Genomic DNA, 57671 nt, shown 5'->3' with positions numbered 1-57671 from the left:
CGGCGCCGGGATCAGCACCTCATCGCCCTCGTCGAGCAGTGCCTGCATCGTCATCGTGATGAGCTCGGACACGCCGTTGCCGAGGTACACGTCGTCGGGGTCGAACTGCGGGAAGCCCGGCACCTGCTCGTAGCGTGAGACGACCGCACGGCGGGCCGACATGATGCCCTTGCTGTCGCTGTAGCCGTGGGCGTGAGGGACCGCCTCGATCATGTCGCGCACGATCTGGAACGGCGCCTCGAATCCGAACACCGCCGGGTTGCCGGTGTTGAGCTTGAGGATGGTGTGACCCTCGTCCTGCAGCCGGTCCGCCTCGGCCAGTGCCGCCCCGCGGATCTCGTAGAGAACGTTCTGGAGCTTGCTCGACTGATCGAGGGGACGGAGGCGACTCATCGCTTCAGGATATCCGCGGCCGGCCGGGGCCAATCGACGCGCCGTGGCCCGGCCTCCCCGCTCTCCGCCGATCGCTCACCGGTGAGACGACAGTACGCGGACGAAACCCTGGGGTTCCCCCCTTGGTCTCGTCCGCGCACTGGGGTCTCACGGTCTGTGGGAGAGGTGACGACGGATGCCGCGACCTCGGCCCGCGGGCCGCCTACTTCTTGCGCTGCTCGGCGGCGCGCCGCTGGGCGCGGTTCATCGGCGCCTGCGCCGCGGGCGGGGCGTCGGCATCCGTCCGCTGGCCGAAGGCTCCGCGCTGCGGCTCGGCGGCAGGCGCCTGCTGGGCGGGAGCAGCGGCAGCCGCGGCGGCCGCCTGGCGCAGGCGCGAGGTCGCGGCCTGCTGCACCTGACCGCGGTCGTTGCGCACCTCGACCTCGCCGGCGTCGTTGGACGCCGAGTACTGCAGACGCTGGTTGTCGACGGGCTGCGCCCCCAGGCCCTTCGCCTCGACCTGGGTGACCTGCTCGGCACCCGCTTCGCCCTGGCGACGGACCTCGACCTCGAGGTTGTAGAGGTAGCCGACCGACTCCTCCTTGATCTGTCCCATCATCGCCTGGAACATCTGGTAGCCCTCGCGCTGGTACTCGATGAGCGGGTCGCGCTGGGCCATGGCACGCAGGCCGATGCCGTCCTTGAGGTAGTCCATCTCGTAGAGGTGGTCGCGCCAGCGGCGGTCGAGCACCTGCAGCACCACGCGGCGCTCGAGCTCGCGGGTCGCCGCCTCACCGAGGGTGTTCTGGCGGTTCTCGTAGGCGATGTTCGCGTCAGAGAGGATCTCGCGCTTGAGGCCCTCGGCGGTGATGCCGCCCTTGCGGCCGGCGGCCTCCGCCACGACCTCGTCGATCGTGACGCTCACGGGGTACAGCGTCTTGAGCTCGGTCCAGAGGGCGTCGAAGTCCCAGTTCTCGCTGTGGCCCGAGCCGGTGTGATCGTCGATGACGGCGTTGATCGCGTCCTCGATGAAGTGCTGCACGCGGTCGGCGATGTCGTCGCCCTGCAGGATGTGGCGGCGGTCGGAGTAGATCGCCTCGCGCTGGCGGTTCAGGACGTCGTCGTACTTGAGGACGTTCTTGCGGATCTCGGCGTTGCGGGCCTCGACCTGGCTCTGGGCCGACTTGATCGCGCGCGTGACCATGCCGGACTCGATCGCGACGTCGTCGGGGAAGTTGGTGCGGGCGATGATCGCCTCGGCGGCGCCCGACTGGAACAGGCGCATGAGGTCGTCGGTGAGTGACAGGTAGAAGCGGCTCTCGCCGGGGTCTCCCTGACGGCCGGAGCGACCGCGCAGCTGGTTGTCGATGCGGCGGGACTCGTGGCGCTCGGTGCCGAGCACGTAGAGGCCGCCGGCCTCGACGACCTTGGTGCCCTCGGACGCGACGCGGTCGCGCATCGCCTCGTACACGGCGTCCCACTCGGCCTCGTACTCGTCGGGAGTCTCGACCGGGTCGAGGCCCTTGGTCTTCATCTCCTGCACGGCGAGGAACTCGGCGTTGCCGCCGAGCATGATGTCGGTACCGCGGCCGGCCATGTTCGTGGCGACCGTCACGGCGCCCAGCCGCCCGGCGCGCGCGACGATCTCGGCCTCGCGGGCGTGGTTCTTCGCGTTGAGGACCTCGTGCTTGATGCCCTTCTTGGCCAGCAGGCGCGACAGGTACTCGCTCTTCTCGACGCTCACCGTGCCCACGAGGACCGGCTGCCCGTTCTCGTGGCGCTGCGCGATGTCTTCGACGACCTGGGCGAACTTGGCCGTCTCGTTCTTGTAGACCAGGTCGGCCTGGTCCTTGCGGATCATCGGCTTGTTCGTCGGGATGGGCACGACGCCGAGCTGGTAGGTCGACATGAACTCGGCCGCCTCGGTCTCGGCAGTACCGGTCATGCCGGCGAGCTTGTCGTACAGGCGGAAGTAGTTCTGCAGCGTGACGGTGGCGAGCGTCTGGTTCTCGGCCTTGACCGGAACGGCCTCTTTGGCCTCGATGGCCTGGTGGATGCCCTCGTTGTAGCGCCGGCCGACCAGGATGCGCCCGGTGTGCTCGTCGACGATCATGACCTCGTCGTTCATCACGACGTAGTCGGTGTCGCGCTTGAAGAGCGCCAGCGCCTTGATGGAGTTGTTGAGGAACGAGATCAGCGGTGTGTTGGCCGACTCGTACAGGTTGTCGATGCCGAGGTAGTCCTCGACCTTCTCGATGCCGGGCTCGAGCACGCCGATGGTGCGCTTCTTCTCGTCGACCTCGTAGTCCACGCCAGCCTCGAGCGTCTTGGCGATCTTCGCGAACTCGACGAACCAGCGGTTCGCCTCGCCCGACGACGGGCCGGAGATGATGAGCGGCGTGCGGGCCTCGTCGATGAGGATCGAGTCGACCTCGTCCACGATCGCGTAGAAGTGACCGCGCTGCACGAGGTCCTCCTTGCGCCACGCCATGTTGTCGCGGAGGTAGTCGAAGCCGAACTCGTTGTTCGTGCCGTAGGTGATGTCGCAGTTGTACTGCTCGCGACGTACCTCGGGGGTCTGACCGGCCACGATGGTGCCGGTCGTCATGCCCAGCGCGCGATAGATGCGGCCCATGAGCTCGGACTGGTACGACGCGAGGAAGTCGTTGACGGTGACGACGTGGACGCCCTCGCCTGCGATGGCGTTGAGGTAGACCGGGAAGGCGCCGGTGAGCGTCTTGCCCTCACCGGTCTTCATCTCGGCGATGTTGCCGAGGTGCAGGGCGGCACCGCCCATGATCTGCACGTCGTAGGCGCGCTGGCCGAGGGTGCGCTTCGCCGCCTCGCGCACGGCGGCGAAGGCCTCGGGCATGAGCTGGTCGAGCGTCTCGCCGGCCTGGTACCGGGCGCGCAGCTCCGCGGTCTCGCCCCGGAGCTCTTCGTCGGTGAGGTGCTCGTAGTCCTCTTCGAGGGCGCCGACGGCCTTCACGACCTGCTGGAGCCGCCGGAGGATGCGGCCCTCACCGGCGCGAAGCAGTTTCTCGAGGGGGTTGGCCACGGAGTGTCTCCATCTTCAGGCTTCGGGGTGCGGCGCAACGGCGCCGATGCCGCCCGGGGTGCATGACCCCAGGCATACCTGCCTATGTTATCCACCCGTGACCTTGGTGTGCGCTGGGTGTGAACGGCGGCGCGGCTCGCCGGCGTCGGGTGCGGCATCCGTTGCATGCATTCCGGGTATCTATATACTCGGTGACTACATACTCGGTATGCCCCGACGGAGAGGTGCGACATGGTTGTCTGGCGTCGATGGATCTTCCCGATCCTGCTGGTGCTCGTGCTGGCGGCGGCAGCAGCCGCCCTGGTGAAGATCGCGTTCTTCCCCGACACCGCACCGGCCGCCGCCGTGCAGCCGTCCGCGCAGATCGCCGACCCGGTCGTGGTCGTGGAGCGTGGCGAGGTCGCCAACGCGCTCAGCCTTCCGGGCACGATCGCCCGTGACACGCCTTTCCCGGTCCGCTCCGAGATCGACGGCACCGTGACCGCCGTGCACGTCGGCGAAGGGCAGTCGGTCGCCGCCGGGCAGAAGCTCTTCACGATCAAGCAGACCGACCCCGTCAAGAACATCGACGTGGTGGCCCCGGAGGCCGGCGACGTGACCGAGCTCGCGGTCGTCAAGGGCCAGCCGGCGTCCATCGGCGTCGAGCTCGTGAAGCTCACTCCCGCGCGCTACCACGTGCAGGCCACGGTCGACCCGGTCCAGCTGTACCGGCTGCAGGGCGCGCCGAGCGAGGGATCGGTGACGATCCAGGGCGGCCCCGCGCCGTTCACCTGCACCGGCCTCGAGGTCGACGTCGCCGAAGACGGCACCACCACCGTCACGTGCGCGGTGCCCGGTGACCAGGTCGTCTTCGCCGGGCTGCAGGCGGAGCTCGCCGTCGACCTCGGGACTGTGTCGGACGTCCTGGTCGTCCCCACCACGGCGGTCAAGGGCGGTGCCGGGTCGGGCGTCGTGTGGGTCGACGCCGGGACGGGCGAACTCGAGGAGCGGGATGTCGCCCTCGGCGTCAGCGACGGGACGATCGTCGAGGTGACGACGGGCCTGGACGAGGGCGAGCAGGTGCGCCAGTTCGTGCCCGGGCTCGCCGCCGGCGACGAACCGGTCTGCTACGACGACGGCATGGGCGGCGAGTACTGCGAGCCGGCGGGGTGGAGCTGGTGAGCCTCGTCCGGCTCGAAGGCGTCTCGAAGCACGTGCTGCTTCCCGACGACACCCGGCTCGACATCCTTCGCGGCATCGACTTCGCCGTCGCCGCGGGCGACCACGTCGCGATCGTCGGCCGCAGCGGATCGGGCAAATCGACGCTGCTGAACCTGCTCGGCATGCTCGATACCCCGTCGGACGGCGCGGTGTGGTTCCGCGGTGAGCCGGTGCGCCGCATGCGGCGCGGGCGGCTCGACCGGCTGCGGGGCCGCAACGTCGGCTTCGTCTTCCAGCAGTTCAACCTGCTCGCCGGTCGCACGGCGCTCGAGAACGTCGAGATGCCGCTCGGATATGCATCCGGGCGCGAGTTCTGGCGCCGGCGGCGGACGGCGACGGAGATGCTCGAGCGCGTCGGCCTGGGCCACCGCATCGAGTCGACCCCCGAGCAGATGTCGGGCGGCGAGCAGCAGCGCGTGGCCATCGCGCGGGCGCTGGTGCGTCGCCCCGCGCTGATCCTCGCCGACGAGCCCACGGGCGCCCTCGACGTCGAGACCGGCGCGACGGTCATGGAGCTGCTCGACGAGATCGCGTCGGAGGCCGACGCGGCCCTCGTGACCATCACCCACGACCTGCACGTCGCGGCCCGCGCACGACGCCACTACCGGCTCGACGCCGGGGTGCTGACATCCTTCGACCTCGGCGCCTCGGAGCAGGCGGGCGCTGCCGACCCGACGGCGCCCGAGCTCGCGGCGAGGGTCGCGGAGGGCGGCGACGCGGTGCCGGAGGGCGACGGCGCCTTGGCGGACGACGCCGAACGCGCGGCGGTGGCCTCGTGACCGGGCTCGTGGGCGCGCTCGGCGAAGCCTGGTCGGAGCTGCGGCACCACAAGCTGCGAGTGCTGCTGAGCCTCATCGGCATCGCGGTCTCGGTGGGCGCGCTGACGGCCGTGGTGGCGCTCAGCGAGTATCAGCGGCAGCAGATGACGGAGCAGTCCGACCAGAGCGGCGGCCGCCCGGCGACGGTGTCGATCACGGCCAACCGCACGGACGGCGCCCCCATGGACTGGGAGGCCTTCGACGCGCACGTCGACCGTGTCGCCGAGCGGTACTCGTTCTCCCACCTCACCCGGATCGTCGATCCGGTGCAGCTGCAGGTGCAGACGCCGGAGCAGGTGCGGCCGGTGATGGCGCGCCTGGTCGATCCGGCGTACGCGGTGATCCACCGCTCTCCCCTCCTGGAGGGACGCTGGTTCGATGAGTCCGACGCCGAGCTGCTCGCCCCGCCGGTCGTCATCTCCGAAGCACTGTGGGACGTCTATGGGCGTCCCGCTCTCGGGGCCGGCTTCACGCTGAGCCTGCAGGGCGACGTCGCGGGCTCGTACCCCGTCGTCGGCGTGACGCCGCGCCAGTACCTGGGTGACGAGGAGAAGCGACTCACTCTCATGTACGACTCGTACGCTGCCCGTCGGGATGCGCTGCCGTCGGACGCGATGGTCGCGTGGGAGGTCTGGGCGCCCGAAGACGGCGTCGCCGAGGTGGGCCCCGCCCTCGCGGCCGACCTTCGCGCGGGACAGGACGAGGCCGTTCAGATCACCGTGACGCGCACCGACTGGGCGTCGCGGCCGGACGCGCAGACGTCGATGGCGGCGTTCGAGCTGGTGACCGGAGGGATCGCCGGGCTCGTCCTGCTGCTGGGCGGCCTCGGCCTCGTCAACATCCAGCTGGTCGCCATGCGCCAGCGCATCCGCGAGATCGGGGTGCGTCGCAGCTTCGGCGCGACGCAGGGGCGCATCTTCACGTCGGTGCTGCTCGAGAGCGTCGTGGCCACGGCGGTGGCCGGAGTGATCGGCATCGCGATCGCCGTCGCGGTCCTGCGGGCGCCGTTCGTCATGGAGATGTTCTCGGGGCTCCAGGACATCCCGCCGTTCCCCGTCCGCGCCGCCGTCACCGGGCTCGTCGCCGCCGTGGCCATCGGCGCGCTCGCAGGCTTCATCCCGGCCCTCATGGCCGTCCGCTCCAACGTCATCGACGCGCTGCGGTTCTGACACCGAAGGAGTACCCCATGTCCGTCCGACAGAGCCTGCTGGCGATTCTCGATCAAGGGCCGTGCTACGGCTATCAGCTGCGCGCCGAGTTCGACCGGCGCACCGGTTCGACCTGGCCGCTGAACGTCGGGCAGATCTACAACACCCTTGATCGGCTCGAGCGCGACGGCCTGGTGGAGAAGGGCGACGTCGACGAGCAGGGCCACGTCTACTGGCAGATCACGGATGCCGGAACCGCCGAGGCGCGCGACTGGCTCGCCTCCCCCGTCCAGCGCGGGCAGGGCACGCGCGACGAGCTGGCCATCAAGCTGGCCGTGGCGGCGACTCTCCCCGGCGTCGACGTCGCCGACATCATCCAGACGCAGCGGCGGGCATCGCTCGCCCAGCTGCAGGAGCTGAATCGGGCGAAGTACGCGGGTGCCAACCCGGACGGGCCCGAGGAGCTCGCCTGGTCGCTCGTCGTCGACTCGATGATCTTCGCGGCCGAGGCGGAGGTGCGCTGGCTCGATCACTCCGAGCAGCGTCTGGCGCTCCACCCCGATCACGCGATGGCGCTGGAGCTGTCGACCGAGAAGCCCAAGCGCGGCCGGCCCGCGAAGGCCGAGTCATCCGCCTCCGCGGAGTCTCCGCGATGACCGACACCGTGCTGCGTCTGATCGGCGTGACGCAGCAGTACGGCACCGGTGCGACCGCGGTCTCGGCGCTGTCGGGGGTCGACCTCGAGGTGTGCCGCGGCGAGCTGGTGGCGGTGATGGGCCCGTCGGGCTCCGGCAAATCGACCCTGCTGTCGATCGCCGGGGGCCTGGCGATCCCGACGACGGGCGAGGTCGTCGTGGAGGGGGCGTACCTCAGCGAGCAGTCGCCGAAGCAGCTCGCGCAGCTGCGCCGCCGCTCGCTGGGCTTCGTGTTCCAGGACTTCAACCTCATCCCGACCCTCACCGCTCTCGAGAACGTCACGCTGCCGCTCGAGCTGGACGGACTCCGCGCGCGGACCGTCCGCCGGGCCGGGCGGGACGCGCTCGCGTCGGTCGGCCTGGAGGGCAAGGCGGACTCGTATCCCGACGACCTCTCCGGCGGACAGCAGCAGCGCGTCGCGATCGCCCGCGCCGTCGTCGGGGGGCGCCGCCTGATCCTGGCCGACGAGCCCACCGGCGCTCTGGACTCCGTCACGGGCGAGCTCGTCCTGAAGATGCTGCGGGCGCGGGTGGATGCCGGAGCCGCCGGCATCCTCGTCACCCACGAGGCGCGCCACGCCGCCTTCGCCGACCGCATCGTCTTCCTTCGCGACGGCCGCATCGTCGACGAGTCGCGCCGCCAGAGCGCGGACTCGCTGCTGGCAGCGCGATGACGGGCACCCTCGAGCGCGCCGTCGACACGGCCGCTCCCCCGGTGTCGACCCGTCGTCGTCCGGCGGGCACGGCCCGCTGGCGCATCGCCTTGCGGCTGGCGCGTCGGCAGTTGCAACGCGCCTGGGTGTCGAGCCTGCTCGTGACGACGCTGGTCGCCCTCCCGATCGCGGGGATGACCGGCTTCCTGGTCTACTCGGCGAGCGCCATCGCCACCCCGCAGGAGCGCACGGCGGCCGAGCTCGGCGGCATGGCGGCGTGGATCGCGCCCACGGGCGTGCCGGGGGAAGGATTCTGGCAGGTTCCGGGTGAGCCGGAATGGACCGGGTACCCGATCGACGACGACGGCGTCATGACGATGCCGCACGGCGAACCGCTCGACGACCCGACCGGGCTCCTGCCCGCCGGCACCGAGATCCTGGAGATCTCGCGGGGTTTGGTCTCGGTCGCCACGGACGATGGGTCCGCCGTGGTGCCCGCCTGGGCGGGCACGACGTGGGATCCGCGCTTCGCCGGCGCGTTCGACCTCGTCGCGGGCGATCGTCCGGGCACGACCGGCGGCGCGATGATCACCCCCGCAGCCCGCGAGCGTCTCGGGCTCGAGATCGGTGACACGCTCCGGCTGACGGACGGGGGCGCCCACACGGTGACGGGCACCCTCGCGGCGGCGACGCTCGCCGACGACGACGCCGCGGTGTTCCTTCCGGAGGGCGAGCGGGAGACGGTGCGGGGCACCGAACGGTGGTACCTCCCCGAGTACGAGCTGTCGTGGGCGGATGTGCAGCGCCTGAACGACGAGGGCGGCGTGGTCGCGTACTCGCGGGTCGTGGCACTGGATCCGCCCGCGTTCTCGAACCGCATCTACCCGTCGGCATCCACCGAGCGGTGGGCGAAGCTGTGGCCGCTCGTGCTCACGCTCTCCGCGGCGGGTCTGTTCGCCGGGTACGTCGTGGTGATGCTCGCGGGAGCCGCTTTCGCCGTTGCGGCGCGCCGCCAGCAGCGCGCACTCGCCATCGCCGCGAGTGTGGGCGCGAACCGTCGAGACCTGTCCCGGATCATGCTCCTGCAGGGGGCCGCTCTCGGTCTGGTCGGCGGCGTCGTCGGCGCCGCCTGCGGGATCGGGCTCGCCGCGCTGGTCATAGCGGTGACCTCGGACGGCAGCGCGACCCAGTACTGGGGGTTCCATGTGCCCGGCGATCTCGTCGCCGCAGTGCTCGTCTTCGCCGTGATCGTCGGCACCCTGTCGGCGTGGATGCCCGCCCGCACAGTGGGCCGCACGGATGCGCTCCAGGCGCTTCGCGGCGCGCGGCGCCCGCAGAAGCCGGTGGTCGCGCGCCCGATCTGGGGATCGACGCTCATCGCCCTCGGTGTGGCGATGACGCTGCTGTGCGCATTCGCGGTCGCCGCCATCAACGCCACCGACTTCCTCGGCTACGACTCGCCGCTGCGCTATCTGCCCGCGTACGGGATCGTCGTCGGACCGATCGTGGCTCAGTTCGGCATTCTGCTCTCCGGCCGCTGGCTGCTGTGGACCGCGTCGCGCGGCCTCGCGCACACCGGTGTCGCCGCCAAGCTCGCCTCCAGAGATGCCGCCGCCAACGCCTCGCGGACCGTCCCGGCGTTCGCCGCCATCGCCGCCACGGTGTTCATCGGCATCTTCGCGCTTGCCCAGTCGTCGATGCTGACGGCCCAGACAGCACGTCAGTGGTACTACGACGCGCCGCCCGGCAGCATCGCCATCCCGATCTGGCCCGGCACGTCATCCACGACCGGCGTGCTCGACCCCGCGGACGCCGACGCCGGCGCGACCGCCGCTGTGCAGATCGCCCGTGACGCCGGCGCCGACCGCGCCGCCGTCGTCTCACGCCAGGCGAACGACGTCTGGGCGTACTCGTCCGCCGCCGACGTGCCGGACGAGGTGACCTTCACGATCGCCGTCCTCCCCGAAGAGCACCTGCTCGACCCCGAGGTGGACGACTCCTACACCTCCTTCGGTCAGGATCCGAGCAACCCGATCTCCGTCGTGGACGCCGACGACATCGAAGCGGTGATGGGGGTGACGCTGTCGACCTCCGCCCTCGCCGCCTACCGCGACGGCTCCGCCTTGGTCGCCGACGACCGTTTCGTCCAGCGCGGCGCGATCGAGGTGCAGACGTTCGCCGGCGCCGACGTCTTCGAGGGACGGTTGCCCGACAACGTCTGGCAGCGCTGGCCGGACGCTCCGCCGGTCGCGGACCCGCTGCGTGCCGAGCGACTGGATGCCGTCATCGTCGATGCGCCGCTGCAGCCGGTGGCGATCGCGGTCGCGCCGCGCACCGCCGAGCGCCTGGGTATGGAGCTTGTTGCGGAGCGTGTCGTCGCCCCGATGCCGGAGCCGCCGACGTGGGCCGCGCGCGACCGGATGCAGGCCCAGGCCGAGCTCCTGAGCGGCGCCTCCTTCACGCTCGCTCCGAGTCTCGAGGAGGGACCGCCGAGCGATGCGGCATGGATGACGCCTCTCCTGGCCGCGGTGGCCGTCCTCGTGCTCGGCGCGAGCGCGGTCGCGCTGGGGCTCGCACGATTCGAGCGCCGCCCCGACGACGCGACGCTCGCGGCCGTCGGCGGCACGCGAGGGCTGCGACGGGGCATCGGGTTCTGGCAGGGGCTGCTCATCGCGGGGTTCGGCACGCTGGCGGGCGCCCTCGCCGGCATCCTCCCTCCGATCGGCTTCGCGATCCAGTCCGGCGGCACCCAGCAGCTGGGCGACGTGCCGTGGTGGCTCATCGGCGCTGTGGTCGTGGGGCTCCCGCTCGCGATCGCGGCGGCGAACTGGCTGATCCCGCCCCGTCGTCCCGACCTCACCCGCCGCACCGCCATCACCTGACCGATCCGGCCGCGGTGCGGCATCCTGTCGCCTCCCAGGCGGACCCCGCTACGGTTAACTGTGCACACGAACGCCGATCAGATCGAAGCCGAGGCTCAGACCGAGCCCGCAGCGATGACCTTCTCCGACCTCGGGCTGAGCCAGCCCGTCCTCAAGGCCCTCAAGGACATCGGCTACGAGACCCCTTCGGCGATCCAGGCGGCGACCATTCCGACGCTGCTCGGCGGCCGCGATGTCGTGGGCATGGCGCAGACCGGCACCGGCAAGACGGCCGCGTTCGCGCTGCCGATCATCGACCGCCTCGACCTCGGCCAGAAGACCCCGCAGGCCCTCGTGCTCGCCCCTACGCGCGAGCTCGCGCTGCAGGTCTGCGAGGCGTTCGAGAAGTACGCTGCCCACCTGAAGGACGTGCACATCCTTCCCGTCTACGGCGGACAGGGCTACGGCGTGCAGCTCTCGGCCCTCCGACGCGGCGTGCACATCGTCGTCGGCACCCCCGGTCGCATCATCGACCACCTCGAGAAGGGCACCCTCGACCTCTCGGAGCTGCAGTACCTCGTGCTCGACGAGGCCGACGAGATGCTGAAGATGGGTTTCGCTGAGGACGTCGAGACGATCCTCGCCGAGACCCCCGAGACCAAGCAGGTCGCCCTCTTCTCCGCGACCATGCCTGCGACGATCCGCCGCATGTCGAAGCAGTACCTGCACGACCCCGAAGAGATCACCGTCAAGGCGAAGACGCAGACCTCCGCCAACATCTCGCAGCGCTATCTCGTGACCGCGTGGCAGCAGAAGATGGACGCGCTCACCCGCATCCTCGAGGTCGAGAACTTCGACGGCATGATCGTGTTCGGCCGCACCCGCTCGATCACCGAGGAGATCGCCGAGAAGCTTCGCGCCCGCGGCTACTCCGCCGCCGCGATCAACGGTGACATCGCCCAGCCGCAGCGTGAGAAGACGGTCAACCAGCTCAAGTCGGGCAAGCTCGACATCCTCGTGGCGACCGACGTCGCCGCGCGCGGCCTTGACGTCGAGCGCGTCTCGCACGTCGTGAACTACGACATCCCGACGGATGCCGAGTCCTACGTCCACCGCATCGGCCGCACCGGTCGCGCCGGGCGCTCGGGCGACGCGATCAGCTTCGTCACGCCGCGCGAGCGCGGGCTGGTCAAGATGATCGAGCGCGCCACCCGTCAGGAGCTCACCGAGATCCCCCTGCCGAGCGTCGACGAGGTCAACGTGACCCGGCTGTCGCGCTTCGACGACCGCATCACCGCGGCTCTCGGTGAGGCGGAGCGCATCGAGGCCTTCCGCGACATCGTGGCCCACTACGTGCGCAACCACGACGTGCCCGAGGTCGACGTGGCCGCCGCCCTCGCTGTCGTCGCGCAGGGCGAGACGCCCCTCCTGCTCGAGCCCGACCCCGAGCCGGCCCCGCGACGCGAGCGCACCGAGCGCACCGACCGCGGCGACCGCCCTGCGTTCGGCGACCGCGGCGAGCGCGGTGACCGCCCCGAGCGCCGGACGCCTCGCGAAGGCTTCGCGACGTACCGCATCGCGGTCGGCAAGCGCCAGCGCGTCGAGCCGCGCCAGATCGTCGGCGCGCTTGCGAACGAGGGCGGGCTGCGCCGCGACGACTTCGGCGCGATCAAGATCATGCCCGACTTCTCGCTCGTCGAGCTGCCGGCGAACCTGCCGGCGGGAGCGCTCGACCGCCTCGCCGACACGCGCATCTCGGGGCAGCTCATCGAGCTGCGCCCCGACACCGGGCGTCCGCAGCGGCGCAAGGACGCCACCTCCCGCGGGCACCGCGACGACCGGGGCTCCGGCGACCGCGGGTATGGGGACCGGCCGCGGCGCGAGGGCGGCGAGCGCGGCTCGTACCGGGACTCGGGCTCACGCGACTCGGGTTCGCGCGGTTCGTACGGCGATGACCGGCCGGCGCGCAAGCCCCGCCACAAGCGCAGCGACGGCTGACCGGGGCGGCGGCAGCGGGACGCGGCATCCGTCACCCGTCTTCCCCCGACATGACCTGCGGGTTTCGCCGGCGCGATCCCTCGTGCTGCGCCTGCGCGCAAGCGCAATGAGGCGGGCGGGGCGATGAGCGCCCCGCCCGCTTCATGCGTGAAGTCAGGCGCCGCCCTGCACCGCGAAGAAGATGCCGATCAGCTGCTCCTCGTAGGCGTGGAAGTAGTGGTCGATGCCCTTCCCGTCGGTGGAGTGCGACTCCGGCGCCTTCCCCTTGGGCAGCGTGTCACGCGCGAAGGTGGTGAGCGTCCTCGGAATCCCCGCCTCGGCGGCCATCGCAAGCGCCTCCTGCACCTGCTCCTCGGTGAGCGCCGGGCCTCCGAGGAACTCGTGCCCGGTCTGGAAGAGCTCGATGATGTCGAGCGTCACCCAGTTCTTCGAGTGCGACGCCCCCGCGTTGCCCTGGTCTGACCGGTTCGGAATGTAGCACTCGTGCGCGGACGCGACGCCCGTGCCGGCCAGGACGAGGGCCGTGCTCAGGGCTGCGACCCCGACGATCTTTCTGATCATGGTGTTTCCGTTTCTTCCCCGGGGCGCACGGACGCGCCCCACCCGAGTGCGAGAGTAGGGATCCGGCGGAACTGATACAAGGGATCGGGACGGATGCCGCAGCCCTGGTCCACCGCGCGCATCGCCACGCTCTGCGCGAACAATCCATACGGGCGGGCGCTCGCTTCAGCCTGCTCCCAGCGGCGCCCGTAGGATCGATCCATGGCCGGATTCTGGGGCAGACGCAAGCGCGAGCAGGAAGAGCTGAACACGCAGGACGCCGACCTGGCGCGGCGAGCGCAGCAGGCGCTGGTGGCCGCCGACGAGCGCATCCGCCTCACCACGGACGAGCTCGCGTTCGCCGACGCCGAGCTGGGACCCGGTCCCACCTCCGAGCTCCGCGAGGCTCTGGCGTCGGTCCGCACTCACCTGCAGGAGGCGTTCCACCTCCACCAGCTGAACCACGACGAGATCCCCGACACTCCCGAAGAGCTGCGCACGCGTAACGCGCGCATCGTGCAGCTGTGCGAGTGGGCGGAGGAGCTGCTGGACGACCGCACCGAGGCGCTCGCGGGGCCGATCGAGCGGGCGCGCCGCGCTCCCGAGATCATCGCGAAGGTACGCGCGGATGCCGCACGCCTGCGCCTTCGTGTTCCCGACGCCCGCGCGACGGTCGACCGGCTCGCCGTGCGCTACTCCGGGCACGCGCTGGCGCAGATCGACGCGAACCCGGCCGAGGCCGAGCAGCTGCTCGGCTTCGCCGAGCACAGCGCGGGCGTGGCCGAGCGCCGTCGGGAGGCCGGCCAGCGCGAGCAGGCGAACATGGCGCTGGAGGCGTCGACCGAGTCGGTCCGCCGCGCCGAGACGCTGCTCGACGCGGTCGAGACCTTCGAGGTCGAGGCGCTGCGCGCCGAGTCGACCCTCGCGGCGATCGTCGAGGACTCCCGCGGCGACCTCGTCGTCGCGCTGAAGGAGCCGCACTCCCCCGCCGTGCAGGCGGCCATCGAAGAGCTGCAGGCGGCGCTTGCGGCGCTCCCCGCCGCCGGCGTCAACACCGACCCGTTCGAGCAGCTGACGCGTCTGCGCGAGGCGAACGCGGGGCTGGACGCGGCGATCGCGGCGGCGCGGGAGCGCGCCGCGCGACCGATCCCCCCACTCGAGCACGTGCGTCACGCCATCGACGACGCCGACCGTCAGCTCGCCGTCTCGCGCGATGTCATCGCGGGCCACCGCGGCTGGATCGGCGCCGACGCCCGCACCCGGTTCGCCGAAGCCGAGCGCGTGCGGCTGGATCTGGACCGCTATCTCGGCTCCTCCGCCGCAGCGGTCACCGCGATCGACGAGGACCACCGCGAGCAGGCGTTCGCCATGGCGCGCCGGGCTGCCTTCCTGGCCAGCGAGGCGCTGCAGCTCGCCCAGCGCGACATCGACGCCGCCCGGCCGCAGCCCGAGCAGTGGGGCGCGCCGGGCTACGGTCAGCAGGGCTACGGCCAGGGTTGGGGCGGCGGCCGTCGCAGCGGCGGCGGCGACCTCATGGGCGGCATCCTCGGCGGGCTCGTGATCGGCAGCATCCTCGACGGCTTCATCGACTAGGTCCCCGGCCCGGCCTGGCCAGCCCGTCCTTCCCGTCCCTCGAGCCCCTGCCCCTCGCTCGCGGGAGCGGAAAACCTGGCCGGTGACCGCGACACGCCGCGTCGCGGCATCCACCCCCGGCGTGTCGCCTGACCGACCCGGCTTTCGGCACCGACGGCACGGGTGGGAACCACTCCCTGGCACGGGTCAGAGTGGGACGACCCGCAGTCCGTCGGCGACCACGCGACCGTCGTGGATGACGGTGCGGTCGCTGCCCCGGTCCATCACGGCGCTCGTGGGGGTCTCGCCGTCGACGAGCACGAGGTCGGCGCGATCCCCGACGCCCACGCCCGGCCGGTCCCCCACGCCCGTGACGCGTGGCGACGAGTGGCTCATGATCGACGCCCCGCCCACCGTGGCGACAGCGAGCGCCAGCTCCACGTGGTCGTCGCGGCGGAAGCCGTTGACGAAGGCGAGCTGCCACGTTCGGTCGAGCATGTCGCAGTTGCCGTAGGGACTCCAGTAGTCCCGCTGGCCGTCTTCGCCGAGTCCCACCCTCACCCCGGCCTCGACGAGGTCGACCAGCCGCAGCTGACCGGTCGTCGAGGGGGCGACGGTCGCCATCGCGACATCCAGCTCGGCGAACTCGTCGATGAGGCGGCGGCTCACCGCCTCCGACACGGAGCCGAGGTCGTACGCGTGCGAGATCGTCACCTTGCCCTGCATGCCGAGGGCACGCGTGCGCTCGAGCACGAGCTCAGTGCTGAAGACGCCCAGGGCGCCAGGCTCATGGAGGTGGATGTCGACCTCGACCTGGTACTTCTCGGCGAGCCCGAACACGATGTCGAGGTGCCTGGCAGGGTCGCGGTCGAGCTGGCAAGGATCGATCCCGCCCATCACGTCGGCGCCCTGCTTGAGCGATTCCTCGAGGTATTCGACCGTGCCCGCCTCGCGGAGGATGCCCGCCTGCGGGAACGTCATCACCTGGACGTCGGCGTGGTCGCGGTACTTCTCCTTCGCGGCCATCACCGAGTCGAACTTCTCGAGCTTGCAATCGACGTCGACCTGCGCGTACGTGCGCACCCGCGTCGTGCCCTTCGCGATCATCTGCTCGAGCGTGCCGGCGACGATCTCGGCGTGCGGCACATCGGTGTTCCGCCAGTTCCGGCGATCGTTCAGCATCATGCCCCACACGCCCGGCGCGCCGGTATGCGGCCGGAAGGGCAACCCGATGCGCGACGAGTCGAGGTGCACGTGGACGTCGCTGAAGGACGGGAACAGAAGGCGGCCTCGCCCGTCGACGTCACCTTGATCGGGTGCGGCGTTCTCGTCATGCGGATGCACGCCGGCGATGCGGCCTTCTTCGAGGGCGATGTCAGCGGCGGCGGCGCCCCACGGGCGGACGTTGCGGAGGATCACTGCGGTGCCTTTCGGGGGACGGGCGGATGCCGCGTGGCCGGCGACCCGTCGATGCTACCCACCTCGCCGACCGCGGTCGGCACCGCATGCGCGAGGGGTGCGGCCGATCCGGCCGCACCCCTCGTCAAGAATCCGTCAGGACGCCAGCTCCTCCGGCTGCGCCTGCGTGGTCAGCGAGATCACGCCGTAGTCCCAGCCCTTGCGGCGGTAGACCACGCTCGGGTGATCTGTGCGGGCGTCGATGAAGAGGAAGAAGTCGTGGCCGACCAGCTCCATGCGGTCGACGGCCTCCTCCACCGACATCCACTCGGGGTGGAACTCCTTCGTCCGGATCACGACGGGCGTGTAGCCCTCTTCCTCCTCGTTCCCCGTGACGATCGGGATCTCGCCGGTCGCGACGGCGCGGAGCACGTCGACGGATGCCGGCTGCACGTCAATCCCCTGGATCGCACCGCTGCCCTTCTCGAACTTGGCACCGCGCGGGTGATTGCGCGCGTCGACGCGCTTGTCCTTCGCGCGACGCAGCTGTTCGCACAGCTTGTCGACCGCGAGGTCGAGGGCGGTGAACTTGTCGCCGTCGGTGGCCTCGGCCCGCATCACGGGCCCCTTCCCGTTCACGGTGAGCTCGACGGTCTCATCCTCGACGCGACCGTTGTGGTACGCGCGGTGGGTGACCTTGACATCCACGCGTTGAGCGCGCGGCGCGAGGTTCTCGATGCGGGTGGCTTTCTCCTCGACGACACTACGGAAGCGATCCGTGATCCCGACTCCCACGCCGACGATGCTGGTTTCCATCCCTGACCTCCTTGTTCCGGTCCACCCGGCCAAGGGCGGACCATCAGTCGCCTTGTCCCACCCACGCTAGCCCGGGCTTCGGACTCTGTCACCTGTGAGTTTCGAATGCGACGGATGCCGTTCACCCGGGTATGCTCCGGCGTCTGGGCGTGGCCGCGACGGTGACCGCGGCGACCACCTCCAGGCCCGCCGCGCGCAGCGCGCGCACCGCCTCGGCGAGGCTCGCGCCGGTCGTCACGACGTCGTCCACCACCACCACGCGCAGCGCCGAGGCCGGGCTCCGGCCCCCTCCGAGCCGCGCGTCGGGCACCTGTGCCCGGTCGATGGGAATCCTCACCGTAAGGCTTCCGGCGACATTGCGGCGCCTGCCGGCACGGTCGAGACCGCGCTGGTCGGCCGTCCGTCGGGCGTGCCGCAGCAGCCGGCCCGGGCGGTGCCCCGCGCGGCGGATCAGCAGGTCGGGAACGCGGAACCCGCGACGCCGGTACGCCTCGCGCGAGGTGGGCATGGGCACCAGGACGGCATCCGCCGCCCCCGCCCGCCCGAGCGCAGCCGTCAGCGCCGGCGCCAGAGCTACGGCCAGACCGGTGCGGCCGTCCTCCTTGATCGCCCGCAGCACGCGGGCGGCGACGCCGTCGAAGGCGAGGCCGCTCCATACGACGACCTGTCCCGCCGAGGTCTCGACGACCTGCCGCCGCGGATCCGGCGACAGTGCCAGCGCACATCGCTCGCACAGGCTGACGTCGGGCTCGTCGCATCCGGCGCAGGAGACCGGCAGCAGCAGCGCCAGGGCATCGGCGCACGCCTCCCGCACGCCCAGAGCCCACTCTCGCATCACCCGGCCAGCCTGGCCGGGTGGCGGCATCCGTCCGCGTCCCGCAGCGCGACCCGTGGAGAATCGCCGCGGCGATCGTCGTGGGGAGGAAGGGCTACTGCGGGGCGCCCTGCTGGGTCGCGAGCACCAGCACGCCGGTGGCGGTCGGCTGCCACGCGGTGCCGCGCTTGACGTAGAGCGTGCCGTCGTCGGCCCGTAGGCGCAGGCTCGAGACCCCCGTGCCGCCGGCGATCGAAGCCATGTCGGCGGCAGCGCTGGACGTCGACGTGGGAGCGCCGATGACCTGCTCGATGACGGTGGTGTCGCCGTCGCCGCTGGAGAGCACGGCGATGCTGGCGTCGTCGATCCAGGTGACGCCGAGGTCGGTCACTCCGACGACGGCTCCCCCGACCGGCGCCAGTTGCAGCGGTTGCGCCAGCCGCTCGGGCACGCCGTCGGCGTCGCGGACGACGCCGGCCACCCACAGCATGGTGCGCCCGCCCGCCGCGACGACGGCCGCGATGCGGGTGCCGTCCCTCGAGAGCGCCATCGCTCCGATCGCGGTCGCCCCGCTCCACGCATCGGCCACCACGAACACGTCGCCCGAGGGCAGGTAGATCTGGAGGGCGGACGGGTCGTCGCGGGGCACGCTCCACACCACGCCGTCCTCGTCGATGGTGGGATCGATCAGCCCGCCTCGCGTATCGATCGGCTCGCCGTCGCCGGTGGCGGCGCTCAGTCGCGCGACCACGCCCGACTGGAGTCTCGCGGCGGCGAAGTCGCGTTGGGGACCGACCTGCACGCTCGTCGGCGACGTCGCCTCGACGGCGGCCGAGAGTCCGGGGATCTTGTCGAGCTCGTCGCCGGTGAGGAAGCCGAAGCCCTCCTCGGTCAGCACGAGGGGCGCCGCGGGAACGCGCGTCGAACGCACCGCCACAGTCTCCGCGTCGATCGGCGTCGAGTCGACAGTCATCACGACCTCGGAGACCCCGGCGGCTCGAAGGCTCTCCTCCAGCTGCGTGAGCATGCGGTCGACGGCCTCGCGATTGGCTCCGAGCATCCCCTCCGACAGCGCCACCTCGGCGACACCGTCGTCGTCGACGGGAACCGTCGCCGCGGCGGTCACCCCGTCGGGGAACGCGGTCGCGACCGACTCTGCGAGCCATTCGCTGCGCGGCTCGTTGACGAGCGCGGTGGTGATGCTCACAGCGCTCTTGGCCGCCGGGAACCATCGCACGTCGGGCACGAGATACTGCCACGACGGGTCGAAGTACATGAGCGGGTAACGCTGGAAGACGGTCGGGAACTGCTCCTCGTCCAGCCAGATGCCGTCGGGGGCGTTGGTGATGCGCCACTCCCCGTCGGTCTGCTGCGCGAGCTGGAACACCTGGCTGCCGGGGGCGAGCTCCGCGCGCTCGTAGGCGCCGCGGTCGTCGACGGTCGCAACGACGTCGAAGGCGAAGTCCACGATCCCCTCGCCGCTCTCGACGTAGTCGCGCTCCCCGCGCTCGTCGACCACCACACCGGCCTCGGGCTTCCACTGGTCGCGCACCGACGGGGCCAGGAACTCGCGAGCGACCGCCCAGTCGCCCGCGACGCCGGGTCCCGAGCCGGCGTCGATGAACCCCTCCACGATCTGCTGCGGCGTCGCTCCCGGCTGGGGCCGGTTGGGGATGAAGACGACGTTCGACGATCCGTTGCCGGTGTTCCCGTTCTCGAGGCCGTACTCGGGGGGCCCGCTCGTCGGGAAGCCCGCACAGCCGGTCACCACGACCGCGCAGAGGGCCAGGATGAGCGCCAGGATGCCGCGTACCCGGGTCATGCGGAGCCTCCTCGGGCGGCGGCATCCGTTCCGGCGCCTGCCTCCGGCCGGCCCTCGTCGCCGGGAAGATCGATGGGGGCGGTGAGCCCGAGGTCGTCCAACGCCGCGTCGTCGCCGGGATCCACCGGGATCGGCCAGGCGCCGCCCAGCGGAGCGGCCTGCCGCGGGAGGGTGAGCACGAAGTTGGTGCCACGGCCGAGCCCCGACCAGACGGCCAGCTCACCGCCGTGGAGCTTCGCGTCGCCCATCGCGATCGACAGTCCCAGTCCCGTGCCGCCGATCGTGCGCTTGCGGGAGGGATCGGCACGCCAGAAGCGGTCGAAGACGTGCTCGACATCCTCCGGGTTCATGCCCATGCCGTAGTCCCGGACGCCGATCGCGACCGCCTGCTGGTTGCTGTCGACGGTGACGACGATGGGGCGGCCCTCGCCGTGCTCGATCGCGTTGCCCAGCAGGTTGCGCACGATCCGGCGGACGCGGCGCGGGTCCATGTCGACGGGCGAGTATCCACCCGGTGCGACGAGCCGGACGTCGGTGCCGTGCTGCTCCGCCAGCTGATGCATCGAGCCGATCACGTCCTCGGCGAGGTGGGCGAGGCTGGTCGGCTCGAGCTCGAGCTGCACCGATCCGGCGTCGTAGCGGCTGATCTCGAGCAGGTCGGTGAGGAGCGTCTCGAAGCGCTGCACCTGGGCGTTCAGGAGCTCCGCGGCCCGAGCGGTGGCGGGGTCGAACTCGTCGCGCTGGTCGTTGATCATGTCGGCCGCGAGGCGGATCGTCGTCATCGGCGTGCGCAGCTCGTGCGAGACGTCCGACACGAACCGCTGCTGGACCAGCGAGAGGTCGGCGAGCTCCTTGATCTGCGACTCGATGCTGTCGGCCATGGCGTTGAACGAGCGGCCCAGGGTCGCCAGCTCGTCCTCACCGCGCACTTCGAGCCTGACGTCCAGGCGTCCGGCCGCGAGCTTCGCGCTCGTCTCGGCCGCCTCGCTGATGGGGGTGGTCACCGAGCGCAGCACGAACCACGCGATGCCGCTGATCAGCAGCACGAGACCGATGCCCACGACCCACAGCGTGCGCTGCACGAAGGTGAGCGTCTCGGGCGCGTTCGCGAGGTCGTAGGCGAGATAGAGCTCGTAGGAGGCGACGCCCGGGATGCTGAGCTGCTGCCCGACCATGATCCCGGGTGCGCCCGCGGCGCCGCCGGCGGGGAGCTCGACGGGCTGCCAGATCTGCTGATCGGGATTGGCTCGCACCAGGGCGCGCATCGAGGTGGTGAGCAGGTCGGGCATGACCTCTTCGGCCGTGCTGCGGTCCTGCGGCGCGTTCGGCACGGGCGGCCCGATCCGGTACGCCGACATGATGCGGGCCGACGACTGGTCGCGCAGCGCCGTGAACGCGAGCGTCATCACGTTCTCCATGCGCACCGCCTCGCTCTGGACCGCGGCGTCGAGGGTGCGCTGCGCGGCGGCGCGCGCCTGCTCGGCGTCCAGCAGCACCTGGTCCTTGCGCGAGGCGAACAGGTCGTTCTGGATCGCGAGGGCCATCCACACGCACGCCACGATGACCGCGAGCGCCGTGAGCCCGATCGTGACGAGGATCGTCCGGAAGCGGAGAGAACTGCGCCACAGCGCCGCGATGCTGCGCGGCCACGCACGCCAGAGGCTCCAGCGGGCCGGTGGCGCGGTCGTCACCGTTCCCGTGACGCCCGTGGTCGGCGCGGTCACGGCGACCTCAGACGACGGCGCCGGCGCGGTATCCGACGCCGCGCACCGTCGTGACGATCTTCGGGTTGTCAGGGTCCTTCTCGACCTTGGCCCGGAGCCGCTGGACGTGCACGTTCACCAGTCGCGTGTCGGCCTTGTAGTGATAGCCCCACACCTGCTCGAGCAGCATCTCGCGCGAGAACACCTGCTGCGGCTTGGACGCGAGCGCCACGAGCAGCTCGAACTCCAGCGGCGTGAGCGCGATCGGGCCGTCCCCGCGGCGCACCTCGTGGGCGGCCACGTCGACGGTCAGGTCGCCGATGCGCAGCGATTCGTTCGCCGGCTGGCTCGCGGGGCGCAGCCGCGTGCGGATGCGCGCGACGAGCTCCTTGGGGTTGAACGGCTTGACGATGTAGTCGTCGGCGCCCGACTCGAGGCCCTTGACGACATCGGACGTGTCGGTGCGCGCGGTGAGCATGATGATCGGGATGCCGGACTCCGCGCGGATGCGCGTGCAGATCTCGATGCCGTCCATACCGGGAAGCATGAGGTCGAGCAGGATGAGGTCGGGGCGCTCGGTGCGCCACGCGTCGACGGCTTGGGCCCCGTCGGCGCAGAAGACGGTCTCGAATCCTTCCGTGCGCAGCACGATGCCGATCATCTCTGCGAGGGCGGTGTCGTCGTCGACCACCAGGATGCGTGAAGTCATCGCGCGCGTTCGTTCCTTCTCTCCAGGCACAGACGGCACGCGCCGTCCCCATGCGCTTCCCACAGAGTAGTCGACACCGGCTGTGCTCCGGCCGAGCCTCGCCCGAACGGGCGCCGAGAGTGTGGAGAGGGCGGATGCGGCATCCGTCCGATGTGGAACGATAGGGACACGCCGACGAAGGACCGTGCCGCGCCGCTCGCCCACGGCGCGCGGCCGACGGAAGGGGGATACCGTGACCGCGTACCCGGCCTGGACGCCGGCGTCCCGCCCCGGCATCATCCCGTTGCACCCGCTGTCGTTCGGCACGATCCTGGGCCGCTCGTTCGCGGCGCTGCGCCAGAATCCCCGCGTGCTCCTCGGCTTCGCGCTCGTCGTGCAGACCCTCGCCTACGTCGTCGTGCTCGCCGGCGTGCTCGGGGTGATGTGGGCGAGCTTCTCGCGACTGGACACACTGCAGCCGGGAACCGAGGAGTACGACACGGTCATGGCCGGCTCGATCGGCCTCACGGCGGTGGCCGGCATCGTGCTGGGTCTGGCTGCGGGAGCGCTCAGCGTGATCGTCCAGGGCATCGTGGTGGTCGAGGTCACCCATGCCGCGGTCGCCGAGAAGCTCACCATCGGCGCGCTGTGGCGTCAGGTGAAGCCGATCGCCTGGCGGCTGATCGGATACTCGCTGCTGCTGATCCTGGCCATCGTCGCTCTCATCGCGATCGTCGTGTTCGCGATCATCGGCATCGCCATGGCCGCACCGGCGGCGGCGATCGGCCTGACGATCGCCGTGATCGTCGCGGCCATCCCGCTGACGTGGTGGCTCATGATCAAGCTGCTGCTCGTGCCGGCGGCGATCATCGTCGAGCACGCGACGATCCTGCAGGCCCTCTCGCGCTCCTGGTCCCTCACGCGCGGACGCTTCTGGCCGGCGCTGGGCATCATCCTCGTCATCAGCGTCATCTTCGCGACCGTCGCGCAGGTGGTGAGCCTGCCCATGAGCTTCCTGTCGATGGGCCTCACGACGATCATCGCGCCGACCGGCGCGGCCGAGCCCTCGGCCTTCATCGGCTTCATCGCGGCGGCGCTGCTCACCCAGGTGCTGACGCTGCTGCTGCAGTCGGTGGCGGTCGTCGTGCAGTCCACCGCGACCGCGCTCATCTACATCGACTGCCGCATGCGCCGCGAGGGTCTCGACCTCGACCTTCTCGCGTACGTGGAGCGACGGGATGCCGGCGCCACCGCCCTTCCCGACCCCTATCGCGAGCACGTCGGCCGCGCGATCGCGCCGCGCGGCGTGCCGGGCTCGTACGGGCCGCAGGGGTATCCCGTCTACGCGGGTGCGCCCGGGCCCCGCTACGGCGCACCCGTGGCGCAGCCCGGGTATGGGCCGCAGCCGGGTTACGGTGCCCAGCCCGGCTACCTTGCCCAGCCCGGCTACGGTGCCGCACCGGCATACGGAGCCCAGCCCGGCTACGGCGGCCAGCCAGGATACGGTGCCGCACCGGCGTACGGCGCCGCACCGGCGTACGGCGCCGCACCGGCGTACGGCGCCCCGCCTGCGTACGGCGCCCCGCCGGCATACGGCGCCCGGGGGGCATACGGCGCTCCTGACGCCGGCCGGCCTCCCGGCCCCGTCGCCGCTCCCCCGAACCCGGCGTCGCCGGCACCGGCCGCTGCGGCAGCCGACCCGACGCCCGCCCCGGCCGAAGCGGGCTCGCCCGAGCCGTCACCGACCGCCTGGACCGCCCCCGGAGCAGGAGCCGACGGCACTGACCGCGAGTCGCCGTGGGCCTGACGTCCGCGATGCGGCCGGCACTCGCCCGCTCGGCCGACGCCGTCCCGCCGCTCACCCCCGACGGTGACGAGGCCCGCCGCTGGGCCGAGCAGGAGCTCTCCGACCCCGCCTACGACATCGCCCAGCCGACGCCGTTCGACCGCATCGCGCGCGCGATCGGCGACTTCATCGCATCGCTGTTCAGCCCGGATCTATCGGGCGGCTGGGGCTCGACGTTCGCACTCGTGGCCGCGATCGTGGTGGCCGTGGTGATCGTGGCGGCGTTCCTCGTGTGGGGCGTGCCGCGCGTCACCCGGCGGGCCGCAGCGCGCACGCCGCTCCTCTTCGGCGAGGCCGAGGGGCGCTCGGCCGCGCAGCTGCGGGCAGCAGCCGAAGAGAGGGCCGGTGTCGCGGACTGGGAGGCGGCCGTCGTGCTGCGCTTCCGCGCGCTCGCCCGCGGATGCCTCGAGCGCGGCGTGGTGGACCCGCCGCCGGGCGCGACCGTGCACGCCTTCGCCCGCGCCGCCGCGCGCGCCTTCCCGGCCCTCGCCGCGGACCTCGAAGACGCGGCGACGGCGTTCGACGACGTGCGCTACCTGCGCCGGCCCGGCACCGCCGAGCTGTACCGGCTGGTCGCGTCGGTCGACGAGGCGGTCACGTCGGCCCGGCCGGCCGTGCGCGACGAGGTTCCCGCATGAGCGCGACGGTCGCGGAGCCGACGGTGGACACGGCGACGGATGCCCCGCCCCGGCGTCGCCGCCGGGTGGCCGCGTGGATCGCCATCGGGCTGGCGCTGCTCGTGATCGGCGGCATCGGCGGCGCGATCTCGGCGGCCAACCAGTGGGCGGAGCGCGAAGCCCTCGACCCCGCCTCGACAGGCCCAGGGGGAACCCGGGCGCTGGCCGAGATCCTGCGGGACCACGGCGTCGAGGTCACCATCGCGCGCGACCGCGCCGCGGCCGCCACCGCGCTCGCAGACGGCTCCGCGACGCTGGTGCTTCCCGACGCGCCCGCGCTTTCGGACGACGCGGTCGCGGCCCTCGCGGGATCCGCGGCGGACGTCGTGCTGATCGAGCCGCGCGCCCGCACCCTCGAGCTCCTCCTTCCCGGCTCCGCACCGGCCGGCGTCGCGCCGGATGCGACGGTGGCCCCCGGCTGCGACGTGGGTGACGCGGTCCGAGCGGGCGCGGTCTCGCCCGGCGGGCTGTACAGCGCCGGACCCGACGCCGACGGCTGCTATCCGGTCGGCGACGGTTTCGGTCTGCTGACCCAGCCGACCGATGCCGGTCGCCTCTCCGCGGTCGACGGCCGGGCCCTCTTCACGAACGAGCGGCTCGCGGACGACGGCAACGCCGCGCTGGCGGTGAACCTCATGGGGCGGCATCCGCTCGTCGTCTGGTACGTGCCGGGCGCGGGAGACACCGACCTCGCCGACGTCGACCCGTCCCTCGGCGAGCTGACGCCGCCGTGGGTGAGCCCCGTGATCGTCCTGCTGCTGGTGGCGGGCGTGGCTGCGGCGATCTGGCGCGGGCGCCGGTTCGGCCCGCTGGTCACCGAGCGCCTGCCGGTCACCGTGCGCGCTTCCGAGACGACCGAGGGCAGGGCCCGGCTCTACGCCCGCGCGGGCGACCCGCTGCACGCCGCCGACCGCCTCCGCATCGGCACGCTCCGGCGCCTCGCCGCCCTGCAGGGTCTCGGCCCGAACGCGGCCGCACCCGAGATCGCCGACGCGACGGCGGCGCGCATCGGCGCCGACCGCAGCGCCGTGCGCGGCATCCTGATCGACGACATCCCCACCGGCGACGCCGAGCTCGTCGCTCTGAGCACACGACTGAGAGATCTCGAGGACGCCGTCCGTGCGGCCGTCCGCCCCGAAAGGAGCCCCCGATGACGGATACGCCCGTGGTGCCGACCCCGGCAGCGACCGATGCGTCCGCCCCGCTCGACGACACCGCGCTGCGCGAGGCGATGAACCGCGTGCGGCTCGAAGTCGGCAAGGCGGTCGTCGGCCAGGACGGAACCGTGACCGGCCTGCTGATCGCGCTCCTCGCCGGCGGGCACGTGCTTCTGGAGGGGGTGCCGGGCGTGGCCAAGACCCTGCTCGTGCGCGCGTTCTCGACAGCGCTCGGGCTGGACACCAAGCGCATCCAGTTCACGCCCGACCTCATGCCCGGCGACGTGTCGGGCTCGCTCGTGTACGACGCGAAGGCCGGCGAGTTCGAGTTCCGCGAAGGTCCGGTGTTCACCAACGTCGTGCTCGCCGACGAGATCAACCGCACGCCCCCGAAGACGCAAGCGGCCCTGCTGGAGGCGATGGAGGAGCGTCAGGTCTCGACCGACGGCGTCACGCGCCGCCTTCCCGACCCCTTCCTGGTCGCCGCCACGCAGAACCCCATCGAGCACGAGGGCACGTACACGCTGCCCGAGGCGCAGCTCGACCGCTTCCTGCTGAAGCTCCTCGTCGAGGTGCCGTCGCGCGATGCCGAGCTCGCGGTGCTGCGCCGTCACGCGAGCGGCTTCGACCCGCGCGACCTGGCGGGGGCGGGCCTGCGGCGGGCCGCGAGCGCCGACGAGATCCGCACCGCACAGCGGGCCGCGGCATCCGTCACCGTCTCGGACGACGTGCTCGGCTACGTCGTGGACCTCGCGCAGGCCACGCGCCGGAGCCCCTCGGTGCAGCTCGGGGTGAGCCCCCGCGCGGCCACCGCGCTGCTGGCGGCGTCAAAGGCGTGGGCATGGCTCGGCGGCTACCCCGCGATCACGCCCGACCACGTGCAGACGATGCTCGTGCCGACCTGGCGCCACCGCATCCGCCTGCGCCCCGACGCAGAGCTCGAGGGCGTGTCGGTGGACGCCGTGCTCGGTTCGGTGATCCAGCAGACCCGCGTTCCCATCTGACGCCGTGTACCTGACTGGTCGTGCGCCGCTGCTGGTCGCCCTCGGGGCGGTGCCCGTCGTGCTGCTGTCGCTCGCCGGCGTCGACGCGTGGCTGGCGGCCGCCGGGTGGATCCTGCTGTGCCTCGTGCTGGCGCTCGCCGACGCGGCAGCGGCACCGGACCCGCGGCGGATCACCGTGATGCGACGGATGCCGCGCCGCGTGCTGCTGGGTCAGCCGGTAGGCGCCGAGATGGTGCTGCGCAACACCGGCGAGCGCCCCCTGCGCGGCCGCGTGAGGGACGCGTGGCAGCCCACCGCCGGCGCGCCGGCCGAGCGGGCGACGATCGACATCCCGCCCGGCGAAGCCCGCCTCGTCATCGTCCCGCTCCTCCCCCGCCGGCGCGGCGAGCTGCGCTCGCGCTTCGTGGTGGTGCGCTCCGACGGACCGCTGCGGCTCGCAGGACGCCAGACCCGCATCGACGAGCCGGGAGCCATCCGCGTGCTCCCGCCCTTCACCGCGCGCCGGCACCTGCCTTCGCGCCTGGCGCGACTGCGGGAGCTCGACGGCAACACGAGCGTGCAGGTGCGCGGGCAGGGCACCGAGTTCGACAGTCTGCGCGAATACGTGCGCGGCGACGACGTCCGCTCGATCGACTGGCGCGCGACGGCACGCGCGAGCACGACGATGCTGCGCACGTGGCGTCCCGAGCGGGACCGTCACGTCGTGATCGTGATCGACACCGGCCGCACGGCGGCGGCGCGCGTGGGCGACGGCGTGCGGATGGATGCCGCGATGGAGGCCGCGCTGCTGCTCGCCGCCCTCGCGACCCGCGCCGGCGACCACGTGCACCTGCTGATGTTCGACCGCGCGATCCGGGCCCGCGTCACGCGCGTCGACGGCCCGTCGCTGCTGCCCGCGCTCGTCGACGCCATGGCGCCCGTCGAGCCGCAGCTCATCGACACCGACTGGGACGCCGCGTTCGCGCAGGTGCGAGCGCTCACGTCGCGGCCGTCCCTCGTCGTGCTCCTCACCGCGCAGGACGCCGCCGAGGCGGCCCGCGGGTTCCTCGGGTCGCTTCCCGCGATCGCGCGCAGCGCTCACGTGCTGGTCGGCACGGTCACCGACCAGCCCGAGTCGCCGCCCGAGCGCCCGGATGCCGTCGATGTGTACCGCGCCGCCGCGATCGAGCGCAGCGCGCAGGACGCCGCGGTGGTCGGGGCGGCGATCGGGCGCGCCGGCGGCGAGGCGATCACGGCCGGGCCGGACGACCTGCCGCCCCGCATCGCCGACCGTTATCTGGCCCTCAAGGCGGCCGGACGCCTCTGATCGAGCCGCGGCGGACGCGGCATCCGGAATCGCAACGATCGGCGACGAACACCTGAACACGCCGCGAAACCTCGGGTGAACGGGCGTCGCAGTCGGACACTCCGCCCCCGGTTCCTGGGAATCGGCTGGACGTACCGCTAACCTCGCGACGAGGAAAGGAGTCCGCCATGTCGGATACCACCATCCCGCCCACCACGGTGAACAGGCTCGTCGCGGAGGCACTGGGAACGTTTCTGCTCGTCTTCGGCGGCGTCGGCTCGGCGCTGTTCGCGGCGAACTTCCCCGCGGATTCCGAGAACAACCCGCTCGGCATCGGCTTCGTGGGAGTCTCGCTGGCTTTCGGTCTGACCGTCGTCGCTGGCGCCTATGCGTGGGGACCCGTCTCCGGCGGCCACTTCAACCCCGCGATCACTCTGGGGCTGGCCGCCGCTGGGCGGTTCGAGTGGAAGAACACGGTCGGCTACATCATCGCGCAGGTGATCGGCGGCGCTCTCGGCACGACGATGATCGTGCTGATCGGCATCTTCGGAACCGGGGATTGGCTGGCCAACGCCCAGGACAGCGGCTTCGCGTCCAACGGCTACGACGAGCTGTCGCCCGGCGGGTTCGGTCTGGGCGCCGCGATCATCGCCGAGATCCTCCTCACGGCGGTGTTCGTCCTGATCATCCTCGGCGTCACGCACTCCACGCGCGGCACGGCGGCGCTCGCACCACTTGCAATCGGCCTCACGTTGACGCTCATCCACCTCATCTCGATCCCGATCGACAACACGTCTGTGAACCCGGCGCGCTCGATCGCGGCAGCGATCTACGGCGGCGTCGGGCCGCTGTCGCAGCTGTGGGTGTTCATCGTGTTCCCCATCGTCGGCGGACTGCTGGCCGGCGTGCTCCACCGCGCCCTCTTCGAGCCCAAGGGCACGCTGCCGCCGGTGCAGGCCGAGGCGCGCGTCCCGTAACCGTACTCGCACGAGAGCGGCCCGCCCCCGGATCGGGGACGGGCCGCTCTTGGTGTGTGCGGGTCAGGAGAGGTCGAAGCGGTCGAGCTCCGTGACCTTGCCCCACGCCTTGACGAAGTCGCGCACGAACTTCTCGTTCGCGTCGTCCGAGGCGTAGACCTCGGCGACGGCGCGCAGCTCCGAGTTCGACGAGAACAGCAGGTCGACGCGCGTGCCGATCCCCACGGGCGCGCCCGAGCCGTCCTTCGAACCGGCGAAGGCGTGCGAGCCCGGGTCGAGCGGCTTCCACGTGGTGCCGAGGTCGAGCAGGTTCACGAAGAAGTCGTTCGTGAGCACGCCCTTGCGGTCGGTGAAGACGCCGTAGTCGGAGTCGTCCCAGTTCGCACCCAGCACGCGAAGGCCGCCGACGAGCACGGTCAGCTCCGGCGCGCTGAGCGTGAGCAGGTTCGCGCGGTCGATGAGGTGGTGCTCTTCGGGCATGAACGCGCGGGGGCCGTAGTAGTTGCGGAACCCGTCGGTGATCGGCTCGAGGAACGCGAACGACTGCGCGTCGGTCTGCTCCTGCGTGGCGTCGGTGCGTCCGGGGTGGAACACGACCTCGGCCTCGACGCCGGCGTCCTTGGCGGCCTTCTCGACCGCCGCGTTGCCCGCGAGGACGATGAGGTCGGCCAGCGACACCTTCTTGCCGGAGGTCTGCGCATCGTTGAACGAAGCCTGGATCTGCTCCAGCTTCGCGATCACGGTGGCCAGCTGCGCGGGCTTGTTGACCTCCCAGTCCTTCTGCGGTGCGAGGCGGATGCGGGCGCCGTTGACGCCGCCGCGCTTGTCGCTGCCGCGGAACGAGGATGCCGCAGCCCACGTGGTCTCGACGAGCTGTGAGACCGTCAGCCCCGAGTCGAGGATCTGCGCCTTGAGCGCCGCCGCGTCGGCGGCGTCGATGAGCTCGTGGTCGACGGCGGGCACACGATCCTGCCAGAGCAGCTCCTCCGAAGGGACCTCGGAACCGAGGTAGCGCTCGATCGGGCCCATGTCGCGGTGCGTCAGCTTGAACCAGGCGCGGGCGAACGCGTCGGCGAAGGCCTCGGGGTCGTCCTTGAACTTCCGCGAGATCTTGTCGTACGCCGGGTCGGTGCGAAGCGCCAGGTCGCTGGTGAGCATGCGGGGCTCCCGACGGCCGTTCGAGTGCGCGAGCGGAACCATGTCGGCGCCGCCGCCGTTGATCGGCCGCCACTGGTGGCCGCCACCCGGGCTGCGCATGAGCTCCCACTCGTACGCGTAGAGGATGTGGAAGAACTCGTTGTCCCAGCGGGTGGGGTGGTAGGTCCACGTGACCTCGAGGCCCGAGGTGATGGTGTCGTCGCCGTGACCGGTGCCGTGGCTGTTCCGCCAGCCCAGGCCCTGCTCCTCGAGGCCGGCGGCCTCGGGGTTGTCGCCGACGTTCGTGTCGGGCGCCGCGCCGTGCGTCTTGCCGAAGGTGTGACCACCGGCGATGAGGGCGACGGTCTCCTCGTCGTCCATCGCCATGCGCCCGAAGGTCTCGCGGATGTCGCGCGCGGACTTCAGCGGGTCGGGCTCGCCGTTCGGGCCCTCCGGGTTGACGTAGATGAGGCCCATCTGCACGGCGGCGAGCGGACGCTCGAGATCGCGGTCGCCCGAGTAGCGCTCGTCGGCGAGCCACGTGGTCTCGGGGCCCCAGTACACGTCGGCGTCGGGCTCCCACACATCGGCGCGGCCGCCGGCGTAGCCGAAGGTCTTGAAGCCCATCGACTCCAGCGCGACGTTGCCCGCGAGGATCATGAGGTCGGCCCACGACAGCGACTGGCCGTACTTCTTCTTCACCGGCCAGAGCAGACGACGTGCCTTGTCGAGGTTGACGTTGTCGGGCCAGCTGTTCAGCGGCGCGAAGCGCTGCTGGCCCGCGCCGCCGCCACCCCGGCCGTCGGTGATGCGGTAGGTGCCGGCGCTGTGCCACGCCATGCGGATCATGAGGGGGCCGTAGTTGCCGAAGTCCGCCGGCCACCAGTCCTGCGAAGTCGTGAGCACCTCGGCGATGTCGGCCTTGACCGCGGCGAGGTCGATCGACTCGAAGGCCGCCTTGTAGTCGAAGTCCTCGCCCAGCGGGTTTGCGACCGCCGGGTTCTTGGCGAGGATCTTGAGGTTCAGCTGGTTCGGCCACCACACGCTGTTGGCGTTGCCGGTGGTGGGGTGCGGCTGACCGCCGTGGATGACGGGGCAGCCCTCGGTCTCGTTCGGGCGCGGGCGGGTCTCGCCGTCCTCGCGCTCGTCGACCGGCGTGTCGATCGGCGTGACCGCCTGATCCACGTCGGTCGGGTTCTCACCGATCTCGGGGATCGTCTCGTTGGTGTCGGTCATGGCTTCCTTCCAATCGGGGTGGGCTATGGATTCGGACAGGACGTCACAGGGGTGCGCCGGCGGCACCGGCATCGACGGCGGCCGCCTCCGCCTCGGCGCACGTGGGGCACACGCCCCAGAAGGTCACCTCGGCCACCTGCACGGCGTAGCCGTGCGCGTCGGACGGCGTCAGGCAGGGCGCCGCGCCGACGATGCAGTCGACGTCTTCGACGGCACCGCAGCGCGAGCAGATGAGGTGGTGGTGATTGTCGTCGACACGGAGTTCGAACAGGCCCGGGTGCCCGGCGGGCTCGATGCGGCGGGCGAGGCCGGCGTCGACGAAGTCGCCGAGTGCGTTGTACACGGATTGCAGACTCGTGCCGGGCAGCGTCTCGGCCACGACGCCGAAGATCGCGTCGGCGCTCGCGTGCGGGTGCGCCCGGAGCGCCTCGACGACCGCCCGCCGCGAGTCCGTGACCCGCAGTCCCGCGGCACGCAGTCGTACCGCCGTGTCGATGGCGCGCGCATCGACGTGCGTGTGCGGGGTCATGCCTCAACCCTACCGTTGTTTTGAGTCATTCAAAACAGTGGTATGCGGCTGCGGGTCACCCGGCGACGAGGGTCGGCGTGCCGGCTTCGTACTCGGTGAGGTCGCCGGTCTCCCCCAGCCGGTCCGCCCGCCGGCCGACCACGAGCATGTACGCGAGGAACAGTCCGAGCGCCGCCGCGCCGATGCCGATCTTGAGCGGCCAGGGCCACGGCTGCGCCGTCACGAAGCCCTCGATGACACCCGACACCCCGAGCGCGATGATGAGGCCGATCGCGATCGTGGCCAGCGAGCGGCCCGCCGACGCGAGCGATTCGCCGCGCGAGCGCCGCCCGGGCGCCACCCACGCCCAGAAGATCTGCAGCCCCGCAGCACCGGCGACGAAGATGCACGTCAGCTCGAGCAGACCGTGAGGGAGGATATAGAGCACGAACACGTCGCCGCGGTCGAACGCCGCCATGACCGCGGCCGCGCTGCCGACGCCGACGGCGTTCTGGACCAGCACCATCACCGGCCACGCGCCGGTGATGCCGAACAGCACGCACTGCGCCGCGATCCATGCGTTGTTGGTCCACACCGTTCCCGCGAACACGGCGGCCGGGTTCTCGCTGTAGTACTCGGTGAACTCGTTCTCGGCGTACTGTTCGAGCTCGGCTCGGCTGCCGAGGCTCGCGACCAGCACCGGATCTCCCGAGACCCAGACCGCCACGATCGCCACCACCGCGACGAAAGCGGCCGCGATGACCGCCGTCGTCCACCGCACCCGGTAGAGCGCCGCCGGCAGCTGCAGCGCGAAGAACCGCGGGATCTGCCGCACGACGTTCTCCGGAGCACCGGTCAGGCGAAGGCGGGCGCGACCGAGCATCGTCGAGATGTGGTCGCCCTGCACGCTCCGGCCGGCCGAGGTCTTGGCGTCGGCGAGGTCGGCGGAAGCCGCCCGATAGCGGGTGACGAGCTCGTCGACCTCGGCGCCGGAGAGCCGACGGGTGCGGCTGAGCTCGTCGAGCCGTGCCCACTCCTCGCGCCGGGCGGCCGTCAACGCGTCGAGGTCCATGCGCTTTACTGTAGCCATGACCGCTGAGCGCCCCGCGATCGTCGACATCCATCAGGACGAGGTGCTCACCGGAGAGGCGGTCGCTCTCGATGTGCAGCCGCTGGGCTTCTTCCTGCGCGCGCTGGGCGTCTTCATCGACATGCTGATCGGGGTCGCCTTCCTGGTGCTGTTCGCCCTGGTGACGGCCTGGCTGGCGGGCCTCGGCGCGATCGACGCGGCCATCGTGCCGATCCTCACGATCGTCGTGCTCGTGCTGGTCCTCATCGTGATCCCGACGGTCGTCGAGACGACCACCCGGGGCCGCAGTCTCGGCAAGCTCGCCGTCGGCGGGCGGATCGTCCGCACCGACGGCGGGGCTGCCGGGTTCCGCCATGCCTTCATCCGCGCGCTCGTCGGCGTGTTCGAGCTGTGGTTCACGGTCGGCGCGGTGGCGGCCCTCGTCGGGGCCTTCACGCCGCGGTCGCAGCGTCTCGGCGACCTCGTCGCCGGCACGTACTCCGAGCGCACCCGCACGCCGCGCCTGCCAGACGTCGCGCTCGGGGTGCCGCCGACGCTGTCGGAATGGGCGGCCGTCGCCGACGTCGCGCGGCTGCCCGAACGCCTCTCGCGCCGCCTCTCCCAGTTCGCCCGCTCCGCCTCGAGCATGGAGCCCGGCGCCCGCGCAAGGGTCGCGGCATCCCTCGCCCGCGAAGCCGCCGAGCACGTCTCACCCGCGCCGGCGGTCGACCCCGAGAGCTTCCTCATCGCCGTCGTCGCCGTGCGCCGCGAGCGCGAGCTGCGCGCGCTGCGGCTCGAGACCGCCCGCGCCGCCGCGCTGGCGGGGCCCGTGTCGGCTCCGCCGCGCGGCTTCCCCGAGCGCTGACGTCAGACGAGCCGCGGCCGCGGCGGGTCGCTCCTCGCGCTCGTGCACCCGAAGAGGGCCCGCCGCGGGGCGGCCGATGAGATCAGGTAGCAGGAACGAGCACGCGATCGATGGTGTGGATGACACCGTTCGTCGCCTGGATGTTGATCGCCCAGGGTACGAGTCGCGGATCCTTCAGCGACGGCGTCTCATCGCGGAGTGTGATTCCGCGCGGCTGGACGGTTCCACCGTCGGCCATCGTGAGCGACCTCGAGAGGAGCACCTTGATCGGTCCGAGGCTCTGGCCGCTGACGACGTGGTAGAGCAGGATGCCGGCGATCTGGTCGACGGTGAACGCGCTGGTGATCGCCGTCAAGGCGTCGGCCTCAGACGCCGGCTCCGAGCCGGTGAGATCCGCCACGAGCCGGAGGAATGCGCGGTCGTTCGGCGCGAACACGGTGAACTGCGTGCCGGAGTCGGAGAGGGTCGCGTCGAGTCCCGTCGCGAGCACCGCCTGTACCAGCAGGTCGTAGTCCCACGGGTTCGCGTCAGGCGCACCACCACCGGAGGCCGCGACCGCGACATCGACGATCGTGCCGGTCGGGGCCGACCCTCCGGTCGCGTGGGCGGGTGCAGCGGCGAGCACCAGACCCGAGGCGGCGACGAGTGCGACGGCGAAACGGAACCTGTTCTTCATTGTCCAGCTCCTTCGGTGTGGCGGCACCCGGCCTGGGGTGGCGGGCATCCGTGAAGGTATTCCGCCCGCACCCGGGATCCGGATGCAGCCGCGCCGAAAGTCGCGGCTGTCAGTAGCGGTAGTGGTCGAGCTTGTACGGACCCTCTACCGGCACCCCGATGTACGAGGCCTGCTGGGGCGTGAGCTCGGTCAGCTGCACGCCCAGTGCGTCAAGGTGCAGGCGTGCGACCTTCTCGTCGAGGTGCTTGGGCAGCACGTACACCGCGGTCGGGTAGTCGTCGCACTTGGTGAACAGCTCGATCTGCGCGAGCACCTGGTTCGTGAACGACGCGCTCATGACGAAGGACGGATGCCCCGTCGCGTTGCCCAGGTTCAGCAGGCGGCCCTCGCTCAGCACGAGCACGCTGTGTCCGCCCGGCAGACGCCACTCGTGCACCTGCGGCTTGATCTCGATGCGCTCGACACCGGGCAGGGCTTCGAGGCCCGCCATGTCGATCTCGTTGTCGAAGTGGCCGACGTTTCCGACGATCGCGAGGTGCTTGAGCTTCTGGAGATCGTCGACGGTGACGACGTCCTTGTTGCCCGTGCCGGTGATGAGGATGTCGACCTGGTCGGCGACGTCGGCGAGCCGTGCCACCTGATAGCCGTCCATCGCGGCCTGCAGCGCGCAGATCGGGTCGACCTCGCTGACGATGACCCGCGCACCCTGGCCGCGAAGCGCCTCGGCGGCTCCCTTGCCGACGTCGCCGTAGCCGCACACGAAGGCGACCTTGCCGCCCATCAGCACGTCGGTGGCGCGGTTGATGCCGTCCGGGAGCGAGTGGCGGATGCCGTACTTGTTGTCGAACTTCGACTTCGTCACGGAGTCGTTCACGTTGATCGCGGGGAACAGCAGATCGCCGGATGCCGCGAGCTCGTAGAGGCGGTGGACGCCCGTGGTGGTCTCCTCCGTCACCCCGAGAAGGTCGGCCGCCATGCGCGTGAAGCGCTGCGGGTCGCGCACGAGGCTCGCGCGGAGCGTGTCGAGGACGATGCGGTACTCGGCGGAATCGTCGGCTGCGGCATCCGGAACCGCGCCCGCCTTCTCGAATTCGACGCCCTTGTGCACGAGGAGGGTCGCGTCGCCGCCGTCGTCGAGGATCATGTTCGGGCCGTCGAAGCCCTCCGCGGTCCAGTCGAAGATGCGGTCGGCGAGGCGCCAGTACTCCTCGAGGTTCTCGCCCTTCCACGCGAACACCGGCACGCCGGCCGGCGTCTCGACGGTGCCGGTCGGGCCCACCACGACGGCGGCGGCCGCCTCGTCCTGCGTCGAGAAGATGTTGCAGCTCGCCCAGCGCACCTGGGCGCCGAGGGCGACCAGCGTCTCGATCAGCACCGCGGTCTGCACCGTCATGTGCAGCGACCCGGCGATGCGGGCGCCCTTGAGCGGCTGCGAGGCGCCGAACTCCTCGCGCAGCGCCATGAGTCCGGGCATCTCGTTCTCGGCGAGGCGCAGCTGATGCCGGCCGGCCTCCGCGAGCGAGAGGTCCGCGACCTCGTACTCGAAGCCGTCCGCGGACTCGGCGACGGCAGGGCTGGTGGACGTGGCGACGGGCGTGTGGGTCGGCATCCGCCTATTCTCCCACGCCTTCTCCGACGCCCGCCGCGGGCGCCGGCGAGAGCCGGGTCAGGCGCGGAGGGTCTCGTGGCGTACGACGACCCAGCCCTTGGGCACCGACAGCCGGTCGGTGTGGATCGCGCAGAGGTCGTGCGCGTGGGGGTCGCCCACGGCGCCGAGGGGGCCGAGGGCGGCCATCTGGTCGCCGTAGTCATAGGTGAGGGTCGAGACCGCCTCACGGGCGCAGCCGACCTTGGAGCAGACTCTCTCGCGCATCGGGACGACGCTACCGCGCACCCGGGACACGGAGACGGATGCCGCGCCGCACGATCCCACGCGGGGCTTCGGCTCTCGTCACGGGGCGGGGTCGGTCCTCAGCTGAGGACGTGCGCCGAGATGCGGGGCGGATCACGCCGTCCGCTCCGCACGTAGGCCCCGATCCTCGTCTGAGGACGTCCCGCCGCGACCTAGGATGGGGGCATGGCGTGGCGTCGGACCCGGACCAGCGAGCGCGCGCCGCGGCGCGCGTCCCGTCACGGACGGCACGGTCGCGAGGGGCGCAGCTCCGTGGTGCGACCGCCGCTTCCCCCGCTCGACACCCGGGTGGACCGCTTCGACCTGTCTGTGGGCACCGCCGCGGAGTTCCTGCGGTCGGCATGGCCTGAACTGCGAGACGTGCGCTTCGAGGTCGCCGACATGCCGGCGGCGACCGGCGACGACGGCATCCCGCGGTGGACGGTCCTGCCGGATGAGCACCGGATCATCCTGTATCGCCTGCCGATCGAGCGGCTCAGCCACCTCCACCGCGACGACGAGCTGCACCGCCGGATGCTGGTCGAGGGCGCGGTCTTCCGTGCGGCCGCCGAGTACCTCGACCGCGATCCCTGGGATCTCGGTCCGGAGCGCTTCCGCTACTTCTGACACGACGGATCCCTCCGGAGTCGGCCGGCTCAGGGGTAGACGATGACCGCTCGGGTGGCGACATCCGCCGGCCACACCGGCACGCCCGCCAGGGCGCCGTCGCCCGCGAACGACAGTCCCGCCCGCACCGGGGCCGCCGGGTCGATCGAGTAGAGGGTGCGTGTCATCAGGCGCACGGCGACCGACGAATTCGCCGGAACCGTGACATCCAGCGGCGCACCGCCGCCCGCCGGGGTCACCGCCACCGCGACCGGCTCGCCCGTCGGGTTGACGACCGAGAGCGACGGGGTGGGTCCGCCGGGCGTCGCGAACAGCGACGGCACCGCGACTTCCGGCGCCGGCGTGAACCAGGCGAAGTCGTCGCCGGCGGCGATCCCCGTCGCCTGCCACACCGCGGCGACGACCGGGGAATCGGCGGCAACCGTCACCGTGTACGCGCCCGCGCTGAGTCCGTTGATGGCGAGCTCCAGCGGCTTGCCGGCCTCGAGGGCGACCTGCTCGGGCTCGCGCAGCGGCTCGGCACGGCCGACCGCGGTCACGGTCACCCGGGCCGAGACGGCGACCGCGGGCGACAGCATCCGCAGCACCGTCACCTCCTCGGCGGCGTCGGCGGTCGCGGGCCGCTCCACGGTGATGCCCGTGATGACCTGGGTCGGCTCCGCCTGCGCGACCGGCCCCACCTGGTCCACGCCTCCCGGAGTCAGCGTGCGGGTGATGCTCGCCTGCAGTGAAGCGTGCACCGGCGCGCCGACGGCCGAGACCCGGACCACCGGCGTCTCCTCGCCGAACGCGAGCCCGGCCAACGGCACAGCGCGCTGCGTTCCGGGCGACACGACCAGGTCCACACCGCCGGGAGGCGACTGCGGTCCGGCAGCGCCGTACACCGTCAGCTGCACCGTGGCCGGCACCGTGCCGGGGTTCGCGATCAGAACGAGGTCGGCGGCGCCCGTCGCACCCGAGCCTCCGATGAGCCAGGAGTCCAGCAGCGGCGGGCGGCAGGCCGAAGCAGCGAAGCCCGAGAGGTCGTCGGCCGATGCGGTGGCCGCGCCGGTCGCGGCCACGTCGACGGCCTGGCCGTCGAACGGCGGCGCGGTGTAAGCGAGCGGGCCGGGGCCGACTCCGGTGGTCTCCAGCCGCTGCTCGGCCGGAGGCTCTCCATCGGCCACACCGGCGACCACGGACTGCGGCGCTGCGACCGAGATGGCGTCGGCGTCCGCCGGATTGCGCCCGATCGACAGGAGCGGGCCGTCGCACGAGATCACCGAGGCGGCGGGCGCCGGCGTCGCCGGCACCGTCAGCGGCTCCCGGTCGAGCGTGGGCCACGGCACCGACACCGCGGTGACGACGGCGATCACGGCCCCGACCGACACGGCCGTGCCGATCAGCAGCCGGGCGCTCGTCGTCGCCCAGCGGAACACTCGGCGGTCGCTCATCGTCCCTCCTGCCAGTGAGGCCCTACCACGCGAGGCGTGCGGCGCGCTTCTCGCACCGACGTCGCTGTCGGCACGGCCAGCAGCAGCGCGATCCCGAACACCGCGAGCTGGCCGAACGCGATCCATCTGCCGGCGGCGATGGCGGATGCCGGCTCCTCGGCTCGTGGCGCGAGCTCGTCGACGACGCGCCAGAGCTCGCCCTTGGCCGTGTCTCCGACCACGACCAGCGTCTCGCGCTGCCCCAGCGCCGTCATGGCCGAGAGCCGCAGCGTCCGCGCCGCGTCCGTCTCGGGCGGCGCGGCGGGCGCGAGCAGGATGAACCCGACCCCGCGGTCGGCGAGCTGGGCCACGACGTCCTCAGACGAGGGGGTGACCAGGTCAGCGGCGATCAGCGCGAGCTCGTCGTCCTGCGGGGTCGGCGTCGTACGGGCCGCAAGCAGCGTGCTCTGACCGCCGATCGTCTCGCTCGCGCCCCACACGATCTGCGCTGCGACACCACCGTCGGACTGGGGTGTCAGCACGATCGTGCCCACGTCGGGATCGTCCCGCCCCTCGGCGGCGACGAACGCGGGCAGCGTGCTCGCGGGACCGTTCGCCAGTGTCGCAGCCTCGCGAGTGAATGCCGTGAGCGACGGCACGGCCAGCACTCCCGCCCCGATGAGGACGAGCGCGGCTGCCAGGCCCCGCACGAGGGCGACGCGCGGCGCCAGGCCGGCGTCGAGTGCCACGAGCGCGCCGCCCAGGGCGCCCAGCCACCCGAGGCTCAGGCCGGTCCCCGGCCACAGCGGCACGGTGACCGACTGCACGAAGGCGACCGACACGCCGACGGCCGCGAAGGCGGTGGCGAGGCCGAGCGCCGTGACGAAGAGCATCGCGATGCCCACCGCCCACCGCTGCGTGAGCGGCGCAGCCAGGGCGAGCAGCGCGAGCGGCACGCTCAGGAGCGGCACCCACCACGTCGGCCCGTCGGGCAGGAGGGTGGCCCATCCGGCGAGGTCGGGAGTGGGGATGCCGGCGGCCAGGAGGGCTCGGCCGGACGCGTCCGCTCCCACCTGAGGGCCGGCCCACGGCACGCCGGGGTCGGCGAGGAGGCCCCAGGCACGGCCGCTGACGATGGCGCCCACCACCAGCGGCGCGGCGAGTGCGAGCGACGGGATCAGCGTCCAGATCAGGCGCGCCACGCCGCGACCGGAGCGCAGGAAGACCGCGAGCAGCAGTGCCGCCAGCCACAGCACGATCGCGGCCGGGGCGAGCGACGGTGCGCTCGCGAGCACCGCGGCGAGCAGGATCGATGTCGCGCCCGCTCCCGCCCACGAACGATGCGCCACGGCGCCGGCGTAGAACAGCCACGGGAGCAGCAGGTGAAGGATCACGCCCGTCGGGCGGCCCTGGGCGAGGGCGACGACGAACGTCGGGGCGAGCGCCCACACCGCGCCGCCGAGGAGCCTGAGGCTCGCCCGCTCGGTGACGCGCGTCGCCGCGAACCAGCCGCCGAGCGCCGCGAGCGGCAGCGCGAGAATCCACAGGAGCACGACCGCGCGCGAGGTCGCCCACGGCCACAGCGTGCCGAGCACCGCGACGACCGCGGAGAACGGGTCGGCGGCCGAGATCGTGGCGAGGCCGAGCGCGCGCTGACCGTAGAGGGCCTCGTCCCACAGCTGACCCACCGTCGTCGCGAGGGGCTGCAGTGCCCCGCCGCCGAGCACCGGCCAGGCCAGCAGCGCGGGGAAGGCGGCGACCGACAGCACGAGGGCCGCCAGCACGAGCCAGGCGCCACCACCGACGAAGAACTTCAGGTCGCTGCGGCGGTGGCCGCCGATCGCGATCTCGGGATCGTCGTCGAGTCGCTCCCGCAGCTCGCCCTGGCTCGTCCGCAGCGGGGCGATCTGGCTCCACGGCGCGGTGCGCGCGCGGGCCAGGCGACGGCGGGCACGCAGGACCGGAACGATGCCGACCAGCACCGTCGCGGCCGCCGCCCACTCCGATGGGATGCGGCCGGGCTGCTTGCGGGCGAGGTCGACGATCGTGCGCCACAGCGCCAGCGGCAGCAGCGAAAGCCAGTGCAGCGGGGCGGCGAACGCGGGGGCGTACACGAGCCGCCGGTGCAGCTGCGCCACCCGCTCGGCGAACACCGCGCGTCGCCGTCGCTGCGGGGTCAGCGGGCTCGGCAGCCCGGCCACGCCGTCGCCCGCGACGGCCACCAATGCCGCCGGGACCAGCGACACGCGGCCTCCGGCCAGTCGCGCACGCACCCCGAGGTCGAGTCCCTCGTCGGCGCCGGCGAGCCCACGGTCGAGGCCCGACAGCCCCGCCCACGCGTCGGCGCGCACGAGGATCGCCCGGACGTCCACGCCGAGCACATCCTCGCGCGCGTCGTGCTGGCCCTGGTCGAGCTCGCCGTCGGCGAGGCCCACCGCGCGGCCGAAGCGGGTCATCCCGACGCCGAGCGAGACGATCTCCGAGCGGTCGTCCCAGCGCACGAGCTTGGGCGCGACGAAGGCCGCTGAGGGTGAAAGCTCGAGCGCGCCCGCGAGCCGCGCGAGCGCATCGGGCTCCGGCGCGGTGTCCTGGGCGAGCAGCCACAGCGCGTCGCCCTCGAGCTTCGGCGAGACCAGGGCCGTCGCCGCCGCGTACGAGGTCGAGGGCGGCGCCTTCACGACGGACTCGGCGCCTGCGGCATCTGCGATCTCGATCAGATGCTCGTCGCCGCCGCACAGGACGATCGTGAGCAGGTCGACGGGCCGCGTCTGCTCGGCGAGCGCAGCGAGGGTCCGTCGCAGATGGAACGCCGCGGGAGTGCGACCATCGGGACGCACCACCAGGACGGCGTGGACTCGGTTCGACGTTGCGGCGGGCATGTCCTCGTCAGCCTAGGCGCGCTCCTGGACGACCCCGGGCGCACGCGCCGGGTCGGCCGGATCGAACCGGCCGACCGGCGTGCGCGTCAGCCCGCTCGCCGCTTGAGCTTGCGACGCTCCCGTTCGCTCAGACCGCCCCAGATGCCGAACCGCTCGTCGTTCTGGAGCGCGTACTCGAGGCATTCGCCCCGGACGTCGCACGACGTGCAGATGCGCTTGGCATCGCGCGTGGAGCCGCCCTTCTCAGGGAAGAACGCCTCCGGGTCGGTCTGCGCGCACAGCGCATCGGTCTGCCATGCGAGCGGATTATCTTCTTCCGCATCGATGTTGCGGCGTACCCCCGGAACCCCCAGTTGAACCGGATCGACGAACCAGTCGTCGGGAACGCCGGAACGGAATTGCGAAACCGTCATGTCGTTCTCACCCCCGTGATCCTGCTCGGTACTGCGATCCTGCTCCACGCTGGTGCGTGTACCGATAATTACACCCGTGTAGTTCGGTGAGGTCAAGTCGCAGATAGTAAAGGCTCAACCGGCTCTTGAACCTTCACGACGCGCCGACGGCGTGTCGCGCTGTGATAACAGTCCGATGAGAAACCCGTGAAGCGGTCCGTCACCGGCCGGGCAGGGCGATGAAGAGCTGCCCCTCCCCCGACACCCGCACCCCGCCTTCGTCGGGCGTGACCAGCACCGCGTCGCCGGGCGCGAGCGCGGCCGAGGAGTCCGTGGTGCGGGCAGCCAGGCGCGGCGCACCCGCCGTCGCCAGCGCGATCGCGGGGCCGTCGAGGGGGACGTCGACCCCCTCCGAGGTCGGCGCGACGGCGAGCAGCGCGAAGTCGGCGACGGGGACGTCGTATCGACGGATGCCGTCTCCCAGGGTCCGCGGGGTGATCACCGGAGGCATGCTCGGCGTCGGGTCGAGCACGCTCACGAGCTCCGCCGCGTCGACGTGCTTGGGCGTGAGGCCGCCCCTCAGCACGTTGTCGCTCGCCGCCATGAGCTCGACGCCGAGTCCCTCGAGGTAGGCGTGCAGCACGCCTGCCGGCACGAAGAGCCCCTCGCCGCGCCGCAGCGTGACGAGGTTCATGAGCAGCGCCACGACGATGCCCGGGTCGCCGGGGAACCCGGCATCGAGCGTCCGGGCGAGCTCCAGCTCGGCGGCGAACTCGTCCGACTCGGCGGCGACCGCGGCGGCGATGACCTCGCGCGCGGCGTCGGCCCCGTCGGACAGCAGCCAGCCGATGATCGCCGTGAGCGAGGCATCCGTCCCCTGCAGACGCTCCGCGAGCGGCGCCGCACCCGGCCCCAGCGCCGCGACGAGGCGACGCGTGGCATCGAGGTCGCGCAGCCCTGCGAGCGCGCGGAAGGTGTCGCTGAGCGCCACGATCAGCTCGGGCTTGTGGTTGGCGTCGCGATAGGTGCGGTGGCCCGCGTCACGGGGAATGCCCGCGGCCTCTTCGCGGGCGAAGCCCGCCTCGGCCTGCGCCTTCGACGGATGCGCCTGGATCGACAGAGCGGATGCCGCGGCCAGCAGCTTCAGCAGGTACGGCAGCGGCTCGGCGATGCCCATGTCGGGCCCCTCGTCGGCGATCCACCGGTCGAGCGTGCGCCCGTCGGGAGTCTCGGACGGGTCGCCGGGGTGGTCGCCGAACCACACCTCCGCCTCGGGGCGGCCGGAGGGCGCGCGGCCCTCGAGCTCGGCGATGAGGGACGGGGAGCCCCACGAGTAATCACGCGGGTCGTTGGCGAGCGGGATCAGCACCCGAACAGCCTAGCGACGGCGCCCTCGATCGCCGTGGCCGGTGACACGCTCCCCCGGGCCGTTCGACCAGCCAGGCGAGTCGAAACGCCCGGGGTACCCTGAGAGCGATGGCCGTCTACTCCAAGCACCCGGCGTCGGCGCCGCCGGAACCGCCGGTCCGCGAGAAGACCGGCCACATCATGCTGCGCGGCTGGTGCATCTTCGTGCTGTTCATGTCGCTCTCGGGCACCGCGTGGGTGAACGCGTTCGGCGAGCTGCCCACGGCCGTCATCACCATCGCCGGCGGCGTGCTCTCGGCGGTGCTGTGGATCGTGGTGCGTCCGCCGGTGCAGTGGCGGCGCCTCCCCTGGTTCGTCGTGGCGTATGTGGCATGGGCGACGCTGTCGCTCGTCTGGTCGGCGTGGCCGCAGACCACCGCCGTCACGCTGCTCCTGCTGTACATCACCACCCTCCAGGCGCTGTTCATCGGCAGCGTGCTCACGTGGCGCGAGCTCGTCCGCGCGGTCGCGTCGGCTCTCAAGTGGGTGATGGCGCTCTCGATCCTCTTCGAGCTGTGGGTCGCCGTCTTCATCGGCGCGCCGATCCTCCCCGGGTTCGTCGTCGACAAGGCCGACGACCCGATCGAGTACTGGTCGCGCAACAACCTCTTCGACTTCCCCGGCCGCCTCCAGGGGATCATGGGCAACGCCAACCTGCTGGCGCCGGTCGCCCTGCTCGCTGTCGTGGTGTTCGCCATCCGGCTCGCCTCCGGCGCGCCGCGACGGACGTTCCTGTGGATCTGGATCGGCCTGTCGAGCTACCTCTTCGTGCGAGCCGGCTCGGCGACCGCCTACCTCGCGGCCGCGGCCGTCGCCGTCGTGCTCGTGACCGTGCTGCTGATGCGCACGGCCACCAAGCCGGGCGAGCGCACGAAGTACTACGTCGCGTACGCGCTCGTCGGCGTCGGAGGACTTGTGGCGCTGTGGCTGCTGCGCGACACGATCTTCACCGCCCTCGGCCGCAGCGCCGACCTCACGGGACGCGAGGCGATCTGGGACGCGGTGCGCAGCCGGGCGGCCGAGAGACCCTGGACCGGCTGGGGCTTCGCGACGCCCTGGGTGCCCTCCGACCCCGCCTTCGACGGCTGGATCATCGATCACGGCCAGACGGTGATGCAGGCGCACAACATGTGGATCGACGTCGCGATGCAGTTGGGCATCATCGGCGTCGTGCTCCTCGCGCTGCTGTACTTCGCATTCGTGTGGCGCGCCTGGTTCTTCGCGATCGACCGGCCCCGCTGGGATCTCCGAGCCGACCGCCCGTACTCCCCGCTCACGCTCCTGCCCACCCTCGTCGGGGCGATCCTGCTCGTGCAGGGCCTCGCCGAGTCGAGCCCGCTTCTGCTGTGGGGCTGGCTCTTCGTGGTCATGCTCGGCGCCAAGATCAAGCAGTCGCCGCACGTCGGCGTGGGGCCCGCCGAGCAGAGCGCGGCCATCGAGCGGGGCGAGGCGATCGCGCGCGAGGATGCATCCGGCCGCGAGCCGGGGAGCGAACCCGCGTCCCCGCGCCGCCCCGCGGGGCGCGGCGCGTGACCGACGCGTCGCAGTCCGCGTCGCCCGGGTGGCTGGGCGCGCTGCTGGCCTCGGCATCCTTCGCCCGCGCTTTCACCCTCGTCGTCTTCGCGACGGTGTTCTCGGCCTTCGCCATCGAGCGGATCGCGGGCCGCGTCACCTACGTCACCGTCGTCACGGGACTGTGCGTGTTCGGCGCGGCGGTCATGGTCGCCCGCCGCCGGGAGATCTCGCTGCTGCGCCTGGTGCCGACCACTGTCGTGGTGTTCGTGGGCTGGGCGTTCGCCAGCATCTTCTGGAGCAGCGACAGCGGCGCGTCGTTCTGGAACTGGATGTCGCTGGCGGCGATCGCCTTCCTCGCCGTCGTCATCGGCCATGTCCGCGACACGCTGCAGACCGTCAGGGCGCTCGGCGACGTCCTGCGGGTGCTGCTGGGCCTCTCGCTCGCCCTCGAGCTGCTGTCGGGCATCCTGCTGGACACACCGTTCACGTTCCTCGGCATCCAGGGAAACCTCGCCCAGCTCGGGCCCGTGCAGGGGATCTTCGGCACGCGCAACCTCCTGGGCTTCGTCGCCGTGATGGCCCTCATCACCTTCCTCATCGAGTACCGCACGCAGTCGGTGCCCCCGGGGCTCTCGGTGGTCTCGGTCGTGCTGGCGGGCGGCATGGCCGCCCTGAGCGACTCGCCCACCGTGGTCGTCCTCGCGATCGCAGTGGGCCTCGCGGTCGGCGCACTCGCCCTGGTGCGCCACGCGCGCCCGCAGCGCCGAGCCGGCCTGCAGCTCGCGCTCGGGGCCCTCGTCGTCATCGGCGTGTTCGTCGGCTATGCGGCGCGGCATCCGATCATCGCGCTGCTGGGCGCCGGGACCGACTTCTCGATGCGCGTCGAACTGTGGAACTTCATGGTCGACATCCTCCGCCAGAAGCCCGTGCAGGGCTTCGGCTGGTTCGGCGTCTGGGACAAGCAGGAGTATCCCTTCAACGCCATCAACTTCTGGCTCGACACCAACCACGCCACGGGCTTGAACGCATACTTCGACGTGGCGCTGCAGCTCGGCTGGGTCGGGCTCGTGCTCTTCCTCGCGCTCGGCGCGCTGGCCCTGGCGAGGTCGTGGCTCGTCGCCGGCGAGCGCCGGTCCGTCGTCTACGCCTGGACGCCCCTCATGCTCGTGGCGCTCCTCGTGGACTCGATGTTCGAGAGCTTCACGCTCACCGGGCTGGGCTGGCTCATGCTCGTCCTGTGCGCTGTGAGGGCCGGCCAGTCGCGGTCGTGGCGCGAGAGCCTCGGTGCCGGAACGGATGCCGGTGGCGCGGGCGGCGCGGAGGGGTCGGGGCTTCCTCACGCCCAGGGTGAGTAGGACCGGGGCAGGGTAGGCTTCTCTCCGGCCCGACGTCTCGGCGCCCGCCACCCTTCTCCGGAGACCTCCCGTGACCCACGCCTCGTCCGCCGCGCAGTTCGACCCCGCCACCGCGACCATCGCCGTCGTCACGTTCAACCGGTCGGGCCTGTTGACGCGCCTCCTGACGAGCATGACGCAGATGGACCCCAAGCCGGGGCACATCGTGATCATCGACAACGCATCGACCGACGACACCACAGACGTCGTCGAGTCCTTCCGTGAGAGCCTCGAGCCCTCCGCGCTCGTGTACCGCCGACTCGAGACCAACACCGGGGGCTCGGGTGGGTTCAGCGAGGGCATGCGTGTGGCCTACGAGCTCGGCTCGGAATGGATCTGGCTCATGGACGACGACGTCGAGGTGCTGCCCGATGGCCTGGCGAAGATGGGCAAGTGGGCGCCGCGCTTCAAGAGCATCCAGGGCCGCCGCTACGACTACGACGGCAGCGAGTTCTACTGGCAGTACCGCGTTGCCGAGCCCCTCGGCATCCCCATTCCGTTCGCTCCCGCCCACTTCGACGAGTCGGGCTACAAGCCGATGAACTCGGGGTGCTTCGAGGGCATGTTCATCCACCGCGACATCGTCGGCCAGATCGGCCTGCCCGACCCGCGGTTCTTCATCTACTGGGACGACCAGATGTACGGCTGGCTCGCCTCTCGCAAGACCGAGTCGGTGATCGTCGACGAGTTCGTGCTGCGGCGCACGCGTGAGATCAAGCAGTGGGACATGGGCATCCGCCACATGAATGCTTCGAGCAACGCCTACCGCTACTACATCATGCGCAATCGGGCATACATCAAGAAGTACTACCGATCGCTCGACGTCTACAAGCCGCTGCTGTTCGGTCTCGGTACCACGCTGACGTTCGGCAAGGAGATCATCCGGCTCTTCTTCGTCGAGCGGACCGTGCGCGGGACATCGAACCTGTTCCGCGGTCTGAGGGACGGACGGAAGATCGCGAAGGATGCCTCATGGCAGCCGATGCCTCCGCTCGAGGTGGGTGCGGCTCCGGCCTGAGCCCCGCGCCTCCCGTCCGACTCGCAGGATTCAGCTGCGCGGCCCGGACGAGCGCAGGATGGCGGGGCGAAGACCGCCTGCGCGATCTCGTGAGGACCTGCGCGATCTCAAAGGGGCAGATCGGGGATGAGGTGATGGCTCGATTTCTGCGCTCGCGTGCGGCAGGCGGATCATCGGGTGTACAGCATGAACTGCGAGATCGGCGCCCGACCGCCGCCTTCGACCGAGACGAGGTAACTCACGACCAGGCCGTTCGCCGACTCGGCGGCTCGGCTGACGTAGACGTCGTCCTTCTGCACGCCGCCGTCCGTCCAACCGGCGGCGACAAACGAATCGATCCATTCGTCGGCCGCGGCGACCTGTGACCCTTCGCTGAACAGCGAGCAGGTCGCGGGTGCTCCCGACTGGACGAGGCCGGGGTTCTGCTCCTGGAACTCCTGTGGGGACTGCGTCCCCGACACGGTCACGTCCGGGGCTGCAACCGTCCAGCATTCCGGCAGACCGGCCACGTCGGGCGCATCAGGCGTCATCGGCACCTCGACGCTGGGAGTCGCCGACGGGGCTGAGGAGGGCTCCGATGTCTCCGCCGTGGCCGCGACGGATGGCGACGACGACGGAGTCGGAGCCGCGCCCTCGGGAGCGCAGGCCGCGAGTAGAAGAACGCCGCCCCCGATCAGAACCGCCAGCAGACCGGACTGAGCACGCATGCCGCTAAGTCTAGGTACGGGTGGGAACCCCTCGTGCGAATGGCGGGCGTGCCACTGGGGTATTCTTGCCCAGGTTGTCTGGGACTGAGTGGAGAATTCAATGGCATTCGAGAACGACGTCGTCGTGGTCGGCGGCGGAGGGCACGTCGGACTTCCCCTCGCCATCGCGCTGGCGAGCCGTGGAAAGCGCACGGTCGTCTACGACGTCGCGGAAAGTGCCGTCACGCGCATCCGGCAGGCTCAGATGCCGTTCATCGAGCCTGGCGCGGACGAGGTCCTCGAGACCGTCGTCGCTGCAGGCATGCTCACCGCGTCGACCGACCCGTCGGTGGTCGCAACGGCCGAGAACGTCATCGTGGTGATCGGCACGCCCGTCGACGAGCACCTTAACCCGGACCCCAACGCGATCCCTCGCGCCCTTGCGACCTGTGCACCGTTCTTCCGCGACGGTCAGCTCCTCGCCTTGCGGAGCACCATCTACCCCGGCGTGACTGCTCTCGTCCGTGACATGGTCGCCGACATGGGCATCGAGATGGATGTCGCCTTCTGCCCGGAGCGCATCGCCGAGCACAAGGCGATGACCGAGCTCTTTGAACTGCCGCAGATCGTCTCCGGGTACACGCCCGAAGCCATCGCCCGCGCCGGTGCGCTCTTCGGCGCCCTAACGGAGTCGATCGTCGAGCTGAGCCCGGAGGAAGCGGAGCTCGCCAAGCTCTTCACGAACACGTGGCGCTACATCAAGTTCGCCGCTGTGAATCAGTTCTACATGATGGCCAATTCGAAGGGCGTCGACTTCGAGCGCGTCCGCGCCGGTCTGACGCAGGACTACCCGAGGGCGCAGGATATGCCGGGCGCCGGCTTCGCCGCTGGTCCGTGCCTCTTCAAGGACACGATGCAGCTCGCGGCATTCAGCGACAACACGTTCCAGCTCGGGCACTCCGCGATGCTCGTGAACGAGGGGCTTCCGCTCTACATCGCCAGTCAGCTGGAGCAGAAACACGATCTGTCGAAGATGACGGTGGGAATCCTCGGGATGGCTTTCAAGGCCGGCTCTGACGATATCCGCTCGAGCCTGTCGTACAAGCTTCAGCGCGTGCTGCGCTTCAAGGCCCACGAGGTCATCGCCACCGACCCTCACGTCCCGGCATCTATCGATTCCTCGCTTCTTCCCTTGGACGAAGTGCTCAGCCGCGCCGAGATCCTCATCGTCGCAACTCCTCACAAGGAGTACCGCGACCTTGAGACTGACAAGCCGGTCGCCGACGTCTGGAATATCCTCGGCAACGGAGTGCTCATTTGAGCGCCACGCCGCGCGTATCGATCGTCGTTCCCGCGTATAACGAGGGCGAGGAGATCGCGCCGTTCCTGTCACGCGTCGCAGCCACCGTCTCGCTTCCCTTCGAGCTCCTCGTGGTCGTAGACACGCCGGAGGACACGACCATCCCGGTTGTGGAGCGGATCGCCGTTGAAGACGACCGCATCCGGTGCGTCGTGAACACATATGGACGTGGTCCCGCGCAGGCGATCCGGTACGGGTTCGACACCGCATCAGCCCCCACGGTCGTCGTTACGATGGCTGACGGAAGCGACGACCCCCGTCAGATCGACGAGCTCACCGTGCTGGTGGAACGTGGTGTCGTCGTTGCCGCCGGCAGCAGGTACATGGCAGGCGGGCAGCAGATCGGCGGTCCTCGCCTCAAGCGCACGCTCTCGCGCCTCGCGGGGAACTCGCTGCACTTGTTCGCCGGCATCGGAACGCGCGACGCGACAAACTCGTTCAAGGCCTACAACACCGACTTCGTGCGCACGGTGACGATTCAGTCCCGTGACGGCTTCGAGATCGGCCTCGAACTCACCGCGAAGGCCCGCCGCGCCCGCCTTCCTGTCGCGGAGCTGCCGACGATCTGGCTTGATCGCACCGCTGGGGCCTCGAACTTCCAGCTGCGCAAGTGGATCCCCAAATACTTGCGCTGGTACTTCTTCGCGTTCGGCCGCCCGTTGGCCCTCGCGGAGGTCGCAGACGCCGCTCGCGGCACGAAGGGAAACAGGTAATGGAAAAGGTCCTGATCACCGGCTCCGCCGGCTTCATTGGTGGGTATGTGGTCGAAGAGTTGCTTCGCCAGGGCTACCAGGTCGTCGGAGTGGACAACTACTCCAAGTACGGTCCGGTCAAGAAGTCGTACGACGACAACCCGAACTACGAGCTCGTCATCGCCGACGTCACCGACACCGCTCGCATGACCGAGCTGCTGATGGACTGCGACCATTTCATCGCGGGAGCGGCGCTCATCGGCGGCATCTCGTACTTCCACACCTACCAGTACGACCTCATCGCCGCGAACGAGCGCATCATCGCGTCATCCTGCGACGCCGCCATCGCCTCCAAGAAGGCCGGCGGCAAGCTTAAAAAGGTCACCTACATGTCGTCCTCGATGGTCTTCGAGTCGACCGACCGTTGGCCGTCAAAGGAGGGCGACGAACTCATCGTCCCTCCGCCGCTGTCGTCTTACGGCTTCCAAAAACTGGCTGTCGAGTACTTCGCGCGTGCAGCGAAGGGCCAGTACGACATCGACTACACGATCCTGCGCCCGTTCAACTGCGTCGGCATCGGCGAGTCCCGCGCTCTCGGCGACGTCGAGATCCACTCGGGCAACGTCCAGCTCGCCATGAGCCACGTTGTGCCCGACCTCGTGCAGAAGGTCCTCAAGGGCCAGGACCCGCTGCACATCCTCGGCGAGGGCAACCAGGTGCGTCACTACACGTACGGTGGCGACCTCGCTCGCGGCATCGTGCTCAGCCTGGACCACCCGGCCGCGCTCAACACCGACTTCAACATCTCGACGCCGGTCGGTCACACCGTCACCGAGCTCGCAGAGGTCATCTGGCGCAAGATAAAGGGCCCGGACGTTCCGCTGAACATCGTGCACGACCCGGCCTTCGAGTACGACGTCCAGAAACGCGTGCCGGATGTCACGAAGGCCAAGGAGGTCCTCGGCTTCGAGGCGACCACGACCCTCGACGAGATGCTCGACGAGGTCATCCCGTGGATCAAGAACGCGGTCGCTGAAGGTACGATCTGACGACTGAGCGGCGTGCGGTGGGGTGCTCGACCCCACGCACGCCGTTCGGCCTTCCTGGAAGGAACAATCGCGCGATGCTCATGCCGGACACGTCACATCTGCGAGACTTCATCATCCGCAACATCCGCCGAGGGGGCATCTTCCTCGCTATCGGCGGTCTCGGTTTCGTCGTCGACGCCATCGTCTACAACGTGCTCGTGTTCGCCGGCGGCGAGGGCCCGTTGTACACCTATCCGCTCGCCGCGAAGACGATCGCCGTCGTCGCCGGGCTCGCGGTGACTTACGCCGGCAACAAGCTGCTGACGTACCGCGACCGCAAGGCCCCCGTCAGCTGGGGGCAGGTCGGGCGTTACGTTGTCGTGAACGTCATTGCGATCGTCGTCCAGCTCGGATGCCTCGGATTCTCCCGGTATGTCCTCGGGCTGGACAGTGTCGTCGCCGACAACATCGCAGGGACATTGATCGGTCAGGCCGTGGCGACCGGACTCCGGTACGTGCTCTACACGCTCTGGGTGTTCCCCCACTCACCGGGTCAGGACCCCGTGACGTACATCGAAGAACACCACGAAGTCGATCACCCCCAGCAGGCGGTCTCGAAGGTCGACTCCGCCGAGAGCTGACGCCGCCCAGCGGGGTCAGCGATCGGCTACCACGCAGACCCCGCCTGCGTCCTCCACGTTCAGACGCAGGGCGACATCATCATCGATCCCATCAAGGCGGTGCAGGCCCGCCCCGGAGAACGGGATCTGAGTGCCGAAACCCTGAAGAGGCCCGTCGTTGGCGATGACACGCACCATGCCGGACTGCGCAACCCACACCGCGTCCTCGTCAAGGCGGACGGGAATCCACCCTTCCTGCGCGGGAACGCACGCGTCAGCCGGAGGCTCGTCGCCCGGGATGCTCTCCGGCGTGAGCAGAAGATTCACCTCCGCGGCCAGGAGGTCCTCGGGTCCGAAGGGCACGGGCTCGAAGTATCCGCGCGCCACGAAGTCCCGGATGTCGGCCATCGTCAGGGTCGGCGCGACGAGCGCGGCCGGAGTCCGATTCGACAGGTCGTCACCGCCGTCGTCGATCGACAGCGCCGCCGAGATCGTGCGCTTCACGGTCTGCTCTAGCTCGGCCTGCGCGCGACCGGCTGACACGGTCCCAGCCGCGTTGAATCCGGCGTAGGCGAGAACCATCACGCACACCACGATCGTCGCCAGGATGCTGCGTCGGACGAGCCCTGATAGCAAACGTGCCACGAGTGGCGTCAGCAACGCGCCGTAAATGTAGACGTACCGTCCTGCGGAGGCGTTCTCCACCCCGAGGCCGACGCGCGTGTACGCCGTCAGGACGGCGAAGACGCCGGCGGCGACCACCAGCCAGTACACAGGGCCGACCTCTCGCACCGGTGTGCGACGCAGATCGAGCACGGCGCCGATGACGATGGCGACGACCAGCGGTGCCGCGAGCGCCGCCGACGGCAGCGTCTTGGCGAGGCTGTCGATGAGACCCTGCAGGATGAACTCTGGCATCCGTATCAGCACATCACCGAGCGACTTCGCTCCGAAGCCGTCCGAGCCCGTGGTGCCGCGGGCGAAGACCAGGTACCAAGACCCGTACACGACGACGAAGGAACCGACGGGTGCGATCGCCGCACGCCAGCCGTGCCGGACGATGATGAGGCCGACGACTGCCACCACGAAGGGCAGCCCCGTGCTCGCGAATCCGACTCCGACGATGAGGAGGACGCAGACTCCGACCGTCTCGCGGATCCGCAATTCCGGGCGGTTGGCCAGCAGGAGCGCCCCGATTCCGGTCGCGACCGGCGTGATGAAACCCACCTGGAAGGCCCACAGGGTGTTTTCGGTACCAGGGCTGAGCACCCCGAACGCGAGCGCGCTGACGAGAGCGATCGCCGGTGCTGCACCGGTGCGCATCATGACCCGCCACACCATGTGCATCACGGCGAGGTGAGCGATGATCGTCAGCGCGAGGTAGGGCCAATAGCTGTGCAGCCCCGCACCCAGCTTGACGAGGGTCGTGAGCAGCTGTGGGAACAGGCTCAGATGGCCGTTGTGCGGCGCGAGCAGGCTCCACTCCGCATCGGCGCGCAGAAAGTCCCACTCGTCGTAGAAGAACCACTGGCCGCGCCCTGCGACGACGAGAACGACCGCCACCAGGGCGAGTGTCACCGAGTGGGCGATGAGCCAGACCCTCGGCAGGCGCGGTACCTCCGTCCGGCCGGCGTCTGAGGCGATCACGGACGAACCACGTCCACGCATCCGATCACCGGGTTGGTGCCCGCGGGGGTATTGATGGCGTACGCGCAGACGCGGTGGTTTCCCGGACCCGCGGGCACGCTCGTACCGAAGGCGTGAGACCCGCCGAACCCAGGGAATCGCTGGGCCAGATCCGACCGGAACTGGTCCGCGACCGCGCCGCCGGCGAACGCTCCATCGACGTAGATATGGACGGGGATCGGCACGCTCGTGTCGGGATCGACGGCATAGCCCCAGACCCCGAAGCCCGTTGCCGTGTGCTGGATGTTCTCGATGGCCCCCACGGGGGTTCCGCTGACCGTCGTCGTGAAGCATCCGATCTCGGTGTTGACGTTGCCGTGCCCGGTGTTCAGGGCGTATGCGCAGACGCGGTGAGATCCGGGAGAAGCCGGGAAGGTGGCCCCGAAGCCGTGGCCGTCGCCGTACTCGGCCGGAATCTCCGACGCGTCCGGGCGCAGGGCATTTGCCGTCGCACCGGCGACGATCTTGCCGTCCATGTAGATGTGCACTCCGATCGGATCGGGGGTGTCGAGGTCATACGCCCATCCCCACACGCCGATCGAGGCGAAGCCTGGCTGTCCGTTCTCAACGCGCCCGACCGGGTTGCCGCCGACATCCACCGCTCGGCAACCGATCTGGGTGTTGGTTCGACCGGAGCCGACATTGATCGCGTAGACGCACACCTCGTGTCGCCCGTTGGACGCCGGCAGATCGACCGCATAGCCGTGGGTGTTGCCGAACGCACCATAGATACCGGTGTCGGAACCGGGGCGGTCCGCGCCCAGCCCAGCTGCCATCCGACCGTCGACGTAGACGTGCACGGAGATCGGGTTCGTGGTGTCCGGGTCTACGGCCCACCCCGCCACCGATATTCGCTGGAGTCCGCTGGAGACGGTCGACAGGGCGCCGACCGGATCCCCGCCCACGCTGGCTGTCGCGCAGCCGATCTCGGTGTTCGCAGTTCCGGCCCCCACGTTCAGCGCGTACACGCAGACACGATGGCTCCCCAACGCGGCGGGGACTCTGATGCCGAATCCGTGCCGGTCGCCGTTGCCGGGATAGCGCTGCGCGACATCTGCCCGCGCGACGTCCGCCAGGTACCCGCCCGCGAAACTGCCGTCCACGTACACGTGGAGCCAGATGGGCTCGGTCGTGTCGGGATCGACCGCGTGCCCCCAGATGCCGAGCCCGCCGGGCTGCGGCTGGATGTTCTCGACCGCGCCGACCGGGTTCCCGCCACCGGCTCGAACGTTCGAGCACACCAGCTCCGTGTTCGACCCGCTCCCGACGTTCAGCGCGTATACGCACACGCGATGATCGCCCGGAGACGCCTGTGCCGTGAAGACGAAACCATGCCGGTCCCCCGACCCGAAGCGTTGATTCACGTTCGCCCACGGGGTATCCGCCAGACCGCCGGTGGCGATCTGGCCGTCCACGTATACGTGCACCATGATCGGATCCGGCGTGTCCGTGTCCACGACCCAGCCCCAGACTCCGATGCCACCCGGGACCGGCTGCATGTTCTCGACGGCACCGATGGGCGAAGCATCCGTGGGAGATCCGAACCAGTCGAAGTACGTGCGCCAGAAGTTGCGGTTGCCGTACGTCGAGCAGGCGTCACCGGTTCCGTACAGATTCGCCAGCGCGGCGGCGTTCGGCTGGTAGGGCGTGTAGATGTACAGGTTCGCCGTCGCCTGATTGCGGATGTTCAGCGTCGATCCACCGCAGGCAGTGTTAGTGCTGTACTGCACGTACGACGGACCGATCTTGTAACGCCAGGAGTTCGGGTATTTGGCGTACTGGCGGAACTGCCAGGCCGCCGAGTAGACCTGAATGAAGAAGCCGCTGTAGGCGGCGTCGCACCCCTGCGGGGTGTCGGGGCAGTTGGCACCGGTCGCGTACTGATAGCCGCGCGCCGACGGATTGGTGATCAGGGACTGCTCCTTCTGCACCAGCACCAGGAGGACCTTCGGAGATATGCCACACGCCTGAGCGACCTTGGCGATGATGCGAGAGGCTGGTTCAGCAGCGCCTCCCGCGTAGGCGCCGCACTGGTTCGCGCCAGCATCCCCGCGACTCTGCGTGTCTTGCCGGTAGTCGGCGAGACATGGCACTCCATCGCGAGGGGAGCACGACTTCGAAATCAAGAAGGCTTGAATCGCCCCCTCGTCCATCGAACGAGAGTCGTAGAAGTTCGCATCAGAGATGAGGTACTCGGCGTTGAATGCGCCAGAAGGCGCAGCTTCCGAGCGTGCCGGGGTGGCGACGACCGCGAGAGCGGCGATCAGAGTCATCACCGCCAGCATCGTCAGTCGTCCGGGCAGCCGCATACGTTTCCCCCTTGTGGCGGGGAGTGCCTCACCCCCGTCGAACACAGGCAACATGAGCTTAGAACCCTCCCGCCGTGCATTCGCAGCGTAGCGCCGTGCACATTGTCAACCGGCGGCCGAGGAATAGCGCTCCGCGCGCCAGGCGAGCGCGGCACCGATGAGGGGCTCGAGGTCGTGAGCGGTCGCCACCGTCACCCCATCCCCACCGTCTGCGACAGGGTGATCCGTAACGAGCACATTGAACGAACCGGCGCGGGGGAATGTCGGCGCGTCGCGGTCGAAGGCCACGACGATGTCCGCTAGAGCGTCACTCCAGTGGACTCCTCCAGAAACCTCGACGAGTTCCTGATTGAGCTGCGCGAGCGAGGTGCGCACCGCGTCGAGGACGGCGTCGTGGCTGCCGGACGTGAGCAAGAGCCAGCGAAGTGACGGTTCGCCGACGCCCGTTCGGCGCGGCGGGCGCGTCAGCTGCGGATCGGTGATAAGGATCGGCACTTCCGGTGAGTACCAGAGCGGGCGCATCGTCTCTAGTTCGAAACCGACATCCGCGTACCGGTGCGCCTCCGGCGCCGGCATCCGACCGGCCCATCGGGCGAAGAAGCGGGCTCGATTGGCCGAATCCCTGAGGCTCCTGCCGATCGTGCTCCCTTCGGGATGGTGCGCAATGGACTCGCGGACGAGCTCGAATCGATCGTCACCGCCGCGAAGGAGCCGCAGGCACAGGTCGACGTCCTCGTAGCCGTTCTCGAACTCCTCGTCGAAACCGTTCGCCGCGATCAGGTCACTCGCCCGCAGCGCCATCACCGCGGCGGTCACGGCGTGGAACGAGATGTTGTTCATACGGTCGGCGTCTGCGCGGGGGTGACCGGCGAGGAAGTGCCAGGGAAGCACCCCTTCGCCGAGAAACATCGTGCCCGCCGCCTGAATCCGATTCGTACCCGGGTAGAGAAGAAGCGGTTGCGTCCCCCGGACCGAGTCACTGGCCAGCGGGGCGATCAGCGGCTCCAGCCATCCGGGAGCGAGGACGGCGTCGTTGTTCAGGAGGACGACGAACTCGCCTGTCGACGCGGCCAGCGCACGATTCATTCCTCCCGCGAAGTTCGTGTTCTCGTCGCAGCGGATGATCCGCACCCGGTCCTCGGTCAGGAAGACCGCCAGCAGATTCCGCGCGACCGCCAGCCGTGAGCCGTTGTCGACGACCACCACCTCAAGATCCGCGCCGGGCGCGCCATCCAGCGCGCAGCGCACTGACTCGACCGTCATGCGCCAGTCCTGGTACGTCGGAACCAGCACCGACACGCGTCCCGGCACGCGATCCGGCGCGTCCGAGCGCACCGCGTCCCAGTCGACGCCTGACGATCGCCCGTCGTTGGGCGGGTTCGTCACCAGGTCGTCCACCGCTGCCGTCAGCTTCTGCGCAGCTTCCTCGGCCGAGATGCCACCCGGAATCCGCGCCCGAGGTGCGCCCGCGACGATCTCGCGTATGTAGTCCCTGGTGACTCCGATCTCACCGAGTGGATCCGCGATCAATACCGACGTCGAGGAGTCGCGCTGCCCTCCGAAGATCAGCCACCGTTCTCGCCCCAGGTGATCCTCGTCCTCAGTGTCGGCGTTCGGATCCCACCACTCGGGCTCGATGAACGGATGCAGCGCCAAACCTGCCGCGCGCCCGGTGTCGACGTAATGGCGCCGGGCGGCCGCCAGATCGACTGGGCGCCACGCGGGCGGCAGCTGCGCGCGGTAGTAGTCGAGGTCGAACATGCCCGCCCGCACGAAATCGTTGAACGGATCGCGTTGCTCGGCAGACAGCGCAGGAATCGCCTTGTGCACAAGACGACGTGCAAGGTTCGCGACAGGCACGAGTCGTATTACCCCATCGGATCGACGCAGATTCCGACAAGAGGTCGGAGCTCGGGATTCGAGCTTATCGTGATCCTCCAGACGAATTTCGACACCCCCGCGCCGGGGGCGGGCGGTTCGGACGACCAGGGCCCGGTGAGCACACCAGCCCCTCGGCTAGACTCCCGAGGGCGCCGCCGACAGTCGATGGCGCGTTCCAGGCACATGAGGCTAGGCATGACCCAACCCCATCCGACCACGATCGTCGTTCCGCTCTACGGAGACATCCCGACCGCAGCTCGATGCGTGCGGAGCGTGCTCGA

At 70.7% G+C, this 57671-nt stretch carries 47 protein-coding genes (2 of these 47 only partly in view); 24 read left to right on the top strand and 23 right to left on the bottom strand.

Annotated elements, in window-relative coordinates:
- Both IM767_RS11670 and secA read right to left on the bottom strand, forming a co-directional pair.
- Window positions 1-393: the beginning of a pyridoxal phosphate-dependent aminotransferase gene (locus tag IM767_RS11670; RefSeq protein WP_109209975.1), read on the bottom strand. The gene continues 834 nt to the left of window position 1, outside the view; the window shows 393 of its 1227 coding nt (coding positions 1-393); the start codon lies at window positions 391-393; its stop codon lies beyond the left edge, outside the window.
- A 202-nt stretch (window positions 394-595) separates the two neighbouring features.
- Window positions 596-3430 carry a preprotein translocase subunit SecA gene (secA, locus tag IM767_RS11665; RefSeq protein WP_109209974.1) on the bottom strand — a complete coding sequence of 945 codons (2835 nt, stop codon included), beginning with the start codon at window positions 3428-3430 and terminating at the stop codon, window positions 596-598.
- A gap of 231 nt (window positions 3431-3661) precedes the next feature.
- Between secA and IM767_RS11660 the strand changes: the two genes are divergently transcribed.
- The 7 genes from IM767_RS11660 to IM767_RS11630 all read left to right on the top strand — a co-directional run bounded on the left by IM767_RS11660 (window position 3662) and on the right by IM767_RS11630 (window position 12803).
- On the top strand, window positions 3662-4591 hold the full coding sequence (locus tag IM767_RS11660) for an efflux RND transporter periplasmic adaptor subunit (RefSeq protein ID WP_109209973.1): 930 nt from the start codon (window positions 3662-3664) through the stop codon (window positions 4589-4591).
- On the top strand, window positions 4588-5409 hold the full coding sequence (locus IM767_RS11655) for an ABC transporter ATP-binding protein (protein ID WP_109210084.1): 822 nt from the start codon (window positions 4588-4590) through the stop codon (window positions 5407-5409). Before IM767_RS11660 ends, IM767_RS11655 begins: the two co-directional genes overlap by 4 nt.
- Entirely contained in the window at window positions 5406-6617 is a 1212-nt protein-coding gene (locus IM767_RS11650) for an ABC transporter permease (protein ID WP_109209972.1), read from the top strand. Before IM767_RS11655 ends, IM767_RS11650 begins: the two co-directional genes overlap by 4 nt.
- A 17-nt stretch (window positions 6618-6634) precedes the next feature.
- A complete protein-coding gene (locus IM767_RS11645) occupies window positions 6635-7252 on the top strand; it encodes a PadR family transcriptional regulator (RefSeq protein ID WP_109209971.1) in 618 nt (205 codons plus the stop codon).
- The gene (locus tag IM767_RS11640) at window positions 7249-7965 is read left to right on the top strand and encodes an ABC transporter ATP-binding protein (RefSeq protein ID WP_109209970.1); all 717 of its coding nucleotides are present in this window, start codon (window positions 7249-7251) and stop codon (window positions 7963-7965) included. Before IM767_RS11645 ends, IM767_RS11640 begins: the two co-directional genes overlap by 4 nt.
- Entirely contained in the window at window positions 7962-10826 is a 2865-nt protein-coding gene (locus tag IM767_RS11635; RefSeq protein WP_198425875.1) for an ABC transporter permease, read from the top strand. The genes IM767_RS11640 and IM767_RS11635 overlap by 4 nt, the downstream gene beginning before the upstream one ends.
- A 114-nt stretch (window positions 10827-10940) precedes the next feature.
- Window positions 10941-12803 carry a DEAD/DEAH box helicase gene (locus tag IM767_RS11630; RefSeq protein WP_109210082.1) on the top strand — a complete coding sequence of 621 codons (1863 nt, stop codon included), beginning with the start codon at window positions 10941-10943 and terminating at the stop codon, window positions 12801-12803.
- A gap of 153 nt (window positions 12804-12956) precedes the next feature.
- Here the strand turns inward: IM767_RS11630 and IM767_RS11625 are convergent, their stop codons facing one another.
- Window positions 12957-13364, bottom strand: coding sequence for a hypothetical protein (locus tag IM767_RS11625; RefSeq protein ID WP_109209969.1), 408 nt, complete (start codon window positions 13362-13364; stop codon window positions 12957-12959).
- Window positions 13365-13565: 201 nt separating this feature from the next.
- Between IM767_RS11625 and IM767_RS11620 the strand changes: the two genes are divergently transcribed.
- Window positions 13566-14936: a coiled-coil domain-containing protein gene (locus IM767_RS11620; RefSeq protein ID WP_109209968.1), complete on the top strand. Its 1371-nt coding sequence runs from the start codon at window positions 13566-13568 to the stop codon at window positions 14934-14936.
- Between the two features lie 186 nt (window positions 14937-15122).
- Here IM767_RS11620 and IM767_RS11615 read toward each other — a convergent pair whose 3' ends face one another.
- The 6 genes from IM767_RS11615 to mtrA form a co-directional block, all read right to left on the bottom strand.
- A complete protein-coding gene (locus IM767_RS11615) occupies window positions 15123-16334 on the bottom strand; it encodes an amidohydrolase family protein (protein WP_109209967.1) in 1212 nt (403 codons plus the stop codon).
- A 135-nt stretch (window positions 16335-16469) separates the two neighbouring features.
- Window positions 16470-17129 (bottom strand): ribosome hibernation-promoting factor, HPF/YfiA family, encoded by a 660-nt coding sequence (gene hpf, locus IM767_RS11610; protein WP_109209966.1) that lies wholly within the window; start codon window positions 17127-17129, stop codon window positions 16470-16472.
- A 121-nt stretch (window positions 17130-17250) separates the two neighbouring features.
- Window positions 17251-17964 carry a ComF family protein gene (locus IM767_RS11605; RefSeq protein WP_109209965.1) on the bottom strand — a complete coding sequence of 238 codons (714 nt, stop codon included), beginning with the start codon at window positions 17962-17964 and terminating at the stop codon, window positions 17251-17253.
- 94 nt (window positions 17965-18058) lie between these two features.
- A complete protein-coding gene (locus tag IM767_RS11600; RefSeq protein WP_109209964.1) occupies window positions 18059-19765 on the bottom strand; it encodes an LpqB family beta-propeller domain-containing protein in 1707 nt (568 codons plus the stop codon).
- Complete coding sequence (gene mtrB / locus IM767_RS11595) at window positions 19762-21489, bottom strand: MtrAB system histidine kinase MtrB (protein ID WP_109209963.1); 1728 nt, start codon at window positions 21487-21489, stop codon at window positions 19762-19764. The genes IM767_RS11600 and mtrB overlap by 4 nt, the downstream gene beginning before the upstream one ends.
- A gap of 7 nt (window positions 21490-21496) precedes the next feature.
- Window positions 21497-22177 (bottom strand): MtrAB system response regulator MtrA, encoded by a 681-nt coding sequence (gene mtrA / locus IM767_RS11590; RefSeq protein WP_109209962.1) that lies wholly within the window; start codon window positions 22175-22177, stop codon window positions 21497-21499.
- A 232-nt stretch (window positions 22178-22409) separates the two neighbouring features.
- Between mtrA and IM767_RS11585 the strand changes: the two genes are divergently transcribed.
- The 6 genes from IM767_RS11585 (at window position 22410) to aqpZ (ending at window position 29102) form a co-directional block, all read left to right on the top strand.
- Entirely contained in the window at window positions 22410-23963 is a 1554-nt protein-coding gene (locus IM767_RS11585; protein ID WP_109209961.1) for a glycerophosphoryl diester phosphodiesterase membrane domain-containing protein, read from the top strand.
- Complete coding sequence (locus tag IM767_RS11580) at window positions 23954-24640, top strand: DUF4129 domain-containing protein (protein ID WP_109209960.1); 687 nt, start codon at window positions 23954-23956, stop codon at window positions 24638-24640. Before IM767_RS11585 ends, IM767_RS11580 begins: the two co-directional genes overlap by 10 nt.
- Entirely contained in the window at window positions 24637-25833 is a 1197-nt protein-coding gene (locus tag IM767_RS11575; RefSeq protein ID WP_198425874.1) for a DUF4350 domain-containing protein, read from the top strand. The genes IM767_RS11580 and IM767_RS11575 overlap by 4 nt, the downstream gene beginning before the upstream one ends.
- Window positions 25830-26840 carry an AAA family ATPase gene (locus tag IM767_RS11570; RefSeq protein ID WP_109209959.1) on the top strand — a complete coding sequence of 337 codons (1011 nt, stop codon included), beginning with the start codon at window positions 25830-25832 and terminating at the stop codon, window positions 26838-26840. The genes IM767_RS11575 and IM767_RS11570 overlap by 4 nt, the downstream gene beginning before the upstream one ends.
- 4 nt (window positions 26841-26844) lie before the next feature.
- Window positions 26845-28146, top strand: a complete 1302-nt coding sequence (locus IM767_RS11565; protein WP_109209958.1) for a DUF58 domain-containing protein — start codon at window positions 26845-26847, stop codon at window positions 28144-28146.
- A 167-nt stretch (window positions 28147-28313) separates the two neighbouring features.
- Complete coding sequence (aqpZ, locus tag IM767_RS11560) at window positions 28314-29102, top strand: aquaporin Z (protein WP_109209957.1); 789 nt, start codon at window positions 28314-28316, stop codon at window positions 29100-29102.
- A gap of 63 nt (window positions 29103-29165) precedes the next feature.
- Here aqpZ and katG read toward each other — a convergent pair whose 3' ends face one another.
- From katG to IM767_RS11545, 3 genes are read right to left on the bottom strand one after another with little or no spacing between them, the layout of a single operon-like run.
- Window positions 29166-31475, bottom strand: coding sequence for a catalase/peroxidase HPI (katG, locus tag IM767_RS11555; protein WP_109209956.1), 2310 nt, complete (start codon window positions 31473-31475; stop codon window positions 29166-29168).
- Window positions 31476-31518: 43 nt separating this feature from the next.
- Complete coding sequence (locus tag IM767_RS11550) at window positions 31519-32004, bottom strand: Fur family transcriptional regulator (RefSeq protein WP_109209955.1); 486 nt, start codon at window positions 32002-32004, stop codon at window positions 31519-31521.
- A gap of 55 nt (window positions 32005-32059) precedes the next feature.
- A complete protein-coding gene (locus tag IM767_RS11545) occupies window positions 32060-33055 on the bottom strand; it encodes a stage II sporulation protein M (RefSeq protein WP_109209954.1) in 996 nt (331 codons plus the stop codon).
- Window positions 33056-33071: 16 nt separating this feature from the next.
- Between IM767_RS11545 and IM767_RS11540 the strand changes: the two genes are divergently transcribed.
- Window positions 33072-33917 (top strand): RDD family protein, encoded by an 846-nt coding sequence (locus IM767_RS11540; protein WP_109209953.1) that lies wholly within the window; start codon window positions 33072-33074, stop codon window positions 33915-33917.
- Between the two features lie 82 nt (window positions 33918-33999).
- Here IM767_RS11540 and IM767_RS11535 read toward each other — a convergent pair whose 3' ends face one another.
- The 3 genes from IM767_RS11535 to IM767_RS11525 form a co-directional block, all read right to left on the bottom strand.
- Window positions 34000-34593 (bottom strand): fasciclin domain-containing protein, encoded by a 594-nt coding sequence (locus IM767_RS11535; protein WP_109209952.1) that lies wholly within the window; start codon window positions 34591-34593, stop codon window positions 34000-34002.
- A 109-nt stretch (window positions 34594-34702) separates the two neighbouring features.
- Window positions 34703-36202: an adenosylhomocysteinase gene (gene ahcY, locus IM767_RS11530; protein WP_109209951.1), complete on the bottom strand. Its 1500-nt coding sequence runs from the start codon at window positions 36200-36202 to the stop codon at window positions 34703-34705.
- Between the two features lie 57 nt (window positions 36203-36259).
- Window positions 36260-36466: a DUF3499 family protein gene (locus IM767_RS11525; RefSeq protein WP_109210080.1), complete on the bottom strand. Its 207-nt coding sequence runs from the start codon at window positions 36464-36466 to the stop codon at window positions 36260-36262.
- A 204-nt stretch (window positions 36467-36670) separates the two neighbouring features.
- On the opposite strand from IM767_RS11525, the gene IM767_RS11520 reads away from it, so the two are divergent.
- Window positions 36671-37111, top strand: a complete 441-nt coding sequence (locus tag IM767_RS11520; RefSeq protein ID WP_194398870.1) for a metallopeptidase family protein — start codon at window positions 36671-36673, stop codon at window positions 37109-37111.
- A gap of 29 nt (window positions 37112-37140) precedes the next feature.
- Here IM767_RS11520 and IM767_RS11515 read toward each other — a convergent pair whose 3' ends face one another.
- The 4 genes from IM767_RS11515 to manA all read right to left on the bottom strand — a co-directional run bounded on the left by IM767_RS11515 (window position 37141) and on the right by manA (window position 43163).
- Window positions 37141-38544 (bottom strand): DUF5719 family protein, encoded by a 1404-nt coding sequence (locus IM767_RS11515; RefSeq protein WP_109209950.1) that lies wholly within the window; start codon window positions 38542-38544, stop codon window positions 37141-37143.
- Window positions 38541-41402 (bottom strand): glycosyltransferase, encoded by a 2862-nt coding sequence (locus tag IM767_RS11510; protein ID WP_109209949.1) that lies wholly within the window; start codon window positions 41400-41402, stop codon window positions 38541-38543. The genes IM767_RS11515 and IM767_RS11510 overlap by 4 nt, the downstream gene beginning before the upstream one ends.
- Window positions 41403-41488: 86 nt before the next feature.
- A complete protein-coding gene (locus tag IM767_RS11505) occupies window positions 41489-41815 on the bottom strand; it encodes a WhiB family transcriptional regulator (protein ID WP_082497093.1) in 327 nt (108 codons plus the stop codon).
- 199 nt (window positions 41816-42014) lie between these two features.
- Window positions 42015-43163, bottom strand: coding sequence for a mannose-6-phosphate isomerase, class I (gene manA / locus IM767_RS11500; RefSeq protein ID WP_109209948.1), 1149 nt, complete (start codon window positions 43161-43163; stop codon window positions 42015-42017).
- 107 nt (window positions 43164-43270) lie between these two features.
- Between manA and IM767_RS11495 the strand changes: the two genes are divergently transcribed.
- The 3 genes from IM767_RS11495 to IM767_RS11485 all read left to right on the top strand — a co-directional run bounded on the left by IM767_RS11495 (window position 43271) and on the right by IM767_RS11485 (window position 47128).
- Complete coding sequence (locus IM767_RS11495; protein ID WP_109209947.1) at window positions 43271-44734, top strand: O-antigen ligase family protein; 1464 nt, start codon at window positions 43271-43273, stop codon at window positions 44732-44734.
- The gene (locus tag IM767_RS11490) at window positions 44731-46071 is read left to right on the top strand and encodes an O-antigen ligase family protein (protein ID WP_109209946.1); all 1341 of its coding nucleotides are present in this window, start codon (window positions 44731-44733) and stop codon (window positions 46069-46071) included. Before IM767_RS11495 ends, IM767_RS11490 begins: the two co-directional genes overlap by 4 nt.
- Window positions 46072-46141: 70 nt before the next feature.
- Complete coding sequence (locus tag IM767_RS11485) at window positions 46142-47128, top strand: glycosyltransferase (RefSeq protein ID WP_109209945.1); 987 nt, start codon at window positions 46142-46144, stop codon at window positions 47126-47128.
- A 170-nt stretch (window positions 47129-47298) separates the two neighbouring features.
- Here the strand turns inward: IM767_RS11485 and IM767_RS11480 are convergent, their stop codons facing one another.
- The gene (locus tag IM767_RS11480) at window positions 47299-47835 is read right to left on the bottom strand and encodes a hypothetical protein (RefSeq protein ID WP_162564256.1); all 537 of its coding nucleotides are present in this window, start codon (window positions 47833-47835) and stop codon (window positions 47299-47301) included.
- A 100-nt stretch (window positions 47836-47935) separates the two neighbouring features.
- On the opposite strand from IM767_RS11480, the gene IM767_RS11475 reads away from it, so the two are divergent.
- The 4 genes from IM767_RS11475 (at window position 47936) to IM767_RS11460 (ending at window position 51535) form a co-directional block, all read left to right on the top strand.
- Window positions 47936-49135: a nucleotide sugar dehydrogenase gene (locus IM767_RS11475; RefSeq protein ID WP_109209943.1), complete on the top strand. Its 1200-nt coding sequence runs from the start codon at window positions 47936-47938 to the stop codon at window positions 49133-49135.
- The gene (locus IM767_RS11470; protein WP_109209942.1) at window positions 49132-49887 is read left to right on the top strand and encodes a glycosyltransferase; all 756 of its coding nucleotides are present in this window, start codon (window positions 49132-49134) and stop codon (window positions 49885-49887) included. Before IM767_RS11475 ends, IM767_RS11470 begins: the two co-directional genes overlap by 4 nt.
- A complete protein-coding gene (locus IM767_RS11465; RefSeq protein ID WP_109209941.1) occupies window positions 49887-50915 on the top strand; it encodes an NAD-dependent epimerase/dehydratase family protein in 1029 nt (342 codons plus the stop codon). The genes IM767_RS11470 and IM767_RS11465 overlap by 1 nt, the downstream gene beginning before the upstream one ends.
- 74 nt (window positions 50916-50989) lie before the next feature.
- Window positions 50990-51535 carry a GtrA family protein gene (locus IM767_RS11460; RefSeq protein WP_239453257.1) on the top strand — a complete coding sequence of 182 codons (546 nt, stop codon included), beginning with the start codon at window positions 50990-50992 and terminating at the stop codon, window positions 51533-51535.
- Between the two features lie 15 nt (window positions 51536-51550).
- On the opposite strand, the gene IM767_RS11455 is transcribed toward IM767_RS11460, so the two are convergent.
- From IM767_RS11455 to IM767_RS11445, 3 genes are all read right to left on the bottom strand, one after another.
- On the bottom strand, window positions 51551-53077 hold the full coding sequence (locus IM767_RS11455) for a hypothetical protein (RefSeq protein WP_194398869.1): 1527 nt from the start codon (window positions 53075-53077) through the stop codon (window positions 51551-51553).
- Between the two features lie 80 nt (window positions 53078-53157).
- On the bottom strand, window positions 53158-55509 hold the full coding sequence (locus IM767_RS11450) for a hypothetical protein (protein WP_162564255.1): 2352 nt from the start codon (window positions 55507-55509) through the stop codon (window positions 53158-53160).
- A gap of 105 nt (window positions 55510-55614) precedes the next feature.
- Window positions 55615-57369, bottom strand: coding sequence for a glycosyltransferase family 2 protein (locus tag IM767_RS11445; protein ID WP_162564254.1), 1755 nt, complete (start codon window positions 57367-57369; stop codon window positions 55615-55617).
- Between the two features lie 216 nt (window positions 57370-57585).
- On the opposite strand from IM767_RS11445, the gene IM767_RS11440 reads away from it, so the two are divergent.
- Window positions 57586-57671: the 5' end (the start) of a glycosyltransferase gene (locus IM767_RS11440; RefSeq protein WP_162564253.1), read on the top strand. It continues 2038 nt past the right edge of the window; only the first 86 of its 2124 coding nucleotides appear in the window; it begins with the start codon at window positions 57586-57588; its stop codon lies off the right edge, out of view.

It is taken from the genome of Microbacterium ureisolvens, from assembly GCF_015278315.1.
GTDB lineage: Bacteria > Actinomycetota > Actinomycetes > Actinomycetales > Microbacteriaceae > Microbacterium > Microbacterium ureisolvens.
This window is presented reverse-complemented; position numbering and strand designations above follow the sequence as displayed.

Bases quoted from the DNA above. Each gene is read 5' to 3' on its own strand.
- IM767_RS11660 (WP_109209973.1), top strand. From the start codon at position 3,662: ATGGTTGTCTGGCGTCGATGGATCTTCCCGATCCTGCTGGTGCTCGTG.
- IM767_RS11645 (WP_109209971.1), top strand. From the start codon at position 6,635: ATGTCCGTCCGACAGAGCCTGCTGGCGATTCTCGATCAAGGGCCGTGC.
- IM767_RS11640 (WP_109209970.1), top strand. From the start codon at position 7,249: ATGACCGACACCGTGCTGCGTCTGATCGGCGTGACGCAGCAGTACGGC.
- IM767_RS11635 (WP_198425875.1), top strand. From the start codon at position 7,962: ATGACGGGCACCCTCGAGCGCGCCGTCGACACGGCCGCTCCCCCGGTG.
- IM767_RS11630 (WP_109210082.1), top strand. From the start codon at position 10,941: ATGACCTTCTCCGACCTCGGGCTGAGCCAGCCCGTCCTCAAGGCCCTC.
- IM767_RS11625 (WP_109209969.1), bottom strand. From the start codon at position 13,364: ATGATCAGAAAGATCGTCGGGGTCGCAGCCCTGAGCACGGCCCTCGTC.
- IM767_RS11620 (WP_109209968.1), top strand. From the start codon at position 13,566: ATGGCCGGATTCTGGGGCAGACGCAAGCGCGAGCAGGAAGAGCTGAAC.
- hpf (WP_109209966.1), bottom strand. From the start codon at position 17,129: ATGGAAACCAGCATCGTCGGCGTGGGAGTCGGGATCACGGATCGCTTC.
- IM767_RS11605 (WP_109209965.1), bottom strand. From the start codon at position 17,964: ATGCGAGAGTGGGCTCTGGGCGTGCGGGAGGCGTGCGCCGATGCCCTG.
- IM767_RS11600 (WP_109209964.1), bottom strand. From the start codon at position 19,765: ATGACCCGGGTACGCGGCATCCTGGCGCTCATCCTGGCCCTCTGCGCG.
- mtrA (WP_109209962.1), bottom strand. From the start codon at position 22,177: ATGACTTCACGCATCCTGGTGGTCGACGACGACACCGCCCTCGCAGAG.
- IM767_RS11575 (WP_198425874.1), top strand. From the start codon at position 24,637: ATGAGCGCGACGGTCGCGGAGCCGACGGTGGACACGGCGACGGATGCC.
- IM767_RS11570 (WP_109209959.1), top strand. From the start codon at position 25,830: ATGACGGATACGCCCGTGGTGCCGACCCCGGCAGCGACCGATGCGTCC.
- aqpZ (WP_109209957.1), top strand. From the start codon at position 28,314: ATGTCGGATACCACCATCCCGCCCACCACGGTGAACAGGCTCGTCGCG.
- katG (WP_109209956.1), bottom strand. From the start codon at position 31,475: ATGACCGACACCAACGAGACGATCCCCGAGATCGGTGAGAACCCGACC.
- IM767_RS11550 (WP_109209955.1), bottom strand. From the start codon at position 32,004: ATGACCCCGCACACGCACGTCGATGCGCGCGCCATCGACACGGCGGTA.
- IM767_RS11545 (WP_109209954.1), bottom strand. From the start codon at position 33,055: ATGGACCTCGACGCGTTGACGGCCGCCCGGCGCGAGGAGTGGGCACGG.
- IM767_RS11540 (WP_109209953.1), top strand. From the start codon at position 33,072: ATGACCGCTGAGCGCCCCGCGATCGTCGACATCCATCAGGACGAGGTG.
- IM767_RS11535 (WP_109209952.1), bottom strand. From the start codon at position 34,593: ATGAAGAACAGGTTCCGTTTCGCCGTCGCACTCGTCGCCGCCTCGGGT.
- ahcY (WP_109209951.1), bottom strand. From the start codon at position 36,202: ATGCCGACCCACACGCCCGTCGCCACGTCCACCAGCCCTGCCGTCGCC.
- IM767_RS11525 (WP_109210080.1), bottom strand. From the start codon at position 36,466: ATGCGCGAGAGAGTCTGCTCCAAGGTCGGCTGCGCCCGTGAGGCGGTC.
- IM767_RS11520 (WP_194398870.1), top strand. From the start codon at position 36,671: ATGGCGTGGCGTCGGACCCGGACCAGCGAGCGCGCGCCGCGGCGCGCG.
- IM767_RS11515 (WP_109209950.1), bottom strand. From the start codon at position 38,544: ATGAGCGACCGCCGAGTGTTCCGCTGGGCGACGACGAGCGCCCGGCTG.
- IM767_RS11510 (WP_109209949.1), bottom strand. From the start codon at position 41,402: ATGCCCGCCGCAACGTCGAACCGAGTCCACGCCGTCCTGGTGGTGCGT.
- IM767_RS11505 (WP_082497093.1), bottom strand. From the start codon at position 41,815: ATGACGGTTTCGCAATTCCGTTCCGGCGTTCCCGACGACTGGTTCGTC.
- IM767_RS11495 (WP_109209947.1), top strand. From the start codon at position 43,271: ATGGCCGTCTACTCCAAGCACCCGGCGTCGGCGCCGCCGGAACCGCCG.
- IM767_RS11480 (WP_162564256.1), bottom strand. From the start codon at position 47,835: ATGCGTGCTCAGTCCGGTCTGCTGGCGGTTCTGATCGGGGGCGGCGTT.
- IM767_RS11475 (WP_109209943.1), top strand. From the start codon at position 47,936: ATGGCATTCGAGAACGACGTCGTCGTGGTCGGCGGCGGAGGGCACGTC.
- IM767_RS11465 (WP_109209941.1), top strand. From the start codon at position 49,887: ATGGAAAAGGTCCTGATCACCGGCTCCGCCGGCTTCATTGGTGGGTAT.
- IM767_RS11460 (WP_239453257.1), top strand. From the start codon at position 50,990: ATGCTCATGCCGGACACGTCACATCTGCGAGACTTCATCATCCGCAAC.
- IM767_RS11450 (WP_162564255.1), bottom strand. From the start codon at position 55,509: ATGCGGCTGCCCGGACGACTGACGATGCTGGCGGTGATGACTCTGATC.